Genomic DNA, 56,414 nt, shown 5'->3' on the forward strand with positions numbered 1-56,414 from the left:
GGGATCCAGGAGGGAGAGGGCGGCCAGCGCGAGGGCCGTCAGCCCCGCGAGGCTGAGGGGGATCTTCACAGTCGGGCGGTGACCTTCTCCGCGCGGGCGATGCGCTCCAGCTCCTCCGCGGGGCGCAGCCCAGCGGCGATGACCACGCTCCCGCCCGCGGCGAGGGGGCCCAGGACCCGGGACCAGAGCTCCTCGGTGGAGCTCCAGCCGGTGCAGAGGTAGCGCTCGGCGGGGGGAAGCGGGGCGTTTGTGTGCGCGGCCCAGGCCTCGGCGAGGGTGGGGCAGGGCTCGACGAACTGGTCGCCGTAGGAGCGTACGGTGGGCCCGAAGTCGATGGCGTCGAGCGAGGGGAGCTCCTCGCCGATCTCCTCCACGCCGCGGCCCAGCGGATCGGCGGTGAGGACGACGAGCTCAGAGCCAGCAGCCTCGGCGGCGGGCACATCCTCATCCGCCGCGTCGAGGGAGCAGAAGAGAACATCCGCCTCGGTGGGGGCACCATGCTCACCGAGCACCACCTCGCAGCCCGCGCTCAGCGCCCCGAGGACCAGCGCCACCGCCTGCCAGCCCGAGGGAAGGCGCAGCTCGACGCGGGTGGCGCCGGGCTGGGCGTCGAACTCCTCGAGCAGAAGATTGCCGACCTTGGAGGTCCAATTGTCGAGCGTCTGCGCGGAAAAATCGAGGCGCGCCCCGGAGGCCTCGTCATAGACGCTGAGGCGAGGAGACGCCGGGTCATCCGCCAGGAGCTGAGAGAGGAGTGTCATGAGCCCCAGGGTACGGTAGAACCATGCCCGAGCCCACACACCCACACCTCGATGCGGAGACGTGGAGCCGCGCCGCCGGGCACGCAGCCCAGCACATCATTCGCGACTATTCCTCCAGCTTCGGGTTGGGATCGCGGCTCCTCCCGCCTCGTGTGCGACAGGACATCGCCCATCTCTACGCGGTGGTGCGCATCGCGGATGAGATCGTCGACGGCGCGGCCGCCGAGGCGGGCCTCAGCCTCGAGGAGATCCGCGCGGCCCTCGATGCCTACGAGGAGCAGGTGTGCGCGGCGCCCTCGCGCCCCTTCCACACCGACCCCGTCCTCCACGCCTATGCGGAAACAGCCCGCCGCTGCCGCTTCCAGGAGGAGCACCTGCGCGCCTTCTTCCGCTCCATGCGGATGGACATTCGCTCCGGCCCCGCCCGCTTCGATGAGGAGCAGATCCGCGCGTACATCTACGGATCCGCCGAGGTCATCGGCCTCCTCTGCCTCGCCGTCTTCGAGGCCTCCGCCTCCGATACTCCCGCCTCCGAGGGGACGACGACGCCAACCCACGCGCCCAGCTCTCGCAGCGGTGATACCCGCAGCCCAGAGGAGCGGGCGACACTCGAGCACGGCGCACGCGCCCTCGGCGCGGCGTTCCAGAAGATCAATTTCCTCCGCGACGTGGGCAAAGACTATGAGCACCTGGGGCGCATGTACCTCCCCGGCTGCGGTGCCTACCCGCCCTCCGAGGCGGCCATCCACCGCTGGATCGCGGAGATCGAGGAGGACCTGGCGGCGGCCCGCGCAGCCATCCCGCTGCTGCCCGGCCCCTGCCAGCCCGCGGTGTGGACGGTCACGCACCTCTTCGAACAGGTGGCGGAGCGCCTGGCCCAGACCCCTCCGGATCAGCTCCTGGGCTCGCGGGTGCGGGTGAGCGCGCCGGGCAAGCTGGGCATCGCGGCGCGCACCCTGGCCAGCGCCGGGGCCCGCACCCTGAGCCGCGCCCTGACGCGGAGCCAGGCGAACAATCTCACACGAAGGAGAACAGAGGATGACTAAGATTGCCGGCGCCCAGGTGGTGGTCATCGGGGCGGGGGCCTCGGGCCTGGCTACCGCCACCCTCCTGGCGGATCGGGGCGCCCAGGTGAGCGTCGTCGACCGCGGCGAGCGCCCGGGCGGGCGCGCCGGGGTCCTCACCCTGCCGGAGCACCCGGGCTTCCGCTGGGACACGGGCCCCTCGTGGTACCTCATGCCCGATGCCTTCGAGCACTTTTATGCGCTGCTGGGAACGTCGGCGGAGAAGGAACTCGAGCTCGAGCGCCTTGACCCCGGCTATCGATTCTTCCCCGAGGGCTGCGCCCCGCTGGACATCCCGCACGGGAAGGAGGAGGTCGCGGCGCTCGCGGAGTCCCTGGAGCCGGGCGCGGGGGCGGTGATGCGCTCCTACCTCGCGCAGGCGGGGGAGTTTTACGACATTGCGTGCCGACGCTTCCTCTACACCACCTTCGAGTCCCCGGCGCCGTTCCTGCACCTTTCCGTGGCGCGCCGCGCGCTGCTCCTCCTCCGGCTGCTCAGCACGTCCCTGGAGGGCTGGGTCCACCGCCAGGTCCACGACACGCGCCTGCGCCAGCTGCTCACCTACCCCGCGGTGTTCCTCTCGGGGGAGCCGCGCACCGTCCCGGCGCTCTACCACCTCATGAGCCACACGGACCTCGTCCAAGGAGTGCGCTACCCGCAGGGCGGCTTCGCGGCGGTCATGGCGAGCGTCCGGCGCCTCGCCGAGGAGCGCGGCGTGCGCTTCCTCCAGCGGACCGAGGCCACGCGGATCCTCACCACTCCACACGGCCAGGTTCGGGGCGTGCGCATCCGCCGCGAGGACGGCGCCGTTGAGGACATTCCTGCCGACCATGTGGTCTCGACGGTGGACCGCCGTCACAGCGAGCTCGATCTGCTGCCCCCGGCCCAGCGCACGTGGGGGCCGCGCCACTTTGAGAAGCAGAACCCGGGGATCGGGACGGTGCTGGTCATGGCGGGGGTGCGGGGCGAGCTGCCGCAGCTGCGCCACCATAATCTCTTCTTCCGCCGGGAGTGGGAGAAGGACTTTGCGCAGGTCCGCCGCCCGATGCGCTGGGATCCGCGGACTGATCTTGCCAGTGAGGTGCCCTGGTCCCGGTCTATTTACGTCTCCGTCACCTCGAAGACGGAGCGGGACGTGGCCCCGGCGGGGCATGAGAATCTCTTCATCCTCGTTCCCGTGCCGGCCGACCCCCGCCTGGGCCACGGGGACCTCCACCACCCGGAGGCCTCCCCGGCGGTGGCCCACATCCAGCGGGAGGTCCTCGCGCTCATCGCGAAGTGGGCGGGGATCCCCGATCTGGCCGAGCGCGTGGTGGTGAGCCGGAGCCTCGGCCCGCTGGATTTCCTGGAGCAACACCACGCCCAGTCGGGTGGGGCCATTGGTCCGGCGCACACGCTGCGCCAGTCCGCCTTCTTCCGGGGCGCGGTGCGCAGCGCGAAGGTCGCCAACCTCTGGTACGCGGGGGCGACGACGCGGCCGGGCGTCGGCATCCCCATGTGCCTTATCTCCGCGGAGAACGTCCTCAAGGGGATGGAAGGGGACCGCTCCTGCGGCCCCCTGGATGTCTCGTTGCGTTAGTTCACGCAGCGCGGCCCGTCGCCGCCGGCGTCGATCTGCGGGGAGACGGACTCCTCGCCCATCTCGGAGCCGGGCTGGCCCACGACATTGCTCGGGCTCTCGCCGAACATGCCGCTGGAGCCGGGGCCGTGGTAGTCATCGTGCGCAATGAGGAGGATGCTGCCAGGTTCGAGAGAGTCATCGGTAATGACCTCCATGCCGCCGAGGTAGTCGGCGAGGGAGCGGCCGTCCTCCTCCAGGCCGGGCGCGACGTGCACCTGGCTGTTGGCGTACTGGGAGGGCTCGGCGTTGCCGGTCTCCGTGACGGTGAGGTTCTCCTCGGTGAGCTTGTCCTGGAGGAAGCCCGCCAGCCCGGAGGTGGAGCCGGCGTTGAGGATGCGGATCTTCGCGTTGTGGAGGCCCTCACTGAGCGCCGGGTTGTTCTCCGCGGGGGCGGGGGCGGCCTCCTCGGAGGGCTTGTTCCCCTCCTTGTCGCCGAGCAGGTCCTTCATGAAGCGGTGGACCTCGTTGGTGTCCACGGTGACGATGGACTCGCCGTAGTCTCCCGTGCCGTCGAGGGAGGTCACCGGGATGGTGTTGAACTGGACGTTTCCGCCGGCCAGGTCCTGGAGCTGGGTGGCGAAGCTGAGGATGTCCCAGCCTTCGTCGAGAACGACGGAGCGCTGCACGGCGTCGCCCATGTCCTTGAGCTTGGTCGGGTTGGTGAGGGTGCCGGCGGCGAGGACCTTGTTCACCAGGGAGGCCATGTAGGCCTGCTGGCGGACGATGCGGTCGAGGTCACCGCGCGGGAGGCCGTGGCGCTGGCGGACGAAGGCGAGCGCCTCCGGCCCCTGGAGCGTCTGACGCCCGGCGGGGAAGTGGGCGCCGGAGAATTCGTCGTCCACGGCGTTGTTGAGGCAGACGTCGACGCCGCCCACCGCGTTGGTGAGCAGCACGAATCCGAGGAGCCCGACCTCGGCATAGTGATCAACCTCGATGCCGGTGAGGTCCGCCACCGCGGAGATGAGGCCCTGGCGTCCGGCGACCTTGCCGCGAGCTTCGATCTCGGTGTCGCTCAGCGCCTCGCCGCCGTTTTGGGCTTCGGCGCGCAGACGGTCCTGCTCCTTATACTTATGCGCCGCGTAGACCCCGTTGATCTTCATGTTGCCGTTCTCGCCGTCGTGAACATAGGTGTCACGAGGGATGGACACGGCGGTGGCGGAGGAGCCGTCGTTGGGGATGCGGATGACCATCATCGTGTCGGTGTTGTCGGCTTCCTCATCGCCGGCGTGGAGCATCTCCACTTCCTCGGGCGAGAGGCGATTGCCCTGCGCATCCGAGCGGGAGTCCGAGCCCACGAGCAGGATGTCCGTGGCCCCATCCTGGGCCGCGCGGGATCCCTTGCCCCCGCCGAGCGCGAGGTTCCCGGCGTTGGCCACGTCATTGCCGACGCGCCCCACCGTCGCGTACCCGATCCCGGATATGAGCAGGACGCAGACGGCGAGGACCGCCAGCGTCACCTTGAGGGGCTTCGATCCCGCCTGGGCGAGGGAGGGCGTCGTCGAGGGGGCAGCCTGGATGTCCCGGACTGGGCGGTGCGGCTCGTTCACTAGCGGAAATCTCTCACGTCGTCGGTTAAGGAATGGGGAATTCTGCAGAAGAGAATACTACTGTTGCTTTCCCGAGTGGCGGAACCCGGGACGCGTGGTCCCCGCCGGTAGGATGCTGGGACTGTGAGTACTTCGTCGACCTTGCTGCCGGTCATCACGGTGACGTATTCGCCGGGACCCTATCTGCGCAGCTTCCTCGATTCTCTTCCCGACGCCACCTCGGCGCCCACGCTCGTCATCATGGCCGATAACGGGTCGACGGATGGCGCGCCGGAAGCCGCGGTGGGCGAGGGCGTCGAGCTGCTGCGTACGGGCGGCAACATCGGGTATGGCGCAGCGATCAACGCGGCCGTCCGCGATCTGGACCGGCGCGGCATCGACTCGGAGTTCGTGCTCATCGCTAACCCGGACGCGGCCTTCGACCCCGGCAGCATCGATGAGCTGCTGGCGTGTGCGCGCCGGCACCCGCACGCCGGGGCCGTGGGACCGCGCATCCGCGAGGCCGATGGCAGTGCCTACCCCTCCGCCCGGGCGCTTCCCACGCTGGGAACCGGGATCGGACATGCGCTGCTGGGGGCGGTGTGGCCGTCGAATCCGTGGTCGCGCGCCTACCGTGATGATGTCCGCATGGATGTGGAGCGGGAAGCGGGATGGCTCTCGGGCTCCTGCCTGCTGCTGCGGCGGGAGTCGCTGCGCGACGTGGGCGGCTTCGATGAGCGCTACTTCATGTACATGGAGGATGTGGACCTCGGGGACCGGCTGAAGCGCGCTGGGTGGGCGTCGATCTTTTGTCCCACCGCCGAGATCACTCACACGAAGGGGCACGCGGCGGGTTCTCGCCCGGCGCTGACGCTGAAGGCGCACCACGAGAGCGCGTACCGCTATCAGGCGGATCGCCACCCGCACTGGTGGCAGGCTCCGCTGCGGCTCGCCCTCCGGGTGGGGCTGTGGCTGCGGGGAAGGTTGGCCGTGCGGGCCGCCCTCCATCGACACTCGTCCGAGGACTCTCACTAAGCACACGGAGGGATCAAGACAATGGCAACTCTCGCTGAAACTGATGCCGTCATCCTCGTCGGCGGCCGTGGCACGCGGCTGCGCCCGCTCACGGTGAACACGCCGAAGCCGATGTTGCCGACGGCCGGCTACCCGTTCCTGCAGCACCTTCTCGCGCGGATCAAGGCTGCGGGCATTGAGCACGTCGTGCTCTCGACCTCCTACAAGGCGGAGGTCTTTGAGGAGTACTTCGGCGATGGCTCGGAGTTTGGCCTGGACATCGAGTATGTCGTGGAGGAGCAGGCGCTGGGCACGGGTGGCGGCATCCGCAATGTTTATGACCGCCTGCGCCATGACACGGTGATGGTGTTCAACGGGGATGTGCTGGCGGGCACGGATCTCTCCGCGCTCATTGAGACCCACACCGCCAAGGACGCCGACGTCACCATGCACCTCGTCCACGTCTCGGACCCGCGGGCCTATGGTTGCGTGCCCACGGACTCCGAGGGCAAGGTGATGAACTTCCTCGAGAAGACGGAGGATCCGCCGACGGACCAGATCAACGCCGGCTGCTACGTCTTCCGCCGCGAGCTCATCGCGAAGACGATCCCCGCGGGCCGCGCGGTCTCGGTGGAGCGCGAGGTCTTCCCCAAGCTCCTCGAGGAGGGCTACCGGGTCATCGGCCACGCGGACACCTCCTATTGGCGGGACATGGGCCGCCCGGATGACTTCATCCACGGCTCCTCGGACCTGGTCCGCGGGATTGCCTACTCGCCGCTGCTGGAGGGCCGGACGGGGGAGTCCCTGGTGGACGAGACCGCCGGCGTCCGCGAGGGCGTGTTCCTCTTCGGCGGCACGGTCGTCGGCCGCGGCTCGGAGATCGCCGCCGGCTGCCGCATCGATGGCTCGGTCATCTTCGATGGGGTCACCATCGAGCCGGGCGCCCGCGTGCAGAACTCCATCATCGCGTCGGGGGCGACGATCGGCGCGAACGCCCGCATCAGCGACTGCGTCATCGGCGAGGGCGCGCAGATCGGCGCCCGCTGTGAGCTGCGCAGCGGCATGCGCGTGTGGCCGGGCGTGGTCATCCCGGACAAGGGGATTCGCTTCTCCTCAGATGCCTAGAGGAGGGGGGTTCGACGCGCTGAGCTGGGCGTCGAGCCCCCGAGGCGGGGGCGTATGCCGGCGCGGGGTGGTGCGGGACGCCGCACACCCGGGGGCGGGGAAAGCGGGGAGCGACACGCGGCTTGTGCCGATTTCTTCAGGGGGCACTATATGTAGTACCCCCACCTTCACCCCCGGGCTGTTAAAGATGTGACGCGTGTGGATAGTGACGTGGGGAAAGCGTGAAAAACGCAGGGGATCGGGGTGCGAAGGTTGACGATATGTAGGGTGGAGTGTGTAATCACAACGGTGTAAGGCGAGCTATCTCCTCGTTGACCCCATGGAGGGAGGCAGACGAGTGGTCCAGCCGCCACACGATCCAGACAAAGACCAACGGAGAAAGGATGCAGGCGTGGATGAAGTGACTGACGGCGCCGTTCTCCGTGTGGGCGCGGGTGCAGAACTCACCCTGGAAGAACTCTTCGGGGCTGTCGAGCAGGAGTGGCAGGATCAGGCCCTCTGCGCGCAGACGGATCCAGAGGCCTTCTTCCCGGAGAAGGGGGGATCCACCCGGGAAGCCAAGCGCATCTGCAAGGCGTGCCCGGTCCGGGATGAATGCCTGGAATTCGCCCTCGAACACGATGAGCGCTTCGGAATCTGGGGAGGGCTCTCCGACCGCGAGCGTCGCCGCCTCAAGCGTCAGATCGGCTAGTAGCGGCTCAGCCGGGGAGTCTTAGTACTCGAAGCGCGGGTCGATATCCCGGGGGTCCACGTTGAGATAGACCGCGACGAGCGCGCTGAGCACAGTGGCCAGGAGGTCCCGCCGCTCGAGCGCATCGCGGGAGCGCTGCTCAATGGGGCGTCGGAAGATGACAATGCGGGCACGGGTTGGCCGGCCGCGCACGTCAACGCCGGCGGGGATCACGCGCCCGAGGGGAACGGGGCCATCGGCAAAGATCTCGTCGGGGAGCACCGTCATGTCGGCGCTCAGCCGCATCCGGGGGATGGTATCCACCGCAATGTCCAGCCCATGGAGTTGCTCCGCGAAAGCATGGTGGATGGGCGCGTAGGCCTCGAGGACCAGGGCGTCGAACTTCTCGCGCGGGCTGCGGGCGCGCGGCACGGCGTGCGGAAAGAGGGGCCCGCGAAGGCCGCGGCCATGACGATCCCGAGACGGTGCAGTGCGCATGCCCCCTACTCTAAGGCCCGCGCGGGAGCCTCGGGCCGAGGCGCGCGGCAGCACGCTTCTGCGGGGCCGCTCGGCGGGGAGGGCTTGAAAACCTGAAGTACAGGTCTAGACTCGGTGGGCGTGAGTTCCTTTCGCCGTTGTTGCCGCCCCGGCTGTAATCGTCCTGCCGTCGCGACGCTGACCTATGCCTACAGCGAGTCGACGGCTGTAGTGGGGCCCCTGGCCGAGTCCCCGGATCCCCACAGCTGGGATCTCTGCGCGGAGCACGCGGAGAAGATCACCGTGCCGCTGGGCTGGGAGATGCTCCGGGTGGATCGCATCGACGAGGAGGATGATGACGATCTCACGGCGCTCGCCGAGGCCGTGCGCGAAGCGGGCCGCGGCCGGCCCCGCAGCGGCTTGGTGACCCCGGAGGAGAATTGGTCTGACCCGGAGACGTCGAGCCACCCGGTCCATCGCCTCAAGCGGGTGGCGCAGCAGAAGGTGCGTCGTCGAGGGCATCTTTACGTCGTCCCGGACCTGGAGGAGGACGAGTAGCCGGGGCGTCCGCGCTGTCCGGGGAGTGAACGCATCCACCCGGCGGGGTAATCTAAGGGGGCTTATGACGCCGACCCCAAAGGATGTGACCCTGTCGATGTATACGCGCGAAGACCTCGCCTCCGTCATCAAGGCCTATGACGTGCGCGGCGTGGTGGGGGAGAAGTTCGACGCTCAGCTCGTCCGGGATATCGGCGCCGCCTTCGCCGCCCTCCTGCGCTCCGAGGGGGAGAGCACCCTGGCCATCGGCCATGACATGCGGGAAAGCTCCCCGGAGCTCGTCGATGCCTGCGCGGAGGGTGCAATGGGCCAGGGCATCGACATCATCGACCTCGGCCTCACCTCCACCGACGAGCTCTACTTCGCCTCCGGCTCGCGCGGCTGCGCGGGGGTCATGTTCACCGCGAGCCACAACCCGGCACGCTACAACGGCATGAAGATGTGCCGCGCCGGCGCTCGCCCTATCGGGCAGGACACCGGCCTGGCGGACATCACCACCATGCTCGTGGAGGGCATCCCCGCCTACGAGGGGCAGCCGGGGCAGCGCCGCGAGGAGGACGTGCTCGAGGCCTATGCCGAGCACCTGCACTCGCTCGTGGACCTCTCGGGGATGCGCCCGCTCGTCGTCGCCGTCGACGCCGCCAACGGCATGGGCGGGCTCACCGTGCCGGCGGTGCTCAAGGGGCTGCCGATTGAGCTCAAGCCGCTCTACTTCGAACTCGACGGCACCTTCCCCAACCACGAGGCGAATCCGCTGGAGCCGAAGAACCTCGTGGACCTGCAGGACTTCGTCCGCCGCACGGGGGCGGATATTGGCCTCGCCTTCGATGGGGATGCGGACCGCTGCTTCGTCGTCGATGAGCTCGGCCAGCCGGTGAGCCCCTCGGCGATTTGCGCGCTCATCGCCGAGCGCTACCTGGAGAAGCACCCCGGCGCCACGATCATCCACAACCTCATCACCTCCAAGTCCGTGCCGGAGACCATCCGCGAGCACGGCGGCAAGCCGCTGCGCACGCGCGTGGGGCATTCCTTCATCAAGGCGGCGATGGCGGAGTCCGGCGCCGTCTTCGGCGGGGAGCACTCGGCGCACTACTACTTCACGGAGTTCTTCAACGCGGACTCCGGCATCCTCGCGGCCCTCCACGTTCTCTCGGCGCTCGCCCAGCAGGAGGGGCCGCTCTCGGAGCTCATGGCCCGCTACCAGCACTATCAGGCCTCCGGGGAGATCAACTCGACGGTGGAGGACCAGAAGGGGCGCACCGAGGCGGTCGTCGAGGCCTTCGCGGATCGGACGGAGTCGGTGGATCGGCTGGACGGCGTGACCGTGGAGCTTCGCGGCACGCCGGCGTGGTTTAACGTGCGCGCCTCCAACACGGAGCCACTGCTGCGCCTCAACGTTGAGGCCCCCAGCGCCGCCGAGGTGGACGCGCTGTGCGAAGAGATCCTCGGAATCATCCGCGCTTAAAACACTATCCTGGGGGCTCATGAGTGAGCCACTGGCAGAGTTCTATGACGTCGCCTGCGAGGGCGCCTATGTGCGGACCCTCGCCTCGGCCGTGGAATCGGGGCTGTTCGGCGGGCTTCCGGGGGAGCCTCCGCGCAGCCTCATCGTGGTGGCGGCGGGCGCGATCGCCCGGGCCGCCGCGCAGGCCGCGGTCCAGGTGCTCAGCCCGCTGCCCTTCCCCGTCGTCGTGGTGCCGACGCTCCCGGAGTACATCGGGGTTCTCGACGTCCTCATCGTCCTCGGCGAGGCCCGTGAGCAGGACCGATGGCATGCCGTGCGGGAGGCTACCCGCCGGGGAGTGCCCACGGTGCTCGTCGATGCCCCGGGCGCCGTCACGGAAGAGGCTCCGGATGAGACGATGATCCTCCCCGTCCCCACGGGCGCCACGGGATGGGGCTCCCCGGCCAGGGCGCTCAGCGCGGTGGTGGCCGTCGCGGAGCTCATGAGTGCGGGGGATGGGTTCGTGGTGGACCGGCTCCTCGAGGCCGCCGAGCGCGTCGATGAGGAGCTCACGCGCCTGAGCCCCGAGCGCGACGAGGACGCCAACCGCGCCCGCCAGCTGCGCAATCTCTGCGCTTCCCACAGCATTGTGCACAGTGGCCACCCGGCGATTGCGTCGCTCGTGCAGGGGGTGTGGTCGGCGCGGGGGATCGCGTCGGCGGCCGTCGAGCGCCAGGAGTGCGCCGCCATCCTGCAGCGCCAGCCCTCCCGGGATCTTTTCTTTGACCCGTTCGTGGACGAGCAACCGCCGGTGTTACCCTCAAAGGTTGTGCTATGGGGCGCGAGCCCCACGGAGTCCGAGGCCAGGGTGGGGTCCTATCGCGAGGAAGAGCCCGCGGGGATCTCGGCTGGTCCCTTCTCCGATGCCCTCATCCTGTCCACGCGTGGCCTTGCCGCCACGGTTTACCCCGTCACCACGGAGGACCTTTAGTCATGCAGCAGCTCGACGGAACGATCCGCAGTTACCCCTGGGGCTCGCGCACCATGATGGCGCGGCTGCAGGGGCGGCCGTGTCCGACAGAGCGCCCGGAAGCAGAGCTGTGGTTCGGGGCGCACCCGATGTGTCCGTCGACGGTGGCAGGACGCTCCCTCCTCGAGGTCATCGAGGAAGACCCCGAGGGCTGCCTGGGCTCGCGCGTTGCCGAGCGCTTCGGATCCTCCCTGCCCTTCCTGCTGAAGATCCTCGCGGCGGAGGAGCCGCTCTCCCTGCAGGCCCACCCATCGTTGGAGCAGGCCCAGGAGGGCTTCGCGCGGGAGAACGCGGCCGGGATTGATCTCACGGCGCCGCAGCGCAACTACCGCGACGCGAACCACAAGCCCGAGTTGGCCGTCGCGCTCACGGAGTTCACGGCGATGGCCGGCTTCCGCCCGCTAGCCGCTACCCGCGACCTGCTTCGCAGCCTCGAGTGCCCGGCGCTCGAGCGCTATATCGCGATGATCGACACCGAGCACGCCACCGACGCGGCGGAGGAGGAGAGCCTCCGGGCCCTGCTCACCACGTGGATCACCATCCCCGCCGGGGTGCGCGAGGAGCTCCTCGCCGCGGTGATGGAGGCGGTGGAGCGCCGGGGCGAGCGCGGCGACTGGACCGACGAGGTCCTCCGTAACATCGCGACCCTCGCCGAGCGCTACCCCGGCGATAGCGGCATCCTGGGCGCCCTGCTGCTCAACCATGTGACCCTCCAGCCCGGCGAGGCGATCCACCTCGCCGCCGGCCAGCTCCACGCGTACATCCACGGCCTGGGCGTGGAGATTCAGGCCAATTCCGATAACGTCCTCCGCGGCGGCCTGACCAGCAAGTATGTGGACGTCCCCGAGCTCGTCCGCGTGCTGGACTTCCACTCCCTCGAGAACCCGCGGAACACCCCGGAGCTCGACGAGGATCACCACCGCTGGACCTACCAGGTGCCGGTGCCGGACTTCCTTCTTCACCGCGTGCCGGAGGCCCAGGACACGCTCATCGATGAGGACGGCCCCGTCATTGCGATGTGCACGGGCGGCACGGTGCGTCTGGACAACGGCGCGGAGACCGTGGACCTGGCCCCGGGGGAGGCCGCGTGGATCCCCGCGAAGGATCCCGCTGTGCGAGCCAGCGGCGGGGGCGAGCTCTTTATCGCGACGGCCTAGGAGCGCTCGGGCTCTCTGCGCCCGAGGGGGTGGTCTCCGGGGAGACGGTGTTCGGCTCCACCGGCTGCGTGCTTGGGTCGGTGGGCTCAGTGGGCTCTGTTGGTTCCGTCGGCTCGGTGGGCTCTGTGCTGGGATCCGTCGGCTCTGTTGGCTCGGTACTCGGATCCGTGCTGGGATCCGTGGATGAGGTCCCCGGATCGGTGGGGCCGGTGGGCCCAGTGGGCGTGGAGGGCTCCGTGGGGCCGGCGGGGGATGTGGGCCGCTCGGGATTTGCAGGCCGCGAGGGCCGCGGCACCGTCGGCTGGGGCTCCTGCGGGGAGGCGCCCGGTGCGCTCTGCGCCGGCTGCTGGGGGTTGGCGCTCGGACGATAGACGCTCGTGGGGGTCACGGCCTGGTGGCTGTTGGGCAGCCAGGCGTGGGGCGGGAGATAGGGGTCCTCGCTCGGCAGCGCCTGGTTGTGCGTCTGGCGGGTGCGCGGCGATTGCGGCGAACTCGTCTCCTGCGTCGATGGTGCCGACGCCCGGCTCGGCGTGGTTGTCGTGGTGATCGTGCTCGGGGCAGCGCTGGAGGTCGGCGGGGCGGGGCTTGGCCCGGTGAGGAGCCACACGCTGAGGCCGACGATCGCCGCGACCACGATGCCACCAAGGATGAAGAGAATAACCCGGCGGTTCTCGTGGGGGCGCTGCTCAGTAGACGTCATACTTAGGGTTCTTCCACACTCTTTCTAGCGGCTGGGATGGGAGAGGCTGCCGGTTCCTCCGGAGGAGGGCGGCGGGCCTGGCGGGGTGCTGGGCGTGGTCTCGCTCGGCTGGTGTCCGTTGGGCTCCGCGGGGCCGGTGGGGTGAGGTGTGTCCTCGGCGGAAGGAGTCGCGGGCGTGACGGGCTCAGTGGCGGGTTCCCCGGGCTGGGTGCTGGGGGTGCTCGGCGAGGCGGAGTGGTGCGGGGCCGGGGCCTCCGGGCCGGGGTTGGTGGGGCGATACACCCGAGTAGGGGTGATCGGCTGGGGGCTCGGCTCGGTCCACGCGTGGGGAGCGAGGAAGGGGTCATCGGCGCTGAGGCCGGCGTAGTTCTCCGTTCCCTCCGTGGGTTCGGTGGCGGTGACGCTGGGGCTGCCGTCGGCACGGGAGGGCGAGGGAGTGGGGCGCGGCGAGGGCGAGGCGGAGTCGGATGTCTGGGCGGTCGCCGGCCGGATGGGCTCGGAGGGAGGGTGCGGCGTGCCGAGCTTCCACACGCTGAGGCCCGCGAGTGCGGCCACCGCGATTCCCGCAGCAATAAAGACCGCCACGCGGCGGTTATTGCTGAGCAAGGAGGATGTGCTCACTGGGCTCCCTCGTCGAGGCACAATCTGATAACAGTTTGATAACTTAGCAGCCCGTCGCACAAAAGGGAACCGTTCCCTGCACGCTTGGTGCAGGGGAGCCGGGCAGGCCGAAGCCCGGCGTCATGTCCGGGGTGAGGGTTACAGTGGTGACTGTTCATCTTCTAGGAACTCATCTGAGGAACCCATACGCTATTGCTCAAGGAGGAATCCCATCAATGAGTGCTCCGTTTGACTTCAAGGTCCGTGACCTGTCCCTCGCCGACTCTGGGCGCCACCAGATCCGCCTCGCCGAGCATGAGATGCCCGGCCTCATGGCCCTGCGCCGCGAGTATGCCGAGGAGCAGCCGCTCAAGGGCGCGCGCATCGCTGGCTCTATTCATATGACCGTCCAGACCGCGGTGCTCATTGAAACCCTCACGGCCCTGGGCGCCGAGGTCCGCTGGGCATCCTGCAACATCTTCTCCACCCAGGATGAGGCCGCCGCGGCGATCGTCGTCGGCAAGGGCACCCCGGAGGATCCGCAGGGCGTGCCGGTCTTCGCGTGGAAGGGGGAGACCCTCGATGAGTACTGGTGGTGCCTCCGCCAGGTCTTCACGTGGGGCGAGGGCGTGGAGCCCAACATGATCCTCGACGATGGCGGCGACGCGACGACGGCCGTCATCCGCGGCATGGAGTTTGAGAAGGCCGGCGCCGTGCCCCCGGCTGAGCCCAACGATTCCGATGAGCACATCGCCTTCCTCGGCATGCTCCGCGAGGTGATGGAGGAGGACAACCAGCGCTGGACCCGCGCGGCCGCCTCCATCCGCGGCGTCACCGAGGAGACGACGACGGGCGTGCACCGCCTCTACCACTTCGCGGAGGAGGGCGTCCTGCCCTTCCCGGCGATGAACGTCAACGACGCGGTGACGAAGTCCAAGTTCGATAACAAGTACGGCACTCGGCACAGCCTCATCGACGGCATCAACCGGGCCACCGACATGCTGCTCGGCGGCAAGAACGTCCTCATCTGCGGCTATGGCGATGTGGGCAAGGGCTGCGCCGAGGCCATGAAGGGCCAGGGCGCCCGCGTGAAGGTGACGGAGGCCGACCCGATCAACGCCCTCCAGGCCCTCATGGAGGGCTTCCCGGTGGTCACCGTGGACGAGGCCATTGGTGAGGCAGACATCGTCGTCACCGCCACCGGCAACCTGGGGGTCATCACCTTCGAGCAGATGCTGAAGATGAAGGACCACGCCGTGCTGGGCAACATCGGCCACTTCGACAATGAGATCGACATGGCCTCCCTCCTTCACCGCGACGACGTCAGCCGCGTGAACATCAAGCCGCAGGTCGATGAGTTCACGCTGCCCAATGGCAGGAGCATCATCGTCCTCTCCGAAGGGCGTCTCCTCAACCTGGGCAACGCCACCGGCCACCCCTCCTTCGTCATGAGTAACTCCTTCGCGGACCAGACGATCGCCCAGATCGAGCTCTTCCAGAACGGGGACAACTACGGCAACGAGGTCTACCGCCTGCCGAAGATCCTCGATGAGAAGGTGGCCCGCATCCACGTTGAGGCCCTCGGCGGCACCCTCACGGAGCTCACCAAGGAGCAGGCGGAATACATTGGTGTGGACGTGGCCGGCCCGTACAAGCCGGAGCACTACCGCTACTAGGAGCTAAGGAGCTCCACCGGGAGCTCCACTGGGAGCGCCGAACCAACCCCCGAGAGAAAAGAGGGTGCATGATTATCGCCGTGGAGGGCATCGACGGAGCCGGGAAGAACACGCTGGTCTCCGCCCTGCGGGAGAGCGTGGACGCGGAGGTCCTCGCCTTCCCCCGCTACGCGGATTCCGCCGCCGCCCAGCTGGCCAGCGAGGCCCTCTACGGCCGCATGGGTGATCTCACCGACTCCGCTTATGCCATGGCCACCCTCTTCGCGCTCGACCGGCACGACGCCCTCCCGACGCTCCGCACCTTCGCGGGGAGTGCGCAGCGCCTGCTCATCGTCGATCGCTATGTCGCCTCCAACGCCGCCTACAGCGTGGCCCGCACCCGCGACGAGTCGCTGGCGGACTGGGTGGAGCAGCTGGAATTCTTCCGTCTGGGGCTTCCCCGCCCGGATCTCCAGGTGCTGCTCGCTACCTCAGCGGAGGAGGCAGCGCGGCGTGCCGCCCACCGCGAGTCCGAGGACTCCCAGCGCAGCCGCGACCGCTACGAGCGGGACGCCGGACTCCAGGAGCGCACCCTGGCGGCCTACCGGGAGCTCGCGCGCAGGGAGTGGGGGAGTCCCTGGTTGGTGACGACGTCCGCGGAGGATATTCTGCAAAAGATCCCCCGCAGTTTTTTCCACAGCACTACCCGCGCGGCGGGCGTTCATGGAGAGTGAGGCACACATGGCAGCGAAAATCCTCGTCGTCGATGACGATCCGGCCATCTCTGAAATGTTGACCATCGTCCTCGAGTCCGAGGGCTTCCAGCCGGTCGCCGTCATGGATGGCGCCGAGGCCGTGCGCGTCTTCGAGGAAGAACAGCCCGACCTCATCCTCCTCGACCTCATGCTCCCCGGCATGAACGGCATCGACATCTGCCGGACTATCCGCCAGCGCTCCTCCGTGCCCATCGTCATGCTCACCGCGAAGACGGATACCGTCGACGTCGTCCTGGGCCTGGAGACCGGGGCGGATGATTACATCACCAAGCCCTTCAAGCCGAAGGAGCTCATCGCCCGCGTCCGTGCCCGCCTGCGCCACAATGACTCCAAGCCCACCGAGGTGCTGGAGGTAGGAGACCTCGTCATTGACATCGCCGAGCACACCGTGAAGCGCGGGGAGGAAGAAATCTCCCTCACCCCCCTCGAGTTCGACCTGCTCCTCGAGATGGCCCGCCGCCCCCGGCAGGTCTTCACCCGCGAGGAACTCCTCGAAAAAGTGTGGGGCTACCGGCATTCCACGGACACCCGCCTGGTCAACGTCCACGTGCAGCGGCTGCGCTCCAAGGTGGAGAAGGATCCCGAGAACCCCCGTGTCATCCTCACCGTCCGCGGCGTGGGCTATAAGACCGGCGACGGTGTGGTGGGCGAACACGAGTAATCGTGAGAGCGCTCAAAGAGTCCTTCCTCCAGGCTCGGGATCGAGTCCTGGAAGGCTGGCGTACCTCCCTCCAGCTCAGGGTGATCGGCACGATCTTTGCCGTCTCCGCGGTGGTCATGATCCTCATCGGCGTGGGTCTGGTGAGCATGATCGCGCAGAGCCTCGTCGACGCGAAGATGGACATCGCGAACTCGGAGATTGATCGCGCCCGGGCCACCGTCGAGCAGCAAATCGACGCCACCGCATCCTCCAGCTCGCTGACGGTGCGCCTCAACTCTGCGCGCGCCACGCTCACCTCCCGTAGCGGCTCGGGTTCCGACGTCGCGGCGGTCTACGAGCCGGTGCTCGTCGTCCCCAACGCCAATGGCGGGGCGGTGACCTCGCCGGAGGGCTATCGCATCCCCGAGCACCTCCAACACTTCGTCGCCGAGGGGCAGGTCTCCTACCAATTCGCCACGATCGACCGCCCGGATGGCTCGACGTACAAGGCGCTCATCATCGGCACCCCGACCTCCTCGGACATTCCTGACCTGCAGGTGTACCTCGTGCTCTCCCTTGAGCAGGAGGAGTCCACCCTCGCGATGATGCGCGGGCTCCTCTCCGCGACGGGCATGGTGGTGGTCGTGCTCCTCGTCGGCATCACCTGGCTCATGGCGAACCAGGTCACCGCGCCCGTGCGCTCCGCAAGCCGCATCGCCCAGCGCCTCGCCGACGGCCACCTCCGCGAAAGAATGGCAGTCAACGGCGAGGACGAGATGGCGCGCCTGGCCTTGAGCTTCAACACCATGGCGGAGTCGCTGTCCACGAAGATCCAGCAGCTCGAGGAGTATGGCGACCTGCAACGGCAGTTCACCTCGGACGTCTCCCACGAGCTGCGCACCCCGCTCACCACGGTGCGCATGGCCGCGGAGATGATCAACCAGGAGACGGAGAACATGTCCGCCGCGGCGCAGCGCTCCTCCCAGCTGCTCATGCGGGAGCTCGACCGCTTCGAGGCCCTGCTCAGCGACCTGCTGGAAATCTCCCGCCACGATGCCGGCGTGGCCGATCTCTCCGAAAGCCAACTCGACGTTCGCAGCTGCGTCCACGCGGCATGGGCCCAGGTGGAGCATCTCTCGGAGAAGCTGGGCGTCGAGGTCCACTTTGATCTGCCCCAGGACCCGGTCATGGTGTCTGCGGACTCCCGACGCCTCGAGCGCATCCTGCGCAACCTCATCGCCAATGCTATCGACCACTGCGAGTCGCGGCCCATCGAGGTCACCCTGCGCGCCACCGAGAGCGCCGTCGGCATCACCGTCACCGATCACGGTGTGGGGCTCAAGCCGGGGCAGGAGGAGCTCGTCTTCAACCGCTTCTGGCGCGCCGATGCCTCCCGCGTCCGCCACTCGGGCGGCACCGGGCTGGGGCTGGCGATCGCCCGCGAGGACGCCCAGCTCCACGGCGGGACGCTCGACGCGGCAGGCACCTACGGCGTGGGCTCGACCTTCCGCCTCGTCATCCCGCGCACCCCGGGCGGCAGCATCACCCCGGCTCCCTTGCCCTTGGAAGCCCCGGAGCCCCTCGACCCGCCGGAGACCCCCGAGGAGGACTAACGCATGGATACCCGACGCACCCTCCCCGCGCTGCTGCTCTGCACCGCCCTCGCGCTTACGGGATGCAACTCCCTGCCCGGCAACTCCGAGCCCCAGGCGCTGCGGAAGTTCGAGTCCTCCCAGCATGAGGCCGCCGCGATGACCCCCATTGCCGGGCGTGAGCCCGACCTGCTCGTCCGGGACTTCTACGTCGCGGCCGCCAACCCCACCTCGGACTATCTGTCGGCGCGGAACTTCCTCACCCCGGATGCCGCGCACCGCTGGAACCCGCGGGAGTCCACCCTCATCGTCAACCGCATCGACCTCACAACCCGCCCGGATGCCGCCAGCGGCACCCACGCCTACCAGATCCGCGGCGAGGTTATCGGCAGGCTCTCCTCCGACGGTAGCTACCGCCCGGAGAGCTTCCTCTACGAGGCCGATGTGGAGCTGCGCCAGGTCGACGGGGAGTGGCGCATCGACTCCCTGCCCGATGGCATCGTCATGGAGCGCACCGAGCTGCGGAACCAATACCAGCCGCATGACCTCTACTTCTTCGACCCCACGAACCGGGTGCTCGTCGGCGATCGCCGCTGGGTCTTCGCCAACAATGACACGCTGAACACCACGCTTCTCTCGCTGTGGGCGCAGGGGCCCAGCAAGTTGATTCGCCCCGCCGTCTCCACGACGCTCCCCGCCGAAGCCGAGTTCACCGGCGCGGAGGATGGCGTCTACCACTTCAGCGGCCTCGCGAACCTCGGTCCTGACCAGCGCCTTCTCCTCGCAGCCTCCCTCGTGTGGACGCTCTCCACGGCCCGCGTCCAGGGCCCCTATGCCATCGAGGCGGATGGCCAACCGCTCCTCGACTTCTCCCGCGAGTACACCACGGATGACTTCGCGGAGTTCAACCCGCAGTCCTATGTGGGCTCGGCGCCGGCCATCTACGCGCTCACTGACCGCAACCTCTACCAGGTGAGCAACGGCGGCCTCGACACGAAGAACAACGTCCTCGCGAACGTCGGCGATATCCGCTCCGCGGCGATGAGCTCCGACGGCACCGGGGCGATCGTGCGCCAGGAGGGGGAGCGCAACCGCCTCTGGGTGGGCGAGCTCAGCCAGCACATGGATCGCTCCGTTCTTGCGGAGACCCTCACCACCCCCACCTTCGAGTACGACCCGGCCGTCGTCTGGGTCGTCGCCGACGGCCGGCGCGTGCTCCGCGTCGTGCGTTCCGCCGCCTCAGGCGAGCTCTCCGAGTCCAACGTCAACATCTCGGAGCTCCACGACATTGACGGCGACATCTCAGTCCTTCGCCTCTCCCACGACGGCACCCGGGCGGCCTTCGTCATCGCCGGCCGCCTCTACACCGCGGTCATCCAGCGGCCCAATGCCTCCGAGCGCCGCCTCACCAACGTCGTCGAAGTGGCCCCCCAGCTGGGCGATTCCGTCCTCTCCGTCGATTGGCAGCTCGACGGCTCCCTCATCGTGGGAACCTCCACCCCCGATACTCCCGTCTGGAGAGTTGAGCAGGATGGCTCCGCCGTGACCTCGCTCCCGGCGGGGAACCTCACCGCGCCGGTCGTCTCGGTCGCGGCATCCCCGTCCATGCTCTACGTCACGGATGCGCACTCGACGCGCCAGCTGCCCCTCGGCGGAAACCGGGGCTCCTTCTGGCGGGAGGTCCCGGGCTTGCAGGGGGTGCGCTCGGCGCTCGTCGTCGCGAATTAAGGACGCGACCTGTCGCTCACCACGGGGAGGGGGAGGAAGGGATGGAGCTGCTGGTGCCGCGACGCTGCGCGGGCTGCCACGCGCCGGGGGAGATCCTGTGCGCGGAGTGCCGGCGGGTGCTGGCCTCGCCGCCGCGCAGGGTGGAGCCCCGGGTGCTCACCCACGTGCCGGTGTTTGCCCTGGGGCCGTGGAGTGGGCCGCACCGGGAGGTGGTCCTCGAGATGAAAGAGCGGGGCCACCGGGCGATCCGGCCGGCCATCGGGGCCGTCGTGCGCGCTGCGGTGCTCACCCTCGCTGCACGGGGTGAGATCCCGGAGGACATCGTCCTTGTTCCGGCGCCGACGAGTCCGCGCCACGCCCGGCTGCGGGGCGGCGATCACGTCACCGCCGTCTGCCGGCACAGCGGCTATCCGACGGTCCAGGCCCTGCACCATTTGGGGGTGCGCGATTCTGTGGGCTTGAGCGCCAGCGAAAGGCGAAGGAATCTGAGCGGGGGTATCGCGCTTTACCCCTGCGTTTCGTGCATTTCTCCTGAGGTTCTCCTTGTTGACGATGTGGTAACAACGGGTGCCACTCTGGCCGCTTCTGTAGAAGCCCTGGTCAGCGCGGGTGTGAAGGTGAGAGCGGCGCTGACGCTCGCTTCTGCATGATGGCCGGCACGTGAACGGCGAGGGTAGAGTGAGGGTGAATCGTGATTCCGTCTGACACGGAGGTAGTAAGCAGATGACTACACCTGCTGAGAACACTGATGTCCTGAGCCCGGAGACCCAGGTGTCCATCACCGGACGCAATGTGGAGGTCCCGGAGCACTTCGCAGATCGGGTGAAGACCAAGCTCGCGAAGATCGAGCGCCTGGACCCCACCCTCACGTTCTTCCACGTGGAGCTGCAGCACGAGCCCAACCCCCGCCGGGAGGCTCAGTGCGACCGCATTCAGATCACCGCAACCGGCAAGGGCCACCTCGCCCGGGCGGAGGCCAAGGAAGACAGCTTCTATGCGGCGCTGGAGACGGCGCTGGCCAAGATGGAGCGTTCGCTGCGCAAGGTGAAGGCACGTCGGTCGATCGCCCGTTCTGGGCACCGCGCCCCGCTGAGCACCGGTGAGGCCGCGGCTTCCCTGGTGAATGAGGCGAAGGAGGCCCAGCAGAACGTCGGCAAGTATGACGTGGACCCCTACGAGGGCTCCGTGGAAGACGCCACCCCCGGCCAGGTTGTTCGTACCAAGGAGCACCCGGCCACCCCGATGAGCGTCGATGATGCTCTCTCCGAGATGGAGCTGGTGGGGCACGACTTCTTCCTCTTCGTTGATGAGGACACGGGTCGCCCGTCGGTGGTCTACCGCCGTCACGCCTATGACTACGGGTTGATCTCCCTGGCTGAGGAAAGCTAAAACCGATCCCCAGGAGGCCGCCATCGCAGAATCTGTGGTGGCGGCCTCGACGCTTGTGCGCATCCCGCGGGGGAAGGTGCGTACAATGTGCCACGACCTACAAGAACAGACGCACATCAAGTTAAGGACCAACACACGTGTTTGGACTGTCGAAGTTGCTGAGGGCCGGCGAGGGCCGGGTGCTCAAGCGCCTCCGTAAGATCGCCGACGACGTCATCGCGCTGGAAGACGAGTACGCGGCTCTGAGCGATGAAGAACTCAAGGCCAAGACCGAGGAATTCCGTCGTCGCGTCGAGGAGGGGGAGACCCTCGACGACATTCTCCTCGAGGCCTTCGCCACCGCGCGGGAGGCCTCTTGGCGCGTGCTCGGGCAGAAGCACTACCCGGTCCAGATTATGGGTGGTGTCGCGCTGCACTTCGGGAACGTCGCGGAGATGCGCACCGGTGAGGGCAAGACCCTGACCTGTGTCCTCCCCGCCTATCTCAATGCCCTCGAAGGTAAGGGCGTTCACGTCGTCACGGTCAACGATTACCTGGCCAAGCGTGACGCCGAGTGGATGGGCCGTGTCCACCGCTTCCTCGGCCTTAAGGTGGGCGTCATCCTCTCCGAGATGCGCCCCGAGCAGCGGCGCGAATCCTACAACGCGGACATTACCTACGGCACGAACAACGAGTTCGGCTTCGATTACCTGCGTGACAACATGGCGCGTGACCTGGGGGACCTCGTCCAGCGTGGCCACCACTATGCCATCGTCGATGAGGTGGACTCCATCCTCATCGATGAGGCCCGTACCCCGCTCATCATCTCGGGCCCCGTCGACGGCTCCTCGCAGTTCTACACCGTCTTCGCGCAGCTGGCCCCGCGCATGAAGGAAGGGGTCCACTACGAGGTCGATCACCGCAAGCGCACCGTCGGCATCCTTGAGGACGGCGTGGCGTACGTGGAGGACCAGCTGGGCATCGATAACCTCTACGCCCCCGAGCACTCGCAGCTGGTGAGCTACCTCAACAACGCGATCAAGGCCAAGGAGCTCTTCACCCGGGACAAGGATTACATCGTCCGCGGCGGCGAGGTGCTCATTGTCGACGCCTTCACCGGCCGCGTCCTCTCCGGGCGCCGCTACAACGAGGGCATGCACCAGGCCATCGAGGCGAAGGAAGGGGTGGAGATCAAGAACGAGAACCAGACGCTCGCCACCATCACCCTGCAGAACTACTTCCGCCTCTACGACAAGCTCGCCGGCATGACGGGTACCGCGGAGACCGAGGCCGCCGAGCTGCACCAGATTTACAAGCTCGACGTCGTGACCATTCCGACGAACCGCCCGAACGCCCGCGAGGACCTCGCGGACCGCGTGTACAAGACGCAGGAGGCCAAGTTCGCCGCCGTCGCGGAGGACATTGCGGAGCGCAGTGCGAAGGGGCAGCCGGTGCTCGTCGGTACCACCTCTGTGGAGAGGTCGGAGTACCTCTCGATGCTGCTGCAGCGCAAGGGCATCAAGCACAACGTGCTCAACGCGAAGCAGCATGAGAAGGAGGCGGAGATCGTCGCGCAGGCCGGCCTGCCGGGGAACGTGACGGTGGCCACCAACATGGCTGGTCGTGGTACGGATATTGTGCTCGGCGGCAACCCCGACATCCTCCTGGACATCCACCTCCGCGAGCGCGGGCTGGACCCGGTGGAGGATGAGGAGGCCTACCAGAAGGCCTGGGATGAGGAGCTGCCGAAGGTGAAGGAGCGCTCCCAGAAGCTCGCGGAGAAGGTGCGCGAGGCCGGTGGCCTCTACGTGCTCGGCACGGAGCGCCACGAGTCTCGCCGTATCGATAACCAGCTGCGCGGCCGCTGCGGCCGCCAGGGCGACCCGGGCTCCACCCGCTTCTACCTCTCCATGCGCGACGACCTCATGGTGCGTTTCATGGGGCAGTCCATGGAGAACATGATGAACCGCCTCAACGTCCCGGACGACGTCCCGATCGAGGCGAAGATGGTGACCAACTCCATCAAGGGCGCCCAAACCCAGGTGGAGAACCAGAACTTCGAGATGCGCAAGAACGTCCTCAAGTACGACGAGGTGCTCAACGAGCAGCGCAAGGTCATCTACCGGGAGCGCCGCCAGATCCTCGAGTCGGAGGACATCGGCGAGAACATCCAGGACATGATCGACGAGACCATCTCCGCTTATGTCGCGGGCGCCACCGCCGACGGCTACGTGGAGGACTGGGACCTCGAGTCTCTGTGGCACGCGCTCGAGACCCTCTATGGGCCGAGCTTCAGCCCGCAGGAGCTCATCGACGGCAGCGAGTACGGCGCGCCGGGCGAGCTCAGCGCAGAGAACCTCCGCGCCGCCCTCCTCGATGATGCGCACGCGCAGTACGCGGAGCTGGAGAAGAACGTCGCTGAGCTCGGCGGGGAGAACCAGATGCGTGACATCGAGCGCCGCATCATCCTCCCCATCATCGACGCGAAGTGGCGCGAGCACCTCTATGAGATGGACTACCTCAAAGAGGGGATCGGCCTGCGAGCGATGGCCCAGCGCGACCCCCTGGTCGAGTACCAGAAGGAAGGCGGAGACATGTTCAACGGCATGAAGGAGGGCATCAAGGAGGAGACCGTCCGCCAGCTCTTCCTGCTGCGCAAGCAGTTCGCCCAGAAGCAGGACGCGCCGGCCTCCTAGGCCAGGTCCCCGCGGGCGGGGCCCCAGCCCCAGCTCCCCGGGCCCCGCGCCGCTGCCGCTAGAGCACTCTCACCGTGCGCACCTGCCAGAAGGCGGGATCCTGTGCGGCCGGGGTGACCTCGCCCGAAAGCTCCGCCGGCAGCCCAAAGCTCGCGAGGAAAGCGTAGCTGCGGTCTGCCGAGGTGCAGGAGCCATAGACCTCGAGGTCGGGGCCGTCCACGGCGTGCCGGACATAGGTCCGGTTGAGCCGGACCGGCCCGGGCGGTAGGGGGCGCTGGAGGATGTGATGCCGCAGCAGCTTGGCGCAGAGCGGGCTGAGCCCCGCCCGGTCGAGGTGGTGCAGCGGGCGGACGCGGAACAGAACGTCGAGAATGATGCGCATGCGCAGTCGTATTTCGGCGTGGAGGGCGTCGTCGACCTCGCCGAGAGGGATGGCGGAGGGCGGTGTGGGGTCGCGCTCCGGGCCCGGCGGCGGAGGCGGGGCCAACGTTTTGATGTAGCTGAAACCCGGCATGGGCACGAGCATGATGACACTCCCTGCGGTGGCAGGGCAGATGAGGCGTGGGCTGGGTATCATTGTGTCACGTTTCCGGTAGGAGCGGGGACGCCCCATGCAGTGTGGGTAATGGAGAAAGGGATAGATCAGTAGTGCGAGGACTAATCGTCGACTATGTCGGTGTGTTAGACGGGACGGATGAGGATCAGCGCCGGTGGCGGGACCTCTTCGCGGCTGCCAAGAAGAACGGCGTGGGGACCGCCATCCTGTCCAATGACCCCGGCGGACCTGCGGCGGAGCCAATCCGCGAGTGGGAGTACCGGGGGATTGTCGACGCGGTGTTGCTCAGCGGGGAGATCGGTGCGGAGAAGCCGGACGTCGCCGCGTTCCAGGCCTCCGCGGATGCCCTGGACCTGCCGCTCGATGACTGCGTGCTCGTGGATGACTCGATCCTCAACGTCCGCGCGGCGGTGGAGGCGGGCCTCGTGGGCGTCTTCTACCAGCAGTTTGACCGCGCCGTGGTGGAAATCACGAACATCTTCGATATCGAGGGGGAATTCTAGGATGCGCGTCTATCTGCCGGCCACCTTCGGGATGCTGGAGGACCTCAACGAGAACGGCGTGTTCCACGCCCGCTCCGGCTATGGCTTCGCCCTGACCCCGGCGCTGAGGGACTTCTACACCGAGGGGGATGAGGAAGAGATCGCCCACGCGGCCTTCCAGGATGCGGCAGAGGCGTCCATTCGGCTGCTGGCCATCGGCGATGAGGAGGCCTTCCCGCACCGGCGGGTGGTGGTCTCCGTGGATGTCGATGATGCTGCGATCACCCTGGACCCTGGCATGGGGGAGTCGGTGGTGCGGCTGAGCCCCGCGCGGATTGAGCGCGATCAGGTGGCGGCGCTGCACGTGGACATCGAGGAGTCGGAGGAGGCAACGGCCAAGGCCATCGAGGTCATCGATGAGTCTGACTTGGGCCAGGAGGACGCGATGCTCACCGTCGGCGATGCCCTCGATAACTTCATGGCTTTCTACGATCCGAGCGAGCTCCCCTTCCTCGTCGAGCTGCTCTAAGTCCCACACCACGGAGGGTGCACGATGCGTTCTGTTTTCATCACTGGAGGCTCGGCGGGAATTGGCCGCGCCACGGTGGACCGATTCCTCGCGAGGGGGTGGCTCGTCGGCGCATATAGCCGCCGCGGTCTTCCCGGGGTGCGTCACCCGCGCCTCGTCTCGGGGGTTCTCGACGTCCAGAGCCCGGAGAGTTGGTCCCGAGCGTTGGAGGAGTTCACGGCGCACACGGGAGGGTCGCTCGATGTGCTGGTGAATAATGCGGGCGTGATCGTCGCCCAGGAGCTGGCGGAGATGAGCGTCCCGGATATCCTCGGCCAGATCCAGGTGAACGCGGCGGGGCCGACGCTCGGCGCCAAGCTGGCGTATCCCTATCTGCGCAAGGGAAAGGACCCGCAGGTCATTAACCTGGGGTCCGCGAGCGCGATCTATGGCCAGCCGGAGATTTCCGTCTACGGGGCCACGAAAGCGTATATCGGTTCCCTCACCGAGGCGCTCAACCTCGAGTGGCGTTCTAAGGGCATCCGCGTGGTGGACGTGTGGCCGCTGTGGACGCAGACCGCCATGGCCGAGTGCGAGGCCAGCTCCGTCGCCCGGATGGGGGCGCAGATCACCCCGGAGCGGGTGGCCGACGTCGTGTGGGCGGCGGCGAACCCGCGGACGCGCTGGCAGCGCGGGAAGATCCACTACGGGGTGTCCGCCCGCGATAAGGCCTTCTACGCGGGGCGGAAGCTCTCCCCGGACAGGCTGAGCCGCCTCGTCAACGGCTGGCTGTCGGGGGAGTAGCGGGGGAATCGGGGTCCCTGGGGGCGCCGGTCTCTTCGGCAGCGCCGGGCTCCCCGTGCGCCTCCGACTCGAGGTTGAGCTCCGCGAGCTTGCTGAACTCCTCGGTGGAGTCGGCGAAGGTGTCGGTGGTGTTGACCTCGTCGAAGGGGCGCAGGGTGCCGTCGCGCACCTCGCGGAACATGCCGGTTCCGTAGATGATGAGCAGGAGGAGGATGCCGGCGGCGAAGCCCCACCCGGCCCCCTGGATGGCGAGCACACCGGCGGTCACCCCGGCAATCCCGAGGTCCTTCTGGTTCTTCGCCTCCATGATCCCGACGCGGACGCTGACGAACCCCTGGATGATGAGGGTGAGCGCCAACCCCACGGCGAGGATGGGCTCCACGAATGTGACGATGGGCAGGAGCAGCAGCCCGCAGTTGGTGCCCCAGCGGAAGGATCCCGCCCCGCCGAAGACCGTCGTCATCGCCCGTTTGCCCTGCTTGTAGCGCTCGACGATGACGACGTGCATGGCCGCCCAGAGCGGGCCGCACATGGCGACGTCGGGGCCGATGATGCTCATGATCATGTTGCGTCCCCCGAAGAGGAGGTGCGCCCTGTTGGGGCTGTAGACCACTTCTTCGTCGCGCCGGACGTGGTCGGCCTCGCGGAGGACGGCCTTCGCCTGGAGGACGTCGCCGAACACGACGATGTAGGTGGCCAGCACCGTCGGGATGGCGGTGATGAACATCATGGCGGGCGGGAAGCCCACGCCGAAGACGGTGTACTCACGCCAGAGGGTGCCGAAGTCGGGGTGGGAGAATCCCCACTCGATGGAGGGCCACGGGGCCTCGCCCGCGAGCGGCGCGATGATCACCGCCGCGAGGATCGACGGGATGATCCCCAGGGAGGCGATGAATCGCCAGCCCACTGCCTTCTGCCGCAGGTGCGTGAAGTAGGTGGAGTACATGAGGAAGAAGGCGATGAGCACCGCCACCGTGATGGTGACGGGGAAGGAGTGGAAGCGCCCGCCCGGCTGGAAGACGGAGATGATGGCCGCCAGCCCCGCGCCCAGCACGATGCCGGAGCGCAGCGCCGCGGGCACGATTCTCACCACCTGGGAGGCCAGCCCCGTCACCCCGAGCACCACGGAGAAGATGCCCAGCATGAGCTGGAAGCTGATGAGCGCCCAGATCCGCTGTTCCCCTTCGGGGAAGGAGTTGACATAGGTGATGAGCAGGGGGATCGCGGGGGTGATCCAGCCGGGGACGACGGGATCGCCGAGGAGGTGGTGCGTGAGATAGAGCAGACCATTGAGGGTGACGACGGCCAGCGCCACCTCGAAGGGCATGCCGAGGGCCTCGGTCATGAGCGGGATGGCGCCGAGGTCCACCACGCACATGAAGAGCCCCTGGGCGAAGTCGGGGAGTTCGAGGCGATAGTGGAGGAAGGGCAGCCGCACGTCGAAGGGACCCAGCCGCCAGTGCGGGGAGGGCCGGCCGATGCCGAGTTCTTCGGTGTGGTGCATGGGTTAGTCCTCGAAGTCGATGATCTGCCGAAGCGCGAGGCCATCTGCCAGGTTGTCCATGGCTTCGTTGATGTCGTCGAGCTTGATGTGGGAGGACACAAGCCCCTCGGCGTTGAGGGTGCCTGCCCGCCAGAGTTTCTCGTAGGTGGGGATGTCGACGCTCGGCACCGCGGAGCCCAGGTAGCTGCCGTGGAGGCGCCGCGCCTGGGAGGTGATGGCCAGCGGGTCGATCTGGATGACCGAGTTCGGAGCGGGCAGCCCCACCGTCACGGTGATGCCCCCGGGCTTGGTGATGGTGAAGGCCGTCTCCAGGGCCTTCGGGTGCCCGGCGGCCTCGACCACTGCGCTGAAGCGCGTCCGGGAGGCCTCGGCCTCGGCCGGGGTGGCGACGGCGGTCGCTCCCAGCTCGAGCGCCATCTCGCACTTGGACTCTTGCATGTCGATCCCGACGATCTCCCGCACGCCCAGGGCCTTCGCCGTGATGATGGCGGCCATGCCGACCCCGCCCAGGCCCACGACGGCCAGGGAGTCCAGGGGTTCGGGCTTGATCTCGTTGAGGACCGCCCCGCCCCCAGTGAGGATGGCGCAGCCGAAGATCGCCGCGATGGACCAGGGGACGTCGTCGCCAATGGGGACGATGGAGCGGGTGGAGACGACGGCGTGGTCGGCGAAGCCGGAGACCCCGAGGTGGTGCTGGATGATCTCGCCGTTGCGGCTGAGGCGGCGGGTGCCGCCCATGAGGGTGCCCTCGTTGTTGGAGGCGCTGCCCACCTCGCAGGGGATGATGCCGTTGGTGCGGCAGCCCTCGCACTCGCCGCAGCGGGGGAGGAACGTCATGACGACGTGCTGGCCGATGCGGAAGTCCTCCACGCCGGGGCCGAGCTGCACGATGGTGCCGGCGGATTCGTGGCCGAGCAGCATGGGCAGGGGGCGGGGCCGGTTGTTGTTGACGACGGAGAGGTCGGAGTGGCAGAGCCCGGCGGCGGAGGTCTTCACCAGGACTTCGCCGGGGCCCGGCGGGTCGAGTTGAACTTCGCTGATGGAGATCGGCCGGGAGGAGGCGTAGGGGCGGGGGAGTCCGGCGCGTTCGAGAACCGCGCCGCGAATGGTGATGGGGGCGTTCACGGTGTTGTCCTTTTCTCGGTGGGAAGCGGGTCCTCATCGGTGTCCACCTCGGTGAGGATCTCGCGGATGAAGTCCGATTCGGGGATGTTGGAGTGGCGGGCGATGGAGCGCAGCTCGGCGCGCTCCTCGGGGGTGAGCTGCTGCTTGTCCTCGAAGCGCTTGGCCAGGAGGGTGCGGGCGCGGCGGCGCAGCTCCGTCTCGGTTTCCAGGGAGGAGCGGTTCTTCACCCAGGCCCAGCCGATGATGATCATGATGAGGATGCCGATGTAGCCGAGGAAGGGGTAGACCCACCCGATGAGCTCGCTGAATCCGATGAAGCTGAGGACGAAGCCGATGAGGACCGTGATGACGTACACGGGGTAGAAGCGCTCCCGACGCCCGCGGGTGAGGCGCTTGGCGAGGGCGTAGAACATGCCGATCGCGGTGTTGTAGATCATGCCGTAGATCGCGAAGGACATGATGACGCCGAGCGCGGGGTGGATCTTCGTGATCATCGCGAGGGTGGGCATTTCGGTCTCCATGACGGTGTCGACGGAGAGGTACATCGAGCCCACGAGCACCGCGAGGAGGAAGAGGAAGATGAAGCCGCCGACGATGCCGCCGACGCCCACCTCGCGGGAGTCGAGGAAGTTCCCGCCGATGACGATCGCCATGGATACCACCACGATGACCTGCAGTCCCACGCTGTTGATCGCGGAGACCCACCAGTTGGGCAGGGTGGTGGGGATGGCCTGCGCCTGCTCGTTGAGGGTGCTGAAGTCCGGGTGCGCGTGGAAGATGGTCCACAGCGTGCCGAGGGTGATGAGCACGATGATGAAGGGGGTGATCGCGCCAATGATGATCGTCACGCGGTCCACGTTGAGCAGGCCCGTGAGCAGCACGAGCACGAGCATGATCACCGCGCCCACGAACTCCGGCCAGCCGAACTGCTGCTTGAGATTGGCCCCGGCGCCCGCGAACATGGCGAAGCCGATGCAGAAGAGTGTGAGCATCGTGCCGATATCCATAATTTTCGACGTGATCGGCCCGGAGATGGCCTCGAAGACGCTCGTGTGATCCTTGGCGCGGTGGTAGCTGCCGAGCTGGAGGATCGTGATGCCGGCCCCCATCATCGCGAGCGAGGTGAGGATGGCGCCGAGGATCCCCCAGTTCCCGAAGGCCACGAAGTATTGGAGGGCCTCGCGCCCCGAGGCGAAACTCGCCCCGACGAGCACCCCGATGAAGGCCATGGAGATTTCTAGCGATCGCTTCAGCATGAGGTCCTCCTGATGAACTCGGCGACGTCGTGGAGGGAACGCTCCCCCTGGCGGATGATCCCCGCCGAGGTGAACAACCCGTGGTGATAGCCGGAGAGGTGACGGTAGGTCACGTCGACGCCCGCCCGGGCGAGGGCGAGAGCGTAGGCCCCGCCCTCGTCGGCGAGGGGGTCATTGTCGACGGTGAGCACGTAGGCCGGGGGCAGCCCCTCCGGGAGGGGATGGCGCGCCGGGCTGAGGTCCGGGACGCTGCGGTCCTGGCCCTCGGGCACATAGGTGTCGATGAACCAGCGCATCGTGTCCGCGACGAGCGGGAAGCCCTCGGTAACCCGCTGGTAGGAGGCCGAGGTGTCAAGGTGCTCCTCGGTGACATCCGTGATGGGGTAGAGGAGCACCTGGCTGGACGTCGGCGCGAGGGAGGTGTCCTCGCTCTGGGCGCGCTCGGTGGCGAGGATGGCCGCGAGCTGGCCGCCGGCGGAGTCGCCGAGGACGCAGATGGAGCTCACGGAGAGGCCGTGCTCGGCGTCGGGGTCACTCAGCCAGCGGTAGGCGGTGCGGCAGTCCTCGATGGCGGCGGGGTAAGGGTGCTCGGGGGCGAGGCGGTAGTCGACGGCCACGAGCGGGAAGCCGGTCTCGAGGGCGAGGCGCCGGGCGGCGCTGTGGTGGGTCTCGAGGTTGCCCATGAGCCAGCCGCCGCCGTGGATGAAGAGAATGGCGGTGGTGGGCTGGCTGCGCTCCTCGAGGGGGCGGGGTTCGTAGTAGCGGACCTGGAAGTCCTCGACGCGGTAGTCGGTGACGTGGGGGTCTTCGTCCTTCAGTCCGTTGCGCTCGCAGGAGGCGATGTAGTTCTCCCGGACCTCGTCAAGGGGCACGCGGTGGAAGGAGACGGCCCCGGCCTCGCGGAAGGGGCGGAGGGCGGTCCAGGCGTCGTCGGTGATGGGGCGGGTCATGCGGTCACTCCGTAGTCGGTGAGGTTGAGGGTGCGGGTGAGGTCGTGGTACTCGGCGACGTTGCCGGACCAGTTGTTGATGACGACGCCGTCGGCGTTCTTGTACCAGGAGGAGCAATCCGCGGAGAAGGCGGATTTCTGCAGGTCAGCCTGGGTCTTCTCGGCAAAGGCGCGGAGGACGGAGCTGTCGACGTCGAGCGGTTGATCCGGGTGCGCGCGCAGGTGCGCGATGGCCTGGCTGATGTAGCGATCCTGGGCCTCGAGCATGGCCACGACGGAGTGGTGGTTGAGGTTCGTGTTCGGGCCGTAGAGGAGGAAGAGGTTGGGGAAGCCGTCGACGGCCATCCCGAGGTAGGCCTCGGGGGTGGAGCCCCAGCGCTCCTTGAGGTCAACGCCGCCCCGGCCCGTGATCGCGAGCTCCCCCTGGAAGGCCTGGCTGTGGAAGCCGGTGCCGAAGATGATGACGTCGCACTCGTGGAGGACCCCGTCGGTGGTGCGGATCCCGCGGGGCGTGATCTCCTCGATGGCGGTGGTCTCCAGGCTGACGTTCTCCCGGTTGAAGGTGGGATAGAACTCATCGGAGCGGAGGATCCGCTTGCAACCGAAGGCGAAGGTGGGGGTGAGCTTCTCGACGAGCTCCGGGTCATTCACCTGGTTGCGGAGGTGCTCGAGCGCCTGCTGGACGCCCTCCTCCGCGGCCTCGGTGCCCTGGCGGGTGCGCTCGATGCCGGCCTCGCGCATCTCGTGGATCTCGGTGCGGATGGCCCGGTAGGAGTCGGGGTTCTCGTGGAACTCCTTGCGCTCTTCCTCGGTGAAGACCACCTGGTTGCGCGGGAGGATGTAATTCGCCGAGCGCTGGAACACGGTGAGATGCGCGGCGACCTTCGCCACCTCCGGGACGAACTGCACCGCGGAGGCCGCGTTCCCGATCACCGCCACCCGGCGGCCCTCGAGCGGCACGTCATGGCGCCACTCGGCGGAGTGGAAGGACTCGCCCTCGAAGCTCTCCAGCCCGGGGAAGTCCGGGATCTTCGGTTGCGAGAGCTGCCCCCACGCCCCGATGAAGGTGCGGCCCAGGATCGTCTCTCCCGCGGCGGTGTGGAACTCCCACAGGGCGCGCTCCTCATCCCAGCGGGCCTCCGTGACCCGGGTGTTGAGGCGGATGTGTTCGTCGAGGTCAAACGCCTTCGCGAGGGCGAGGAGGTAGCCGAGCATCTCATCGCGCCCGGCGTACATGCAGGAGACGTCGAGGTTGAGGAAGTAGCTGTAGCAATAAATGAGGGCCTGGGTGTCGCAGGCGGCGCCGGGGTAGTTGTTGTCGCGCCAGACGCCGCCGATCTGCTCGGCGGCCTCGAGGATGAGGAAGTTGTCCTGGCCGTCGCGGGTGAGCTGGGCTCCCTGGCCCAGGCCGCCGTAGCCGGCGCCGACGATCACTGCGTCATAGATGTGCGGGGTGCTCATGGTTGGTGTTCTCCTTTGTGGTGGGGTTTATCGGGTGGCGCGCAGGGCCTCGGTGAGGACGCCGAGCCCGTCGCGGAGCAGCTCCTCGCTGATGACCAGCGGCGGGAGCATGCGGATGACGTTGGAATCGAGGCCGCAGACGAGGGTGATCACGCCCTGCTCGCGGCAGCGGGCGGCCACCTGGGCGGTGCGTGCGCTCGCGGGTTCGCCCTCGGCGTCGAGGAGTTCGACGGCCATCATGGCGCCGCGTCCGCGCAGCTCAGCGACGGTTCCCTCCTCGACGAGCGGCCCGAGCTCCTCGCGCACGATCTCTTCGATCCGCCGGGCGCGCTCCAGGAGCCCCTCCTCCTCGATGACCTGCAGGGTGGCAAGCGCCGCCGCGCAGGCGACGGGGTTGCCCGCATAGGTGCCGCCGAGGGATCCCGGCCCGGGCGCGTCCATGATCTCGGCGCGCCCGGTCACGGCGGAGAGCGGCATGCCCCCGGCCACGCCCTTGGCGATGGTGATGAGGTCCGGGTCCAGGTCCTCGTGCTCGGAGGCGAACCACTGCCCGGTGCGGGCCACCCCGGCCTGGATCTCGTCGAGGATGAAGAGCACGCCGTTCTCGCGGCACCACTCCTGAAGCGCCGGGAGGAAGCCGGGCGCGGGGACGACGAAGCCGCCCTCGCCCTGGATGGGCTCGATGACCACGCAGGCGAGGTCCTCCGTGCCGATGTTCTGCTCAATGGAGCGGATGGTGCGGGCTGCGGCGGTGGGGCCGTCGAGCCCATCGCGCAGCGGATAGGAAGAGGGCAGGCGGTACACATCCCCGGCGAAGCTGCCGAAGCCCGCCTTGTACGGGGTGTGCTTGGCGGTCATCGCGAGGGTGAGGTTGGTGCGGCCGTGGAAGGCGCGGTCAAAGACCACCACCCGGTTCTTGCCCGTGGCAGCCCGCGCGATCTTCACCGCGTTCTCGATGGCCTCCGCCCCCGTGGAGAAGAGCGCCGTGCGGGTCTCGCCGCGCGTCGGGGAGAGCGCGTTGAGGCGGGCGCTCACGTCGATGAAGCTCTGATAGGGGACGTTGAGGAAGCACGTGTGGGTGAGCGCCTGGGCTGCCTTGCCGATGGCCTCGACGACGGCCGGGTGCGCGTTCCCCACCGTCGTGACCCCGATGCCGGAGGCGAAGTCGATGAGCTGGTTGCCGTCGACGTCGCGGAGGATGGCCCCCTCCCCGTCGACGATGTACGCGGGGAGCCCGGGCTGCAGGGCGCGGGCGCAGGTCTCGGCGCGCTGCTCCTCGAGGGCGAGGCTGGCGGGCCCGGGGATGGCCGTGACGACGCGCCGCTCCTGCGCGAGCCGTCGGGATGATGTGTGCATGACGCTCCAATCCTCAGGGAATGTGATGGGGGTCATTATGGGGGGAGGGGGAAGTGCCGCGATATCGACAATCTGGCTAAGATAGCGGAGAGTTTTCTCCACAGTGGAGCTTTACGGAGGTTTACGATTGCCCGCCCCGCTTCATGTCACCCTCGTTGACGGCGCCCGCGATACCGCCTCGGTGAGCGTCGCCTGGCTCTCCCACCAGCGCAGATTGGGGATCACGGTGCTGCACGACACGGGCGCGAGCTTCTCGGTCATCCACCCCTGCGAGCTCACGGATCCCCAGCGCTACCTCGTCGATGGGTGCGTCGTCATGCTCACCGGCATCGCCTTCGCCGACGCCCCGGAGAAGCTCGCGGAGCACGTGCGGGCCCTCGGGCGCGCCGGGGTGGCGGGGGTGGGTCTGGGCGTGGGCGTCGCGGTGACCGAGGTGCCGCCGGGGATGGTGGAGGCCGCCCAGGAGAGCGGGGTGTCGCTTTTCGTCGTCCCCTTGGAGACGCCCTTCATCCAGGTGCTCCAGACGGTGCAGGAGGAGCTGGCCCGGCAGCGCAATCGCAGCCGCGAGCTCCTCTGGGGAGCGCAGGAGCGGCTCAATGGGGCGGCGAATTCCGGTGGCCTCGAGCTGCTCCTCAAGGAGGCCTCGGCCAGCATCGCGGCCCACGTGCTGCTCCTTGATAACGACGGCCGCATCGCGGCGCAGGCCTGGCACGGTGGCGTCCCATCGATCGGGGTGGAGGAGGTCCGCCGCCTCGTGCGCGAGGACCCCTTGACGATGGCCACCCGCATCGGCTCGCTCACCGCCCTCGTCCACCACGTCGGCGAGGAAGGGGAGCGCAGCCACCGGCTCATCGCGGTCTCCCGCCAGGTGCTTGGCCCCGATAGCCGCGCCCTCCTGCGCCATTGCGCGGGCCTCGCGGAGCTCATCGTGAAGCGTCCGGCGCAGTATCGCGCGATCCACCAGGAACTCAACACGCTGGCGCTGGCCATCCAGCTGGGCCTCACGAAGGACCCCGGCGAAACCCGGATGAAGCTCTTCCGCAGCGCCGCCGATAGCCGCGGCACCATCCGGCCGGCGCTCATTGTGGCGGAGCAGCCGCGCTCGCTGCAGCGCGTGCTCTCGGGTATCAACGATGCCCTCGAGCAGGTGGGCCGCCTCCTCTTCGCCATTCGGATTGATCCCCGCATGGCGTTCGCGGTGTTCCGTGGGGACCGCAGCGCCGCGGAGGTGTATGAGCTCATGGCGGCCTCGCATGGGAGCGCGCGGATCGCGATTGGGAACACCGTGAGTTGGCGGGAACTCTCCATGGAGGTGATCCGTCAGCTCGAGCGGATGGTGTTGCGGACCCGTCCGGGGGAGTGGGTGGGGCCGTCGGCGCGGGGTGTGGACTGGATGCTAGAGGCCCCGGTGCGGGAGGCACTCAGCCGTCGAGTGCACGAAACGTGGGGGCGCCTCGCCGCGCATGATAGCGAATTGGAGCGCACCCTGGAGGCCTTCCTTCGCCACATGGGAAATATCAGCCACACTGCCTCTGAGCTGCAGATTCACCGCCATACGGTCTCCAAGCGGGTGCGTCTGATCGAGGAGGTGCTGGAGGTGGACCTCGATGATCCGGTGACGCGCGCCGAGTTGCTCGTCGTGGCGCAGGCGCGCTGAGGGGTGTGCGGCCGGAGGGCGTGCAACACGGCAGCGGGGCGGCGTCGCGCTAACGCCTACGTTGGTGTAAGCTACCCCTCCGTAAGTATCTGCCTTTCTCGGAAGGGAGCTTCGCAACGCCATGCGCACCAGGACCCGCGACGGGCTTGCCAACGTTCGTCACGTGCTCCGACGATTCACCTCACCCCTGCTGCCGGATGACTACACCCAGCTCATCAACCCGTTGTGGTCTCAGCGGGAGCTCCGCGGCCGAATTCTGAGCGTTGAGCGCGGCGCTCACGACACGGTCCACCTGCGCATCGCACCTGGCTGGGGCGTGCCGGTCGACTTCCACGCCGGGCAATACATCGGGATCGGCGTGCCCGTCGATGGGCGATTCGTCTGGCGCAGCTACTCTCTGACCACCGCGCCGGAAACCTCCGACGGGATCTTCGCCATCACGGTGCGCGCGGTGGAACGAGGAAAGCTCTCCACCCACCTGGTGAGGACCATGCCCTCCGGACAGCCCATCCGCCTGGCTGCCCCTGCCGGAGACTTCCATCTCACAGACCCGCTGCCCCCGCGCCTGGCGTTCATCTCCGCGGGAACGGGCATCACGCCGGTGGTGTCCATGCTGCGCTCCTTGAGGGAGCGGGGCCTGGAATCGGATGTGGCCGTTGTCCACTCCGTGCACTCCCGGGAGGACCTGCTCTTTGAGGAGGACCTGCGCGCCTGGGACGCCACCATCCGCATCACGTCGGAGGAGGGGCGGCTCGGCCCCGAGGACCTCCACGCGCTCATCCCCGACCTGCCCTCCAGGGTGATCTATGCCTGTGGGCCGGGCGCCATGCTCACTGATCTTGAGGAATGGGCGAAGGCACACGACGCCGACATCCGCACTGAGCGCTTCGTCCTCGATCGCGACTCCGACGCCCAAGGCGGCACAGTGCGCTTCCTCCGCGGCGGCACGGAGGAACGCGCCGTGCGGGAGGTCGACGGCTCTACGACGCTCCTCGAAGCTGGTGAGGACGCTGGTGTGAACCTCCCCTTCGGCTGCCGCATGGGCATCTGCCAGACCTGCGTGCGCCCGGTGCTCGAGGGCGAGGTCCGCAACCTCCGCACCGGGGAGACCCACGGCCCCGGCGAGCGCATCCAGACCTGCATCTGCGTGCCGGCCGGGCCCGTGAGCCTCGACGTCTAACAACCACTTACCCGTGAAAGGACCCTCATGGCTATCGACAACATCCGCGCCTATTCGCACCTCACCGACGAGGACATCCGCGAGATCGGCCGCCGCCTCGACGAGATCGAGCGCGAAGTCACCGAATCCCTCGGCGCCAAAGACGCCCGCTATATCCGCACCCTCATTCGGGTTCAGCGCAGCCTCGAGGCCGCCGGTCGCGTGAGCCTCATGTTCTCCTCCCGCAAGCCCGCGTGGGCGCTGGGCGTCGGCCTGCTCAGCCTCTCGAAAATCCTCGAGAACCTGGAGATCGGCCACAACGTCATGCACGGTCAGTGGGACTGGATGAACGACCCGGAAATCCACTCCTCCACCTGGGAGTGGGACAACGTCTGCCCCTCCTCGCAGTGGATGCACACCCACAACTACATCCACCACACTTTCACCAACATTCTCGGCATGGACGACGACGTGGGATACGGCATCCTCCGCGTCACCAGGGATCGCCGCTGGTCAACCTTCCACGCCGCCCAGCCGTTGACCAATCTCGTGCTGGCCTCCCTCTTCCAGTGGGCGGTGGGATTTTACGACGTACAACTCGGCCGTCTCTTCACCGGGCGCGCCACATGGGAGGAAACGAAGCCGAAGTTCTATGAGACCCTCGGCAAGATCGGTCGCCAAACCCTCCGCGACTATGTGCTCTTCCCTCTCCTCGCCGGCCGCCAAGCCCCCGCCGTCTTTGCCGCCAACCTCACGGCGAACTTCATCCGCAGCGTGTGGGCCTATGCCGTGATCTTCTGCGGCCACTTCCCCGACGAAACCGAGACCTTCACCAAGGAGCAGTACGCCAACGAAACCCACGACGAGTGGTACCTGCGCCAGATGCTCGGCTCCGCGAACTTCAGCGGCGGGTGGCTCCTCACCATCCTCTCCGGCAACCTCAACTACCAGATCGAGCACCACCTTTTCCCCACCATGCCCTCCAACCGGCTGGCCGAGGTGGGCAAGAAAGCGCAGGCGCTCTGCCAGGAGTACGACCTTCCCTATAACATCGACTCCTTCCCGATGCAGCTCGCCAAGGTGCAGCGCACCCTGCTGAAGCTCACCCTCCCGAATCGGTTCCTCGCCGCCGACCCCAACAACGCCCCCGAAGTCCGCACCAACCAGGCGTTCACCATCACCGGCGTCGAATCCCTCCTCCACGTCGGTCCCGACGCCAGCGGCGCCCGCGCCGGGCTCGCCACCGGGCTCCGGGCCCTCGCCAAGCTGCGCCCCACCGTGGGGGAAGCGCTGCTCAACTTCACCGGGCGCACCCCGCTCCGGCGCCGCAAGAACTAGGTCTCGCGCTCCCACTCGGGGGTGGAGCGCAGCGCCACGAGCAGCCGGCGGATAGCGGCCACGCGGCGCCCGCTGGGGGAGGCCGGGTCGATCTCATCCAACGCGCACTCCGGATCGGCGGGCGGCCCGAGGTGGGTGCAGCCGCGCGGGCAGTCCTCGATGGCCTCGGCGAGGTCGTCGAAGACCTCGAGGACGACGTCGGCGTCGACGTGCGCGAGCCCGAAGGAGCGGATGCCCGGGGTGTCGATGATCCAGCCCTCATTGAAGGGGAAGGCAACGGATTGGGTGGAGGTGTGCCGGCCCTTGCCCACCCCGGAGACCCGGCCGGTGGCGCGCTCGGCCTCGGGGACCAGGCGGTTGACCAGCGTGGACTTGCCGACGCCCGAGTGCCCCACGAGGCAGGAGACCTTTCCCCGCGTCGCCTCGAGGAGGGGGGGAGAGCTCATCGTGGATCCCGCAGACGATCACCGGCACGTCGAGGTCGCGGAACTCGCCGGCGAACTCCTCCGGGTCGCCGAGGTCCGACTTCGTCAGACAGAGGATCGGCTGGATACCGCCCACAAAGGCCGCGATGAGCGAGCGCTCCACGAAGCCCGTCCGGGGCGGCGGATCCGCCACCGCGCACACGATGAGCAGGGTGTCCGCGTTCGCGACGACAATCCGCTCATAGGCGTCGTTGTCATCCGCGGTGCGCCGGAGGACCGATCGCCGCTCCTGAAGCAGCACAATCCGCGCGAGGCTGCCGGGGTTCCCCGAGGTGTCTCCCACGACGCCCACCCGGTCACCCACCTCAATGGCCGTGCGCCCGAGGTGGCGCGCCCGCACGCACTGGACGCGGTGATCGGGGGTGCCGGGGTGGTCGGCGCCGCCGTCGTCGAGAACCACGCCCCACCGGCCACGATCCTTCGCGACGACCATCCCGAACTGGGCATTCTTGTAGCTCGGGCGGTCCTTGGTGCGGGGGCGGGAGCGGCCGCGGGCGCGGATCTTGACGTCCGACTCGTCCCATTGCCGTCCCCGGGGTGACCTAGCCACGGACCATCTGCTCCCACAGGTGAGCGAAGCCCGGGAGGGTCTTGGAGGTTGTTTCGATGTCGTCCACGTGCACTCCTTCCGTGACGAGGCCGAGGAGGGCGCCGGCCGTCGCCATACGGTGATCAGCATAGGAGTGCCACAGGCCGCCGTGCAGCGGGGCGGGGCGGATGGCCAGGCCGTCGGGTAGCTCCTCGCAGTCCCCGCCCAGGCGGTTGATCTCCGTGCTCAGCGCCGCGAGCCGATCCGTCTCATGCCCGCGCAGGTGCGCGATGCCGGTGAGCCGGGACTCCGTCTGCGCGAGCGCGCAGAGCGCCGCGACGGTGGGGGTGAGCTCCCCGATATCGGACATGTCCATGCGGATCCCCTTGAGCCCCATGCCCGCCGGCGGGCCGCTCAGCGCGAGGGTGAAGTCCGCGCCCGTGGCCTCCAGCTCCACCTGGCAGCCCATGGACTCGAGGATCGAGCGGATCGCATCGCCCGGCTGGGTAGTGCGCACCGGCCAGTGGGGAATCCGCACCGTCCCCCCGGTCACGGCCGCGGCGGCGAGGAAGGGGGTGGCGTTGGAGAGGTCGGGCTCGACGCGCCACGTGCGCCCCTCGATCTCGCCGGGCTCGACGCGCCAGCGATTCGGCTCCGTCTGCACCGTCACTCCCGCCTGGCGGAGCATGTCCACCGTCATGTCGATGTGCGGCAGGGAGGGGAGGCGCCCGCCCTCGTGGCGGATGGTCATGCCGTGCTCGTAGCGGGCTGCGGCGAGCAGAAGACCGGAGACGAACTGGCTGGACCCCGAGGCGTCAATGCTCACCGTCCCGCCGGGCGGCGTCCCCTGCGCGTACACCGTGAAGGGCAGCTGCTCGCCGACGACGCTCACGCCGAGCTCCCGGAGGGCGTCGAGGATGGTGGCCATCGGACGCTGGCGGGCCTGGAGGTCGCCGTCGAAACGCACGGTGCCTGTGGTGAGCGCGGCGATGGGCGGAACAAAGCGCATGACAGTCCCTGCGAGGCCGCAGTCGATGGTCGCGGAGCGGAAGGGGGCCGGGCGCACGCGGGCGCGGAGCAGGGCGGGGCCGGTGCTCGTGGCCTCGATGTGCGTGCCGAGTTCCTGCAGGGCGCCCATCATGAGGCGCGTGTCACGGCTATCGAGGGCATCGACGATGGTGCTCTCCCGGTTCGCGAGCGCCGCGAGGATGAACGCGCGATTCGTAATGGATTTGGACCCGGGGATGGGTTGCGTCCACTCGATGGGGCCGCGGGCCACAGGGGCGTGCCAGCTCTGGGGATTGTTCACGAGACCAATCATAGGGGGAGGGCCTACACTGTGGTCCTATGTGCGGTCGATTTGTGCTGTTCCAGGACGAGGAATCCCTCCGCCACAGTCTCGACGCCCTCCCCGGCGTCACGGAAACCCTCCTCCCGGAGGGCGCCCCGCCGCCGCGCTACAACATTGCCCCCACGACCACGGTGGCGGCCGTCGACCTCAGCCAGCCGGGCCGGGCTATCCTCGCCCCCGCCCGCTGGGGGCTCATCCCCGAGTGGAAGAAGGAGATCTCCGGGCCGCCGCTCTTTAATGCCCGCTCCGAAACCGTGCAGGATAAGCCGTCTTTCCGCGGGGCCTTCGCGCGCTCCCGCTGCCTCGTGCCCATGGACGGCTACTACGAGTGGAAGGACAAGCAGCCCCACTTCGTCAGCCTCCGCAAGGGCGGCCTCCTCTGGGCGGCGGGCCTCTATTCCACGGCCCTGGGGCAGCTCTCAGTCACGATCCTCACGACGCAGTCCCAGCCGCCCCTCGAGTGGCTGCACCACCGGATGCCGCGCTTCCTCCAGGCCGAGGAGATGGAGACCTGGACGCGCGGCACTCCTCAGGAGGCCGCGCAGCTCCTCCACCCGAGCCTCGAGCCGCTGCGCGAGCAGCTGCGCACCTGGCCCGTCGGGCGGGAGGTCGGCCGCGCCAGCATCGATCACGCCGGGCTCATCACGCCCGTCGACGCTGATTAGGACGCATCCGCGACGTCCTAGCGGTGGGGCCGGGCTTCCTCGTGGCGCACGTCCGCGAACTGCCCGTCGGTGGCGGCGGCGAGGTCCGCGGCGCTAAGGCTGACGTCGACCCCACGCTTGCCCCCGGACACCCACACGCGCTCCGCGCCCTCGACGCTGGCGTCGATGAGCGTGGGCAGGGGATTCTTCTGCGCGATGGGGGAGATCCCGCCCGGAACATAGCCGGAGGAGCGCTGGGCCGCGGCGGGGGCGGCCATCTCCGCGTGCGAGACGCCGAAAGCCTTCGCCGCCTTCTTCAGGCTGAGGGTGTGGTGGACCGGCACGCAGCACACGCCGAGGGTGCGACCGGGGCGCTGGGGGTGGAGATCGACGACGAGCGTCTTGAGGAGGAAGGCCGGGTCTACGTCGAGTTGCGCGGCGGCGTTCTCGCCAAAGTGCGCGGTCCCGCCGTCGAAAGTCTCGATTTCGTGGGGGATGCCGCGCTCGCTGAGGAGTCGGAGGGCGGGGGTCGATGCAGAGACTTTCTTCTTTTTCGCCATGGGTGGGATTATGCCACGCGCGGAGAGGGGGCTGTCTTAGAATGGGTGCGCACTGGTGTCAACGAAAGGTGTGGGAAGTTCAGTGTCTGAACCCCAGGAGACGGCGCAACGCACGCCGGCTGAGGAGGAACTCGCCGAGCGCTTCGAGGCCGAGGCACTTCCGCTCCTCGACCAACTCTATGGCGGCGCGCTGCGGATGACGCGCAATCCCGCCGACGCGGAGGACCTCGTCCAAGAGACCTACATGAAGGCCTTCCAGGCCTTCCACAGCTTTAAGCCGGGGACCAACCTCAAGGCGTGGCTCTACCGGATCATGACGAACGCCTACATCAACACCTATCGCAAGAAACAGCGCCGACCTGTCCAGACGAGTGCGGAGGAGATCACCGACCACCAGATCTACTCCACCTCCTCCCATGACCCGACGGGCCTCCAGTCTGCCGAGGTGGAAGCCCTCAAGCGGCTCCCCAACGCCGAAATTGCCGACGCCATGAACCAGCTCCCCGAGGACTACCGCATGGTCGTCTACTACGCCGACGTCGAGGGGCTGCCCTACAAGGAGATCGCGAGCATCATGGGCACGCCCATCGGGACGGTCATGAGCCGGCTCCACCGTGGAAGAAAACAGCTCCGCGGGTTGTTGAAGGAAGTGGCTCAGGCTCAGGGCATCGGGCTGGACAAGGATGGGAGTGAACGATGAGCAGAGCGCACGAGAGCGAGGAGCACGCGCAGTACGTGGACCACACCGAGTCCCTCTGGGAATTGCTCGACGCCGGCCTTAGCGAGGCCGAGTGCCAGCAGCTGCGCGCTCACATCGAGGAATGTCCCGAGTGCTATGCCCAGCTCCTCACCGAGGAAGAAATCCGGGCGCTCGTGCGCCGCTGCTGCTGCGCCCCGGCCCCCGTGGAGCTGCGACGCCGCATCAGCATGCAGATTCGCGTGACCCGCGTGACCCGCACCTACGAGGGCTAGGGGAGGCGGGGCTGGCGCCGCCACCTCGGGGTGGCCCGGGGCACGGTGCTGACGTTGTGTAGACAGCCCAAATATCCAGATGCCCAGATACCACGAGTGGGTGTCACCGCAACGATGGCGGTGACACCCACTCGAGTTCTGCAGCTGATGTCGCTGAGGCGCTTAGGCGTTCGGGCGACGGCCGTGGTTGGCCTTCTTCTTCCGACGGTCCTTGCGCTTGCGGCCACGCTTGCTCATAGCGGCTCCTCCTACTAGGTCTTCGAGGTTTCCGAATGATTTTAACGCCCCGGGGCGGGGTTCAAAAATCGTCGGTGGGGAGGGGAGCGGTGGCCCGTATGAAGTTGAGGTGTGGTGACGGTGGCGGGGAGAGGGTGTTAGACGGTCAGGCGGGTGCGGTTGCGGCCGCGGTTCTTGCGACGCTTGAGAGCGCGACGCTCATCCTCGCTCATGCCGCCCCAGACGCCGGCATCCTGGCCGGTCTCGAGCGCCCAGCGCAGGCACTGGGAGGTGACGGGGCAGCGGTTGCAAACGATCTTCGCCTTCGCGATCTGTGCGAGGGCGGGGCCAGAGTTTCCGACAGGGAAGAAGAGCTCGGGGTCTTCAGCGCGGCAGACGGCCTCGTGGCGCCAATCCATAGTTCGTGTCTCCTAACATACGTGTGTGCATGGGCAGTGGTGTTGCAAAAGCGTGTGCGGAATCCCCCATCCGCGGGGCGGATCCTTGCAGAGGGCATGATCCAGGGGAGGACCGGCACCCAGCCGGTCTCTCTGTCACGCAAAGATCATGACACGTCTCCAAGAAGTTTTCTAGAGGTTTACCTAGAACTGAGAGGAAACTCACAATAGTTAAGATGGTGTTTACCGTATTTCCGCGCTTAGGCTACCCTCAATTCGCCCCATAAACTGACCGGCCATGCCGGGTGACCTGGGTTTTCTTCCTTTTTCGCTGAGATCATGTTGCGCTCTGTCCGTCAAATCGCCCCTTTCTGGGCTCCCCCGGGGCCGGAGCCTCGCGCGGGAACCGGATAGGATGAGGCTTCGTGAGCTCCCCAGAATCCCTTCCCCCGCGTCTTATTCGTTGGGCCGGCATCATCGCGATGGTCCAGTGCGTCCTCGGCCTCGCGTATGCCGTGTTGCTTCTCGCCCGGCAGGCACTCGGTTATCGCGATCCTTCGCTTATCTCCACGGAGGGCTCCACCGGCCAATGGGTGGGTGCCGGGACGGGGATCTTCCTTCTCCTCGTCTTCGGCGTCGTTCTCTGGGGCGCCATCCGCATGAACCGCGGGTTCCGCTGGGGCCGCGGCCCCGTCGCGATGCTGGAGATGATCTTCCTCCCCATCGCCTATTACATGTTCTCGGGGCATGCCTGGGTCCTCGGCACGGTGACGGGCCTGTCTGCGATCGTGGCGCTCGTCCTTCTCTTCCACCCGACCTCCGTCAAGTGGGTGGCCGAGCGCTACTAGCACCTCCCAGCGTGCGCGCTACTTTCCCGTGAGGGAGAGGGCGACGACGCTCGCCCCGCGCTGCTCCACCAGGACGTCTCCGGCCAGCGAGAGGGACACCGGCCCCTGCCACGAACCGCGGTCCACGGGGATGGTCCGCCGCACCTCGCCCGTATCCGAGTCCGCCACGGCCACGCCGCCGCGCACCGGGTAGAGGAGCTGGCCGTTGAGGGACACCCCCGTGCCGAGGGCATCGTCTTTGTGGATGGTGGGGCGCAGATCCGTCGGCTCAAAGAGATGCCAGGAGTGGCCGTCGTACCAGGACATGTGGTGGGGGAGGTCAGCGATCGCCGGGCGATAGGGGGCGTCGAGGGCACCCTCCGCAGGCGGGGCGATCGGGGTGCGCGAGAGCTCCGCGCCAGAGAAGTCATAGGAGACGAGCGCCCCGTCCTCGTAGACGGCGAGCGCCGAGGCCCCCAGCGCGACGAGCGTGCTCGTGTCACCAGACAGTGCGAACTCGTGCTTCACCTCGGGCTTGCGCGAGTCCTCAGGGCTCGTGTCCATGATGCGCACCCACGAGGAGTGATCCGGGCAGCGATCAAGAAGAACCAGGTCATCCTTCCGAGTGAGCGCGGCGGCGGGGGAGCACTCGACGTGCGGCTGCATGTTCGGCTCCTGGCGCGCCGGGTTGTCCCCGTATTCGATGGTGCGCACGGCGTCATCGCGCCACAGCTCGACGCGCTCCGCGCCGATGATCCCCACCCGGTCATTGGACTGGACGATGCCCACCGGATCCTCAGCGATGGCGCTGCGCGTGGCCCCGTACGTTCCATCGTGCGGCTTGATCTGGACCACGTCCCCGCAGCCAAAGCCGGCATCGAAGACGGCCGTCACCTTCTGCCACGCCGTGCCCAGACCGCACAGGGTCTCCTCCCGCTCATAGGACCACAGCTGCTGGCCCGACCGCGGGTCCAGGCCACGCACCCCATGCTCCGAGGGAAGAATGACCACGCCCCCGACGACGACGGGGCGCGGCGCCACGGTCTGCTGGGCGGGCGCCGGCTGGGCGTCGTCGCGATGCCACAGCTCAGGGAGGGAATCCGGGACCCGGGTGGGTGCGGCGGCGGCGTGGAACTCGGCCGTCGCGGGGGAGAGGTGACTGCCGCGGATGGGCGCCTTGTACCAGGCGAGCCCGAGCGCCAGCACGCAGACGAGGACGATGATGCAGGTGGCGATGATGTCGCCTCGGGTGCGGCGCAGAGGTGGGGTCACGGGCGGGGCCTCCGGCGGGATCGGGATCGGGACCGCGGGCGGCGGCTCGAGGAGGAGCTGCGCTCGGCGGCAGAGCGGGCGCCGAAGACCCGCCGGGGATCGCCGACGCGCTCCTGGGCGCCATCCGGGATGGAGAGGGCCTCGTAGAGCTCAGGCGAGGTGGAGAACCACTGCGGGGGCTCGGGAAGGTTGAGGTCCAGCTCCGTGTTGATCGCGGCCCATTTGTGCAGCTCATCGTAGCCGACCAGCGTGACCGCCGTGCCGCTGTGCCCCGCGCGGCCGGTTCGGCCGATGCGGTGGATATACGTCATGGGATCATCCGGGGTCTGGTAGTTGATGACGTGGGTGACGTCGTCGACATCAATGCCGCGCGCCGCCACATCGGTTGCGACGAGGATCTCCACCTGGCCGGTGCGGAAGGCCTCGAGGGAGCGCTCGCGGGCGGGCTGCCCCATGTCCCCGTGAACCGCGCCGACGCGGAAGCCGCGCGTGGCGAGGCCCTCGGCGACGTGCTGGGCGTTGCGCTTCGTGCGGGTGAAGACGATCGTGCGGCCGCGGCCCCGCGCCTGGAGGATGCGGGCCAGCACGGCCTCCTTATCCATCCGGTGAGCCTGGAAGATGATCTGCTCGGTGGTGGTGTGGGTGGCGGACTCGTCGGGTTCCTCCGCGCGGATGTGCACCGGCTTCGTGAGGAAGCTGCGGGCGAGGGTCATGATGGGCCCCGGCATGGTGGCGGAGAAGAGCATGGTCTGGTGCTCGTGGGTGAGCGCCTCGAGGATCTTCTCAATATCCGGGAGGAAGCCGAGGTCGAGCATCTCATCGGCCTCATCGAGCACGAGCACCGCCACCCGATCGAGGTGGAGGCAGCCGCGCTGGTAGAGGTCGAGGAGGCGGCCCGGGGTGCCGACGACCACGTCGATGCCCGCCTCCAGGGCATCAATCTGCTCCTCGTAGGGGCGGCCGCCATAGATGGTGAGCAGCCGGATCGGGAGATGCGCCGCGGCCTGTGTGAGGTCCTCGCCCACCTGGACGGCGAGCTCGCGCGTGGGCACCACGACGAGGGCACGCGGGGTGCCGTCGAGCTCATCCACATCCGCGGAGTCAAAAACGCGATCAAGGAGGGGAACACCGAAGCCCAACGTCTTGCCCATGCCGGTGCGCGCCTGGCCGATGATGTCCGTGCCATCGAGGGCCAGCGGCAGGGTGAGCTCTTGGATGGCGAAGGTGTGGGTGATGCCGCGCTCCGCGAGCGCCTCCGTAATTTCTACGGCCACACCCAGGTCAGCAAAGGTGGGGGTTGAATTCGGTGCAGACACACCCTAGATATTAACGAGTCCCCGCTATGATGGGGCACTATGTCTGTTGATATCAAGATCGGTTTTGTGGACAGCCCCCGCGAATTGGCCCTGGCCAGCACCGAAGAGCGCGAGGCCCTCTCGGCCCGCCTGAACCAGGCGCTGCAGCAGGACAGCGGCGTTCTGGAGCTCGACGACACATCCGGGCGCCACTACATCGTCCGCACTGGGCGGATCGCGTGGGTGGAAGTGGGGGAGGAGAACCCCCGCCAAGTGGGCTTCATCGGCCGTTAGTAGAAAGACCTGTACACACAACCCATGACAGAAACCTTCCCCGAGCATGTTCAGGCCGCGTTCCATGCGGATCGCGGCCCCATCGAGCGCCTCGATGCCGCCTGGGGCTACGGGTGGCGCGTCGGGCCCGTGTGCGTCATGCGTGCCATGGCCTCGGACTCGGCGGGGTGGTCCGCCCGGGTGCGCGAAAAGCTCAGCGTCGAGGGGCTCCGCATCGCGCGGCCCCTGCGCTCCACCGATGGGCGCTACGTGGTCTCCGGGTGGCGGGCGTCCAGCTGGATCGAGGGCACGTGCGCGCGCCGGGTGGATGAGACTGTGGGCGCGGCGCTGCGCCTCGACGACGCCCTCTCCACCCTCAACGTGCCACTGCCGGATCAGCCTCATGGGGGATCTGTCTTTGACCAGGCTGACCAGGCTGCCGCCGCGGGGGAGGATCACGGTTCGGCCCTGGCGGCGCGGCTCATCCGCAACACGCCGTCGTGCGAGGCGCCCCTCCAGGTCTGCCACGCGGACATGCTGGGCACCACGATCTTCCACGGCAGCAACAAGCCGGCGCTCACGGACATCGTGGGCACGCGACGGCCGCATGGCTACAGCGCGGCGCTATGCATCATCGACGGCCTCATGATGGGGGCGGTCGATGCCCGCATCATCCACCGCTGGAGGCACATCCCGCACCTCGAGTCGCTGCTCTTCCAGGCGCTGACGTATCGCGTGCTCGTGGAGGTCCTCGACGACAGCCGCGATCAGTCCCTCGACGCCGACGCCGAGCGCGTATCCCGCCTGCTCTTCGACGCTTTCGAACATTCCAGCGACTCATGTCCGGGTGATATGCCACACTAGTGGCATGACCTCACCCGACATCCCCATCATCCAGCACCCCACCCCGGAGGTGCGGCTCACCCGCTCGGCGCCCAGCCCGCGCCGGCGGCAGTGGGGCGAGGACGTGCGTCCGCTCTTCGAGGATGCGCACGGCCTCTGGCGCGTCACCGGCCCTGCCGGATCCGGGGTATCCTCCCTCCTTGTCGACGTCGCCGCGGCGCGCATCCGCCAGGGCGCGGACCCCTCCCGCATTCTGCTTCTCACGGGCTCCAAGGAATCGGCGCGGCGCCTCACCGATGAGCTCTATGACGCCCTCTCTGACGGGGGTTTTCCCGCCACGGGCGGAACCATGGTGCGCTCCATCCACTCCTTTGCCTATGCGCTGCTTAGGCTCGCGCGCGAGGGGAACGTCGAGCTCATGCCCGGGGCGGAGCATGACACGGTGATCCGGGATCTTCTCGCCGGCCATGCCGACCAAGGCGGGCTCCTCTGGCCGGAGGATGTCCGGCCGGCCCTGTGCATGGTGGGTTTTGCTCGCCAGTTGCGGGACTTTCTTCTTCGCGTCCAAGAGCGCGGGCTGGGGCCGGAGGAGCTGGAGAATCTCGGGGAGGCCTATGACCGCCCGATGTGGGTGAGCGCCGGGGGATTCCTCCGGGAGTATCAGCAGGTCATGAACCTGCGCCAATACAACGCGCTGAGCGCCTCCGAGCTGCTCACCCATGCCGTGCGCGAGGTGCAGCGGGATCCGGGGATCCTGCCCGAGGGCTGGGATCTGCTGGCCGTCGATGACACCCAGAACCTCGACCCCATGGCAGCGCAGCTCATTGACCTGTGCCTTCCGCGGGCGGATCTGGGGATCCTCGCCGGGGACCCCGAGCAGGCGATCTTCAGCTTCCGCGGGGCCGAGGCCACCTACCTCACGAAGCACGCCTGCGATGTTTCGCTCGAATGGAAAAAGAGCAAGCGGACCCCGGAACGCCAGGTGATGATCGTCGATACCCCCGCGGCCCAATGGGAGCGGGTGACCGGGGAGATCCGGCGGGCGCACCTGCTCGACGGGGTCCCGTGGAGTGAGATCGCGGTGGTGGTGCGCTCGCACGCGGCGATTCGCTCCACGCGGCAGGCCTTGCTGCTCGCGGACATCCCTGTCCACCAGGACCCCACGGATGTGGTCCTCGCCCAGCAGCCGATTGTTGCGGGGATGATCCTCGTGCTGCGCGCTCTCCAGGACAGCATCGACGCCGCGGAGTGGGAGCAGCTGCTTTTGGGGCCCTTCGGCGGCGCGGACCCGGTGACGATCCGCCGCCTGCTGCGCGGCCTGCGCCGATACCGCATGGACCAGCGGGCCATCGAGACGCTGGCGGAGCTCGTCGATCCTCGACGGGAGCCATCGCTGCCCGACGTCGAGGCCGAGCTCCGGGAGCTGCTCACCCCGCGCGAATACGACATTCTCCAGCGCGTCCAGGCGGTGCTGGCCGCCGGCCACGCATCCCGGGAGCGCGGCGACTCCGCCGAGCTCATCCTCTGGGAGCTGTGGAACGCGGCGGGGCGCGATCCCTCCGACCCTCAGGCCCGCGGCCTGGCCGAGCACCTCCAGACGACGGCACTGCGCGGTGGGGCGCTGGGTTCGCAGGCGGATCGTGACCTCGACGCCATCATGGCGCTCTTCGACCTCGCCGGGGACATGGTGGAGCGCAACGCCTCCGCGGGAGTGGACACGCTCATCAGCGAGGTCAGCGACCAGGAGCTTCCCACCGGCGTGCGGGACCGGCGCGGGGTGCGGCCCGAGGCCGTCAGCCTGCTCACCGCCCACGGGACGGCCGGCCAGGAGTGGCGGCGAGTGATCGTCCTCGAAGCCCAGGAGGGGGTGTGGCCGGCGGTCGGGGAAACCGGCACCCTCTTCCAGCAGGAGGAACTCGTGGACCTCGTAGGCTCGGGCATTGAGCCTGGTGAGCCGATCTCTCGGGCGCGCATCGCCGTGCGTGAGGAGCGCCGGCTCTTCGGCCTGGCCACCACGCGGGCGACGGAGAAGCTCCTCCTCTGCGTGGTGGAGAACGCGGAGCTCGACGAAGCCCTCGAGCCCACCCGCTTCCTGGACGAGTTCGTGAAGATCTGGCCTCGGGTCGAGGTGATCCGCGATCACGAGGCCGCCGGGGAGGAGACCCCCGCGGGGAGGCCCACGCGCACCCGCTCCCGCTACACCTCGCTCAATGCCCCCGAGGTGGTGGCGGAATTGCGTCGGGTGCTCGTCGACCCCGAGGCCGCGCCCGGAGATCGGCAGCAGGCGATTCGTCAGCTCGCCCGCCTCGCGAAGGCAGGGGTCCCCGGGGCGCACCCCGATTCCTGGTGGGCGACGACGACCCCCAGCACGGAGGAACCCGTCACGACGGCGATGCCCATGAGCCTCTCGCCCTCGCGGATCGAGGCGCTCCAGAACTGCCCACTCAACACCTTCCTCTCCCGGACCGAAGACCCGAGCCAAGACACCAGCGCGCTGAGCAAGGGCATCATCGTTCACGCCTACGCTGAGATGGTGGCCCGGGGAGCGGACAAGGACAAGGCCCGTGAGATCGTGACCGAGGCCTGGGAACGCATCCACTCCGCGCCCGCCTGGCGCACGGACTACGAGACCGAGGAATGGCAGCAGCTCCTCCAGCGCCTCGATGCATGGATGAGCGCACGGGAGCCCGGGAACCTGCTGGGCGTCGAGGTGGACTTCTGCCTCGACATCACGGAGACCACCCAGCTCAAGGGGCAAATCGACCGCCTCGAGAGGAATGAGGAGGGCGCCGTGATCGTGGATATCAAGAGCGGAAAGAATGCCGTGAGCAAGACAGAGGCCGACGAGCACGCGCAGCTGCGGGCCTATCAGCTGGCGGTATCGGAAGGGATCTTTGAGCCCACCGAGCCCCACCGCGGACACATCCGTTCGCCGAAGGAGGGGGAGAAGCCTCTGCCGGTTGCCCTGGCAGGGCTGCTATACCCGGGGACCAACGGCAAGAGCGTGAAGTCGCTCTGGCAGGAGCCCCTGAGCGAGGAGGTCCGAGCCCAGTTGCGCGAAAGTCTGCCCCGCCTGGCAGAGGCCGCGCGTGGTCCCTCCTTCGACGCGACGCCCGGCGAGCACTGCACACACTGCCCATTCACGATCCTCTGTCCCGCCCAGCCTGAGGGGAGGAGCTCTCTTGACCTCGCACACTAAGCATCACGACGCCCAGCCCGCCGACGGGGCGCCCCGGATCTCCGCCATCGAGCTCTCGAAGGTGCTCAACCAGCCCTACCCGCCCACCGAACAACAGGCGGCCATCATCGAGGCTCCCCCGGGGCCGCTGCTCGTCGTCGCCGGAGCGGGCGCCGGGAAGACGGAGACCATGGCGGCGCGCGTCGTGTGGCTCGTGGCCAATGGCTATGTCGAGCCGGAGAACGTCCTGGGTCTCACCTTCACGAGGAAAGCCGCGCGCCAGCTCAACCAGCGCATCCGTCGCCGCTTGGAGCAGCTCAAGGCCTCACCGGGGATTCGAGACATTGATCCCAGTGGCACGCTCAAGGAGACGCTCACGGTCATCGAGCCGACGATCGCCACCTATGACTCCTTCGCTGGCTCGATCGTCCGCGAGTTCGGTCTCCTCGCCCCTGTGGAGCCGGACTCCCGGATCGTGTCCACCAGCCAGCTCATCCCGATCATCCAGGGGGTCGTGGAGGAATGGGAGGAGCCAATTGAGGGGAACCCGGCCGTCTCCACCGTCATCGAGGATCTCCGCGACCTCGCTGACCAGATGACGCAGCACATCGTGAGCAGCGAGGAGGTGAGGGAAGAGACTGAAGCCTTCCATCGCCTCTGTATAGACATCCCGAAGGCCCCTCGCCAAAGGGATGCGCTGAATGGTGAGATGACGAAGGTCGTTGCGAGTCAGGCACGCCGCCTCCAGTACCTCAGGCTTCTCGACCGGGTCAACGAGCGCCTCGCCCGGGAGCGGCTCTCCACCTTCGGCCAGCAGATGGCCGCCGCCGCGGACGTGTCCTGCCGGTTCCCCCAGGTAGGGAAGAGCCTTCGGCAGCGCTATCACGTGGTCATGCTCGATGAGTACCAGGACACCAGTCACGCCCAACGCGTTCTCCTCTCCGAGCTTTTCGGCAAGGCCGTGGAGGACGCCCCCTCGGTGACGGCGGTCGGCGACCCCATGCAGGCCATCTACGGGTGGCGAGGAGCCACGGCCTCCAACCTCAACCAATTTATCCACGACTTCCCCGCAGCCGACGGCAGCCCAGCCCCGCGGCAGGAGCTCACCACCTCCTGGCGCAACCCCATCGACGTGCTCGGCCTGGCCAACGAGGTCACTGCAGACATTTACGCTGCTCACGACGCCAATCGCGAGGTCAGTCCCCTCGAAGCCCGCCTGGGTGCTGACAAGGGTTCCGTCACCCTCGGCTACAGCAGGGACCGCGAGGATGAACGACGGCGGGTCGCGGACCTCCTCGCCACTCGCTATCACTGCGCGCGAGAAGCCGGGGAGCACTTCACCGGGGCGGTCCTCGTCCGCAAGAACGCAGACATTGAACCCATCGCCGCGGAGCTCCGCGCCCGCGGGGTGCCCGTCGACCTCGTCGGGATTGGCGGGCTCCTGCAGGTGCCGGAGGTCCACGACGTCCTCTGTATCGCCCGCATGCTCGTTCAACCGGAGGACACCTCCAGCGCACTGCGGATCCTCAGCGGCCCCATGGTGGGCCTCGGCGCCAAGGACATTCAGGCGCTGTCCCGTCGGGCCGTGCACCTCTCCACGCGCATGCTCGCTGAGGGGGAGGAGGACGAGATCCCCGTGCGCTACCCGGAGGACGAGCTGCTCTCCGAGCTCGAACGACGGCTTCGCGACACGAGCGATACAGAGGAGAACCTGCGTGCCGGGATCACCGATGCGCTCGCCGACCCCGGTGACCAGGCCACCTGCGGCTACTCTGCCGAAGGCTACCGGCGCATCACCCACCTCGCGGCTCTTCTCCGACAACTGCGCCAGCGCGGTCTCGACCGCCCGGTCCCGGACATCCTCGCCGACATCATGCAGCTCACCGGGCTGCGCACCGAGGTTCTCGCCCGCGAGACGCCCCACGCCGATGGGGCCAGCGGCACCGTGCACCTGGACCGCCTCCTCGAGGAAGCCGGGTCCTTCTCCGACGTCCCCGGGGCCACGCTCCTCGGCTTTCTTCGCTTCTGCGAACTCGCCGCGCGCTACGACAATGGCCTGGAGCCCGGTGAGGTCATCGTCCGCAGCGACCGCGTCCAGATTCTCACCGTGCACAAGGCCAAGGGCCTCGAATGGCAGCACGTGGCCGTCCTCCATGCGGACGCAGGCACCTACGGGCCCAGCACGAAGAGCGCGAGCTGGCCTAAGTCCGCCAAGCTCCTTCCCTCCGCCCTTCGCGGGGATGCCGGGCTGGACAGCGGGGCGCCGCTCCTCGACTCCGATGTGGAGAACCGCAAGGAACTCGAGAACGCGATCAAGGCCTATGCCGATAGCGTGAAGGACGTCGAGAGGGAGGAGAATGATCGTCTCTTCTATGTCGCGATGACCCGCGCCGAGCAGAGCCTCATCATCAGCGCCTCCGCGTACGAGACGCCGTCCGCCGCGGAATCCGACGCGCGCAAGGGCTCGCACAAGGCCGCGGCACCGCACCCCTTCCTCGCGAGCTTCGCGAAGAAGCACCCCGAGCTGGTCGGGGAGGAGTGGTGGTGGATGCCGGCCAGCGAGGGCGATGCCTCCGACACGCCACGCGCCGCGGTACTGGGGTCAGTGGACGCGCGCCCCTGCTTCCCCCACCTGCCGGTTCCCCCCGAGGTCCAGAGCGCGGCGGAGGACGTGCGCGCGGCCCTCAACGGAAACCTGCCCGAGGCCGGTACGGCAGAGCTCCACGAGCTGTGGGAATCCGATGTCAACGCCCTCATTGAGGAGCATGAGAAGGCCCAGAAGCCCGTCATTGACGTGGAGCTTAGCCGCCGGCTCACGGTGAGCGACATGGTGAGGCTGCGCGAGAACCCCCAGTGGTTCGCCCGCCGCCTGCGCCGCCCGGTGCCCTTCAAACCGCAGAGCTTCGCGAAGCGGGGCACCGCCTTCCACTCCTGGCTGGAGGATTTCTTCGGCGCGAGCTCTCTCCTCGATGACACGGAGCTTCTTGGCATGGAAGAGGAAGAGCAGCCCTATGACCTCGCCGAACTCAAGGAGAAGTTCCTGGAGAGCGCCTGGGCGGATCGCACCCCGGCGTTCGTCGAGAAGCCCTTTGAGCTCTTCCTCGGCAGCCGAGTCATCCGCGGGCGCATGGATGCGATCTTCCCTGAGCCGGATGGTGGGTGGTTCATCGTGGACTGGAAGACCGGCCAACCACCCCGCGAGGAGCGGGAGAAGAACGCCGCGGTCATCCAGCTCGCCGCCTACGCGGTGGCCTGGGAAGAGATCTGCCGCCAGGCGGGGGAGGAGAAGCCGCGGGTGCGCGCCGCCTTCCACTATGTCGCCGCCGGGAGGACCGTCGAGCCCGAACACTTGCCCACCCGGGAGGAATTGGTCGCCCTTCTGGACGACTAGGATCCTTGTCAGACTGGAGAACACACGGGAAGGACGTCCATGGCCAACCGCTTCCGGGAGCGATTCCGCAGCACCGGAGAGCTCACCACGCTGCCGGACCACGCCCTGCTGGGGGTCATCCGCATCCCCCACGGCGCGGTGCTCAGCCCCTGGTGGCTCATCCTGCGGCGCGTGTTTTATGCACTGGTGCTGCTGTTCGGGGTGGCGGCCCTCGTCTACTTCGACACCGACGGCTACAGCGAGCCCCTCACCTTCGTGGACGCCTTCTACTACTCGGCAGTCTCCCTCTCGACGACGGGCTACGGCGACATTACCCCGGTCACCCAGTCCGCCCGGCTCATCAACATCATCATCATCACCCCGCTCCGCATCGCCTTCGTGATCCTCTTGGTTGGCACCACGCTCTCCGTGCTCACCGAAGAATCCCGGCGATCCATCCGCATCAAACACTGGAGGAAGCACGTGCGCAACCACACCATCGTCGTGGGATACGGGACGAAAGGCCGTTCCGCGGTGGCCGCGCTCCTTGCCGACGGCGTGACCCCAGACAACATTGTGGTCGTCGATACCGACCGGGCGGCCCTCGCCGCCGCGGAAAACCAGGGGCTCGTCACCGTCCACGGATCGGCCACCAAGGCGGACGTCTTAAGAATCGCGGGGGTGACCCGCGCCAAGGCCGTCGTCGTGGCCCCCAACCTCGATGACACGGCGGTGCTCGTCACCCTGTCCGTACGAGAAATCGCGCCCAGCGCCACCATCGTGGCGAGCGTGCGCGAGTCGGAAAACCAGCACCTCCTCGAGCAATCGGGCGCGGACTCGGTCGTCATCTCCTCCGAGACCGCGGGCCGGATGCTCGGCCTCGCCACGGTGAACCCCTCCGTCGTCGAGATGATGGAGGACCTCCTCTCCCCGGATGAAGGCTTCTCCATCGCCGAGCGGCCCGTCACCGAAGAAGAGGTGGGGGCCAACCCCCGGCACCTGGCGGATATCGTGCTCGGCGTCGTGCGGTCCGGCGAGCTCTACCGGATCGACTCCCCGGAGGCCGAAAGCGTGGAGCCAGGCGACCGTCTGCTCTACGTCCGTCGCGTCTTTAGTGAGGATGTGAGACGCCCGTGAAGTACCTACTCATTGACTCCCGCGGTCGCATCGCCGGGCGCGTCGCGCACGGTCACAGTGTGGAGCCCGTTCTCATCGGAGCGCTCCCACCCGCGGCAGTGCCCAGCACCAGGGTGCGCGTCCGGCCTGAGCTTCTCGCCCTGCGCGTCGACGATGCCTCCGTCTCCCGCCTCGCCGACGAAACCGACGCACAGCTCGTCGAGCCACGCTGGTACGCGGACAGCCCGCTGCTCGCGCGGGCCCTCGCGCTCGTGCGCAACCGGGAGCGCCTCCGCTTTGACCCCACGGACGGCTATCCCATCGACTTCGACGATGCCGGCGTGGTGGGACACGGCGTCAACGGGCCGATCTTCCCGCGCATTGATCCGGCGGTCATCGGCCTCGTCGAGCTCGTGGGGGAGAGTCAGATCCTCCTCGCCCGCAATGCCCGCCGGCCGCAGTATTATTCGCTCATCGCGGGCTATGTGGAGCCCGGGGAGAGCTGCGAGGCCGCATTCATCCGTGAGGTCGGGGAGGAGACCGGGCGCGCCATCCACCGGCTGAGCTATCAGGGCAGCCAGCCGTGGCCGGCGAGCGGCTCACTCATGGTGGGCTTCCACGCCTACACGGCCGATGTGGAGCCCACGCGCCCCACCGATGGGGAGCTCTCGGAGACCGTGTGGCTCGGCGCCGAGGATCTCAGCAACCGGACGGTGCCACTGCCGCCG

The 56,414-nt window shown here is 68.0% G+C and carries 52 protein-coding genes and 1 pseudogene (2 of these 53 cut by a window edge); 33 read left to right on the top strand and 20 right to left on the bottom strand.

What is annotated here, in order from left to right; genetic code table 11:
- Positions 1 to 69 carry the 5' portion of an ArsB/NhaD family transporter gene (locus L1O03_RS02480; protein ID WP_236117822.1) on the bottom strand. Its footprint begins 1,122 nt before the window's first position, so 69 of the gene's 1,191 nt are visible here — the first part of the coding sequence; it begins with the start codon at positions 67 to 69; the stop codon falls past the left edge of the window.
- The gene (locus L1O03_RS02485) at positions 66 to 761 is read right to left on the bottom strand and encodes a TIGR03089 family protein (protein WP_236117823.1); all 696 of its coding nucleotides are present in this window, start codon (positions 759 to 761) and stop codon (positions 66 to 68) included. Before L1O03_RS02485 ends, L1O03_RS02480 begins: the two co-directional genes overlap by 4 nt.
- A 23-nt stretch (positions 762 to 784) precedes the next feature.
- On the opposite strand from L1O03_RS02485, the gene L1O03_RS02490 reads away from it, so the two are divergent.
- Together L1O03_RS02490 and crtI are read left to right on the top strand one after the other, a co-directional pair.
- On the top strand, positions 785 to 1,807 hold the full coding sequence (locus L1O03_RS02490) for a phytoene/squalene synthase family protein (RefSeq protein ID WP_236117824.1): 1,023 nt from the start codon (positions 785 to 787) through the stop codon (positions 1,805 to 1,807).
- Entirely contained in the window at positions 1,800 to 3,404 is a 1,605-nt protein-coding gene (crtI, locus tag L1O03_RS02495) for a phytoene desaturase family protein (protein WP_236117825.1), read from the top strand. The genes L1O03_RS02490 and crtI overlap by 8 nt, the downstream gene beginning before the upstream one ends.
- On the opposite strand, the gene L1O03_RS02500 is transcribed toward crtI, so the two are convergent.
- Complete coding sequence (locus L1O03_RS02500) at positions 3,401 to 4,993, bottom strand: LCP family protein (protein ID WP_236117826.1); 1,593 nt, start codon at positions 4,991 to 4,993, stop codon at positions 3,401 to 3,403. The two genes, crtI and L1O03_RS02500, sit on opposite strands and share 4 nt — an antisense overlap.
- A 123-nt stretch (positions 4,994 to 5,116) precedes the next feature.
- Here L1O03_RS02500 and L1O03_RS02505 point away from each other — a divergent pair, with 123 nt between their 5' ends.
- The 3 genes from L1O03_RS02505 to L1O03_RS02515 all read left to right on the top strand — a co-directional run bounded on the left by L1O03_RS02505 (position 5,117) and on the right by L1O03_RS02515 (position 7,802).
- The gene (locus L1O03_RS02505) at positions 5,117 to 6,007 is read left to right on the top strand and encodes a glycosyltransferase family 2 protein (protein WP_236117827.1); all 891 of its coding nucleotides are present in this window, start codon (positions 5,117 to 5,119) and stop codon (positions 6,005 to 6,007) included.
- A 21-nt stretch (positions 6,008 to 6,028) separates the two neighbouring features.
- Positions 6,029 to 7,111: a mannose-1-phosphate guanylyltransferase gene (gene manB, locus L1O03_RS02510; RefSeq protein ID WP_236117828.1), complete on the top strand. Its 1,083-nt coding sequence runs from the start codon at positions 6,029 to 6,031 to the stop codon at positions 7,109 to 7,111.
- 400 nt (positions 7,112 to 7,511) lie between these two features.
- The gene (locus tag L1O03_RS02515) at positions 7,512 to 7,802 is read left to right on the top strand and encodes a WhiB family transcriptional regulator (protein ID WP_420830282.1); all 291 of its coding nucleotides are present in this window, start codon (positions 7,512 to 7,514) and stop codon (positions 7,800 to 7,802) included.
- 21 nt (positions 7,803 to 7,823) lie between these two features.
- Here the strand turns inward: L1O03_RS02515 and L1O03_RS02520 are convergent, their stop codons facing one another.
- Positions 7,824 to 8,279 carry a metallopeptidase family protein gene (locus L1O03_RS02520; protein ID WP_236117829.1) on the bottom strand — a complete coding sequence of 152 codons (456 nt, stop codon included), beginning with the start codon at positions 8,277 to 8,279 and terminating at the stop codon, positions 7,824 to 7,826.
- A gap of 120 nt (positions 8,280 to 8,399) precedes the next feature.
- Here L1O03_RS02520 and L1O03_RS02525 point away from each other — a divergent pair, with 120 nt between their 5' ends.
- From L1O03_RS02525 to manA, 4 genes are all read left to right on the top strand, one after another.
- A complete protein-coding gene (locus L1O03_RS02525; protein ID WP_236117830.1) occupies positions 8,400 to 8,816 on the top strand; it encodes a DUF3499 domain-containing protein in 417 nt (138 codons plus the stop codon).
- Between the two features lie 97 nt (positions 8,817 to 8,913).
- On the top strand, positions 8,914 to 10,281 hold the full coding sequence (locus tag L1O03_RS02530) for a phosphomannomutase/phosphoglucomutase (RefSeq protein WP_236117831.1): 1,368 nt from the start codon (positions 8,914 to 8,916) through the stop codon (positions 10,279 to 10,281).
- Positions 10,282 to 10,300: 19 nt separating this feature from the next.
- Positions 10,301 to 11,251 (top strand): hypothetical protein, encoded by a 951-nt coding sequence (locus L1O03_RS02535; protein WP_236117832.1) that lies wholly within the window; start codon positions 10,301 to 10,303, stop codon positions 11,249 to 11,251.
- A 2-nt stretch (positions 11,252 to 11,253) separates the two neighbouring features.
- A complete protein-coding gene (gene manA, locus L1O03_RS02540) occupies positions 11,254 to 12,447 on the top strand; it encodes a mannose-6-phosphate isomerase, class I (RefSeq protein ID WP_236117833.1) in 1,194 nt (397 codons plus the stop codon).
- Here the strand turns inward: manA and L1O03_RS02545 are convergent.
- On the bottom strand, positions 12,431 to 13,147 hold the full coding sequence (locus L1O03_RS02545; protein ID WP_236117834.1) for a hypothetical protein: 717 nt from the start codon (positions 13,145 to 13,147) through the stop codon (positions 12,431 to 12,433). The genes manA and L1O03_RS02545 overlap by 17 nt on opposite strands.
- Positions 13,148 to 13,171: 24 nt before the next feature.
- Positions 13,172 to 13,768, bottom strand: a complete 597-nt coding sequence (locus L1O03_RS02550) for a hypothetical protein (RefSeq protein WP_236117835.1) — start codon at positions 13,766 to 13,768, stop codon at positions 13,172 to 13,174.
- A gap of 215 nt (positions 13,769 to 13,983) precedes the next feature.
- Between L1O03_RS02550 and ahcY the strand changes: the two genes are divergently transcribed.
- The 8 genes from ahcY to secA all read left to right on the top strand — a co-directional run bounded on the left by ahcY (position 13,984) and on the right by secA (position 24,202).
- A complete protein-coding gene (ahcY, locus tag L1O03_RS02555; protein WP_236117836.1) occupies positions 13,984 to 15,423 on the top strand; it encodes an adenosylhomocysteinase in 1,440 nt (479 codons plus the stop codon).
- Between the two features lie 68 nt (positions 15,424 to 15,491).
- The gene (locus L1O03_RS02560) at positions 15,492 to 16,136 is read left to right on the top strand and encodes a dTMP kinase (RefSeq protein WP_236117837.1); all 645 of its coding nucleotides are present in this window, start codon (positions 15,492 to 15,494) and stop codon (positions 16,134 to 16,136) included.
- Positions 16,137 to 16,143: 7 nt separating this feature from the next.
- The gene (gene mtrA, locus L1O03_RS02565; protein ID WP_236117838.1) at positions 16,144 to 16,839 is read left to right on the top strand and encodes an MtrAB system response regulator MtrA; all 696 of its coding nucleotides are present in this window, start codon (positions 16,144 to 16,146) and stop codon (positions 16,837 to 16,839) included.
- A gap of 2 nt (positions 16,840 to 16,841) precedes the next feature.
- On the top strand, positions 16,842 to 18,431 hold the full coding sequence (gene mtrB, locus L1O03_RS02570; protein WP_420830270.1) for an MtrAB system histidine kinase MtrB: 1,590 nt from the start codon (positions 16,842 to 16,844) through the stop codon (positions 18,429 to 18,431).
- 3 nt (positions 18,432 to 18,434) lie between these two features.
- Positions 18,435 to 20,138 carry an MtrAB system accessory lipoprotein LpqB gene (gene lpqB, locus L1O03_RS02575; protein ID WP_236117840.1) on the top strand — a complete coding sequence of 568 codons (1,704 nt, stop codon included), beginning with the start codon at positions 18,435 to 18,437 and terminating at the stop codon, positions 20,136 to 20,138.
- A gap of 41 nt (positions 20,139 to 20,179) precedes the next feature.
- Positions 20,180 to 20,788: a ComF family protein gene (locus L1O03_RS02580; RefSeq protein ID WP_236117841.1), complete on the top strand. Its 609-nt coding sequence runs from the start codon at positions 20,180 to 20,182 to the stop codon at positions 20,786 to 20,788.
- 73 nt (positions 20,789 to 20,861) lie between these two features.
- Positions 20,862 to 21,527 carry a ribosome hibernation-promoting factor, HPF/YfiA family gene (hpf, locus tag L1O03_RS02585; protein ID WP_236117843.1) on the top strand — a complete coding sequence of 222 codons (666 nt, stop codon included), beginning with the start codon at positions 20,862 to 20,864 and terminating at the stop codon, positions 21,525 to 21,527.
- Positions 21,528 to 21,664: 137 nt separating this feature from the next.
- Complete coding sequence (gene secA, locus L1O03_RS02590) at positions 21,665 to 24,202, top strand: preprotein translocase subunit SecA (RefSeq protein ID WP_236117845.1); 2,538 nt, start codon at positions 21,665 to 21,667, stop codon at positions 24,200 to 24,202.
- A 58-nt stretch (positions 24,203 to 24,260) separates the two neighbouring features.
- On the opposite strand, the gene L1O03_RS02595 is transcribed toward secA, so the two are convergent.
- Positions 24,261 to 24,728 (bottom strand): hypothetical protein, encoded by a 468-nt coding sequence (locus L1O03_RS02595; protein ID WP_236117846.1) that lies wholly within the window; start codon positions 24,726 to 24,728, stop codon positions 24,261 to 24,263.
- Between the two features lie 122 nt (positions 24,729 to 24,850).
- On the opposite strand from L1O03_RS02595, the gene L1O03_RS02600 reads away from it, so the two are divergent.
- From L1O03_RS02600 to L1O03_RS02610, 3 genes are read left to right on the top strand one after another with little or no spacing between them, the layout of a single operon-like run.
- Complete coding sequence (locus L1O03_RS02600) at positions 24,851 to 25,261, top strand: HAD family hydrolase (protein WP_236117847.1); 411 nt, start codon at positions 24,851 to 24,853, stop codon at positions 25,259 to 25,261.
- Position 25,262: 1 nt separating this feature from the next.
- Positions 25,263 to 25,769: a DUF6912 family protein gene (locus L1O03_RS02605; RefSeq protein WP_236117848.1), complete on the top strand. Its 507-nt coding sequence runs from the start codon at positions 25,263 to 25,265 to the stop codon at positions 25,767 to 25,769.
- Between the two features lie 24 nt (positions 25,770 to 25,793).
- On the top strand, positions 25,794 to 26,552 hold the full coding sequence (locus tag L1O03_RS02610; RefSeq protein ID WP_236117849.1) for an SDR family NAD(P)-dependent oxidoreductase: 759 nt from the start codon (positions 25,794 to 25,796) through the stop codon (positions 26,550 to 26,552).
- On the opposite strand, the gene L1O03_RS02615 is transcribed toward L1O03_RS02610, so the two are convergent.
- From L1O03_RS02615 to gabT, 6 genes are read right to left on the bottom strand one after another with little or no spacing between them, the layout of a single operon-like run.
- Entirely contained in the window at positions 26,527 to 28,056 is a 1,530-nt protein-coding gene (locus L1O03_RS02615) for a permease family protein (protein ID WP_236117850.1), read from the bottom strand. The two genes, L1O03_RS02610 and L1O03_RS02615, sit on opposite strands and share 26 nt — an antisense overlap.
- A 3-nt stretch (positions 28,057 to 28,059) precedes the next feature.
- Complete coding sequence (locus L1O03_RS02620) at positions 28,060 to 29,169, bottom strand: alcohol dehydrogenase catalytic domain-containing protein (RefSeq protein WP_236118052.1); 1,110 nt, start codon at positions 29,167 to 29,169, stop codon at positions 28,060 to 28,062.
- Positions 29,170 to 29,177: 8 nt separating this feature from the next.
- Positions 29,178 to 30,437, bottom strand: a complete 1,260-nt coding sequence (locus L1O03_RS02625; RefSeq protein WP_236117852.1) for a hypothetical protein — start codon at positions 30,435 to 30,437, stop codon at positions 29,178 to 29,180.
- Positions 30,431 to 31,387, bottom strand: a complete 957-nt coding sequence (locus tag L1O03_RS02630; RefSeq protein ID WP_236117853.1) for an alpha/beta hydrolase — start codon at positions 31,385 to 31,387, stop codon at positions 30,431 to 30,433. The genes L1O03_RS02625 and L1O03_RS02630 overlap by 7 nt, the downstream gene beginning before the upstream one ends.
- Positions 31,384 to 32,847, bottom strand: coding sequence for a flavin-containing monooxygenase (locus L1O03_RS11500; RefSeq protein ID WP_268913577.1), 1,464 nt, complete (start codon positions 32,845 to 32,847; stop codon positions 31,384 to 31,386). Before L1O03_RS11500 ends, L1O03_RS02630 begins: the two co-directional genes overlap by 4 nt.
- A gap of 27 nt (positions 32,848 to 32,874) precedes the next feature.
- Positions 32,875 to 34,203 (bottom strand): 4-aminobutyrate--2-oxoglutarate transaminase, encoded by a 1,329-nt coding sequence (gene gabT / locus L1O03_RS02640; protein ID WP_236117854.1) that lies wholly within the window; start codon positions 34,201 to 34,203, stop codon positions 32,875 to 32,877.
- Positions 34,204 to 34,330: 127 nt separating this feature from the next.
- On the opposite strand from gabT, the gene L1O03_RS02645 reads away from it, so the two are divergent.
- From L1O03_RS02645 to L1O03_RS02655, 3 genes are all read left to right on the top strand, one after another.
- Positions 34,331 to 35,860, top strand: coding sequence for a helix-turn-helix domain-containing protein (locus tag L1O03_RS02645; RefSeq protein ID WP_236117855.1), 1,530 nt, complete (start codon positions 34,331 to 34,333; stop codon positions 35,858 to 35,860).
- 121 nt (positions 35,861 to 35,981) lie between these two features.
- Positions 35,982 to 37,040 (top strand): ferredoxin reductase, encoded by a 1,059-nt coding sequence (locus tag L1O03_RS02650; RefSeq protein ID WP_236117856.1) that lies wholly within the window; start codon positions 35,982 to 35,984, stop codon positions 37,038 to 37,040.
- A 27-nt stretch (positions 37,041 to 37,067) separates the two neighbouring features.
- A complete protein-coding gene (locus tag L1O03_RS02655; protein WP_236117857.1) occupies positions 37,068 to 38,357 on the top strand; it encodes a fatty acid desaturase family protein in 1,290 nt (429 codons plus the stop codon).
- Here L1O03_RS02655 and rsgA read toward each other — a convergent pair.
- Positions 38,354 to 39,392: pseudogene (gene rsgA / locus L1O03_RS02660) on the bottom strand (ribosome small subunit-dependent GTPase A). The gene L1O03_RS02655 and the pseudogene rsgA sit on opposite strands and share 4 nt — an antisense overlap.
- Positions 39,385 to 40,680, bottom strand: a complete 1,296-nt coding sequence (gene aroA / locus L1O03_RS02665) for a 3-phosphoshikimate 1-carboxyvinyltransferase (protein ID WP_420830272.1) — start codon at positions 40,678 to 40,680, stop codon at positions 39,385 to 39,387. The pseudogene rsgA and the gene aroA overlap by 8 nt, the downstream one beginning before the upstream one ends.
- Positions 40,681 to 40,718: 38 nt before the next feature.
- Here aroA and L1O03_RS02670 point away from each other — a divergent pair, with 38 nt between their 5' ends.
- Entirely contained in the window at positions 40,719 to 41,387 is a 669-nt protein-coding gene (locus L1O03_RS02670) for an SOS response-associated peptidase (protein ID WP_236117859.1), read from the top strand.
- 17 nt (positions 41,388 to 41,404) lie between these two features.
- Here the strand turns inward: L1O03_RS02670 and ybaK are convergent, their stop codons facing one another.
- Complete coding sequence (gene ybaK / locus L1O03_RS02675; protein WP_236117860.1) at positions 41,405 to 41,926, bottom strand: Cys-tRNA(Pro) deacylase; 522 nt, start codon at positions 41,924 to 41,926, stop codon at positions 41,405 to 41,407.
- Positions 41,927 to 42,008: 82 nt separating this feature from the next.
- Between ybaK and L1O03_RS02680 the strand changes: the two genes are divergently transcribed.
- Together L1O03_RS02680 and rsrA are read left to right on the top strand one after the other, a co-directional pair.
- Complete coding sequence (locus L1O03_RS02680) at positions 42,009 to 42,626, top strand: sigma-70 family RNA polymerase sigma factor (RefSeq protein WP_236117861.1); 618 nt, start codon at positions 42,009 to 42,011, stop codon at positions 42,624 to 42,626.
- A complete protein-coding gene (rsrA, locus tag L1O03_RS02685) occupies positions 42,623 to 42,898 on the top strand; it encodes a mycothiol system anti-sigma-R factor (RefSeq protein WP_236117862.1) in 276 nt (91 codons plus the stop codon). The genes L1O03_RS02680 and rsrA overlap by 4 nt, the downstream gene beginning before the upstream one ends.
- A 162-nt stretch (positions 42,899 to 43,060) precedes the next feature.
- On the opposite strand, the gene L1O03_RS11630 is transcribed toward rsrA, so the two are convergent.
- Positions 43,061 to 43,135 (bottom strand): 50S ribosomal protein bL37, encoded by a 75-nt coding sequence (locus L1O03_RS11630; RefSeq protein ID WP_374957137.1) that lies wholly within the window; start codon positions 43,133 to 43,135, stop codon positions 43,061 to 43,063.
- A gap of 137 nt (positions 43,136 to 43,272) precedes the next feature.
- Positions 43,273 to 43,533: a WhiB family transcriptional regulator gene (locus L1O03_RS02690; protein ID WP_236117863.1), complete on the bottom strand. Its 261-nt coding sequence runs from the start codon at positions 43,531 to 43,533 to the stop codon at positions 43,273 to 43,275.
- Positions 43,534 to 43,937: 404 nt separating this feature from the next.
- Here L1O03_RS02690 and L1O03_RS02695 point away from each other — a divergent pair, with 404 nt between their 5' ends.
- Complete coding sequence (locus L1O03_RS02695) at positions 43,938 to 44,360, top strand: hypothetical protein (protein ID WP_420830273.1); 423 nt, start codon at positions 43,938 to 43,940, stop codon at positions 44,358 to 44,360.
- Between the two features lie 18 nt (positions 44,361 to 44,378).
- Here L1O03_RS02695 and L1O03_RS02700 read toward each other — a convergent pair whose 3' ends face one another.
- Together L1O03_RS02700 and L1O03_RS02705 are read right to left on the bottom strand one after the other, a co-directional pair.
- Positions 44,379 to 45,611 (bottom strand): Rv3212 family protein, encoded by a 1,233-nt coding sequence (locus tag L1O03_RS02700; protein ID WP_236117865.1) that lies wholly within the window; start codon positions 45,609 to 45,611, stop codon positions 44,379 to 44,381.
- On the bottom strand, positions 45,608 to 46,927 hold the full coding sequence (locus L1O03_RS02705; RefSeq protein WP_236117866.1) for a DEAD/DEAH box helicase: 1,320 nt from the start codon (positions 46,925 to 46,927) through the stop codon (positions 45,608 to 45,610). Before L1O03_RS02705 ends, L1O03_RS02700 begins: the two co-directional genes overlap by 4 nt.
- A gap of 39 nt (positions 46,928 to 46,966) precedes the next feature.
- On the opposite strand from L1O03_RS02705, the gene L1O03_RS02710 reads away from it, so the two are divergent.
- The 6 genes in view from L1O03_RS02710 to L1O03_RS02735 are tightly spaced (at most 39 nt apart) and all read left to right on the top strand, a layout consistent with a single transcriptional unit that may run on beyond the window.
- A complete protein-coding gene (locus L1O03_RS02710; RefSeq protein ID WP_236117868.1) occupies positions 46,967 to 47,200 on the top strand; it encodes a DUF3107 domain-containing protein in 234 nt (77 codons plus the stop codon).
- 24 nt (positions 47,201 to 47,224) lie between these two features.
- Positions 47,225 to 48,043, top strand: coding sequence for a TIGR02569 family protein (locus L1O03_RS02715; protein WP_236117869.1), 819 nt, complete (start codon positions 47,225 to 47,227; stop codon positions 48,041 to 48,043).
- Positions 48,044 to 48,047: 4 nt separating this feature from the next.
- A complete protein-coding gene (locus L1O03_RS02720) occupies positions 48,048 to 51,221 on the top strand; it encodes an ATP-dependent DNA helicase (protein ID WP_236117870.1) in 3,174 nt (1,057 codons plus the stop codon).
- Entirely contained in the window at positions 51,205 to 54,591 is a 3,387-nt protein-coding gene (locus L1O03_RS02725) for an ATP-dependent helicase (protein WP_236117871.1), read from the top strand. Before L1O03_RS02720 ends, L1O03_RS02725 begins: the two co-directional genes overlap by 17 nt.
- Before the next feature lie 39 nt (positions 54,592 to 54,630).
- Positions 54,631 to 55,707, top strand: a complete 1,077-nt coding sequence (locus L1O03_RS02730; RefSeq protein ID WP_236117872.1) for a potassium channel family protein — start codon at positions 54,631 to 54,633, stop codon at positions 55,705 to 55,707.
- Positions 55,704 to 56,414, top strand: the 5' portion of a protein-coding gene (locus L1O03_RS02735; RefSeq protein ID WP_236117873.1) for an NAD(+) diphosphatase. Its footprint extends 69 nt past the window's final position; only the first 711 of its 780 coding nucleotides appear in the window; it begins with the start codon at positions 55,704 to 55,706; the stop codon falls past the right edge of the window. The genes L1O03_RS02730 and L1O03_RS02735 overlap by 4 nt, the downstream gene beginning before the upstream one ends.

Origin of the sequence: Corynebacterium uropygiale (genome assembly GCF_021568315.1) — a bacterium.
Classification (GTDB): domain Bacteria; phylum Actinomycetota; class Actinomycetes; order Mycobacteriales; family Mycobacteriaceae; genus Corynebacterium; species Corynebacterium uropygiale.

Excerpts from the sequence above, each read along its gene's own strand:
- L1O03_RS02485 (WP_236117823.1), bottom strand. The coding sequence starts at position 761 with ATGACACTCCTCTCTCAGCTCCTGGCGGATGACCCGGCGTCTCCTCGC.
- L1O03_RS02490 (WP_236117824.1), top strand. The coding sequence starts at position 785 with ATGCCCGAGCCCACACACCCACACCTCGATGCGGAGACGTGGAGCCGC.
- crtI (WP_236117825.1), top strand. The coding sequence starts at position 1,800 with ATGACTAAGATTGCCGGCGCCCAGGTGGTGGTCATCGGGGCGGGGGCC.
- manB (WP_236117828.1), top strand. The coding sequence starts at position 6,029 with ATGGCAACTCTCGCTGAAACTGATGCCGTCATCCTCGTCGGCGGCCGT.
- L1O03_RS02520 (WP_236117829.1), bottom strand. The coding sequence starts at position 8,279 with ATGCGCACTGCACCGTCTCGGGATCGTCATGGCCGCGGCCTTCGCGGG.
- L1O03_RS02530 (WP_236117831.1), top strand. The coding sequence starts at position 8,914 with ATGTATACGCGCGAAGACCTCGCCTCCGTCATCAAGGCCTATGACGTG.
- L1O03_RS02535 (WP_236117832.1), top strand. The coding sequence starts at position 10,301 with ATGAGTGAGCCACTGGCAGAGTTCTATGACGTCGCCTGCGAGGGCGCC.
- manA (WP_236117833.1), top strand. The coding sequence starts at position 11,254 with ATGCAGCAGCTCGACGGAACGATCCGCAGTTACCCCTGGGGCTCGCGC.
- L1O03_RS02545 (WP_236117834.1), bottom strand. The coding sequence starts at position 13,147 with ATGACGTCTACTGAGCAGCGCCCCCACGAGAACCGCCGGGTTATTCTC.
- ahcY (WP_236117836.1), top strand. The coding sequence starts at position 13,984 with ATGAGTGCTCCGTTTGACTTCAAGGTCCGTGACCTGTCCCTCGCCGAC.
- L1O03_RS02560 (WP_236117837.1), top strand. The coding sequence starts at position 15,492 with ATGATTATCGCCGTGGAGGGCATCGACGGAGCCGGGAAGAACACGCTG.
- mtrA (WP_236117838.1), top strand. The coding sequence starts at position 16,144 with ATGGCAGCGAAAATCCTCGTCGTCGATGACGATCCGGCCATCTCTGAA.
- lpqB (WP_236117840.1), top strand. The coding sequence starts at position 18,435 with ATGGATACCCGACGCACCCTCCCCGCGCTGCTGCTCTGCACCGCCCTC.
- L1O03_RS02580 (WP_236117841.1), top strand. The coding sequence starts at position 20,180 with ATGGAGCTGCTGGTGCCGCGACGCTGCGCGGGCTGCCACGCGCCGGGG.
- hpf (WP_236117843.1), top strand. The coding sequence starts at position 20,862 with ATGACTACACCTGCTGAGAACACTGATGTCCTGAGCCCGGAGACCCAG.
- L1O03_RS02595 (WP_236117846.1), bottom strand. The coding sequence starts at position 24,728 with ATGCTCGTGCCCATGCCGGGTTTCAGCTACATCAAAACGTTGGCCCCG.
- L1O03_RS02605 (WP_236117848.1), top strand. The coding sequence starts at position 25,263 with ATGCGCGTCTATCTGCCGGCCACCTTCGGGATGCTGGAGGACCTCAAC.
- L1O03_RS02610 (WP_236117849.1), top strand. The coding sequence starts at position 25,794 with ATGCGTTCTGTTTTCATCACTGGAGGCTCGGCGGGAATTGGCCGCGCC.
- L1O03_RS02615 (WP_236117850.1), bottom strand. The coding sequence starts at position 28,056 with ATGCACCACACCGAAGAACTCGGCATCGGCCGGCCCTCCCCGCACTGG.
- L1O03_RS02625 (WP_236117852.1), bottom strand. The coding sequence starts at position 30,437 with ATGCTGAAGCGATCGCTAGAAATCTCCATGGCCTTCATCGGGGTGCTC.
- L1O03_RS02630 (WP_236117853.1), bottom strand. The coding sequence starts at position 31,387 with ATGACCCGCCCCATCACCGACGACGCCTGGACCGCCCTCCGCCCCTTC.
- L1O03_RS11500 (WP_268913577.1), bottom strand. The coding sequence starts at position 32,847 with ATGAGCACCCCGCACATCTATGACGCAGTGATCGTCGGCGCCGGCTAC.
- gabT (WP_236117854.1), bottom strand. The coding sequence starts at position 34,203 with ATGCACACATCATCCCGACGGCTCGCGCAGGAGCGGCGCGTCGTCACG.
- L1O03_RS02650 (WP_236117856.1), top strand. The coding sequence starts at position 35,982 with ATGCGCACCAGGACCCGCGACGGGCTTGCCAACGTTCGTCACGTGCTC.
- L1O03_RS02655 (WP_236117857.1), top strand. The coding sequence starts at position 37,068 with ATGGCTATCGACAACATCCGCGCCTATTCGCACCTCACCGACGAGGAC.
- L1O03_RS02670 (WP_236117859.1), top strand. The coding sequence starts at position 40,719 with ATGTGCGGTCGATTTGTGCTGTTCCAGGACGAGGAATCCCTCCGCCAC.
- ybaK (WP_236117860.1), bottom strand. The coding sequence starts at position 41,926 with ATGGCGAAAAAGAAGAAAGTCTCTGCATCGACCCCCGCCCTCCGACTC.
- rsrA (WP_236117862.1), top strand. The coding sequence starts at position 42,623 with ATGAGCAGAGCGCACGAGAGCGAGGAGCACGCGCAGTACGTGGACCAC.
- L1O03_RS02690 (WP_236117863.1), bottom strand. The coding sequence starts at position 43,533 with ATGGATTGGCGCCACGAGGCCGTCTGCCGCGCTGAAGACCCCGAGCTC.
- L1O03_RS02710 (WP_236117868.1), top strand. The coding sequence starts at position 46,967 with ATGTCTGTTGATATCAAGATCGGTTTTGTGGACAGCCCCCGCGAATTG.
- L1O03_RS02715 (WP_236117869.1), top strand. The coding sequence starts at position 47,225 with ATGACAGAAACCTTCCCCGAGCATGTTCAGGCCGCGTTCCATGCGGAT.
- L1O03_RS02720 (WP_236117870.1), top strand. The coding sequence starts at position 48,048 with ATGACCTCACCCGACATCCCCATCATCCAGCACCCCACCCCGGAGGTG.
- L1O03_RS02730 (WP_236117872.1), top strand. The coding sequence starts at position 54,631 with ATGGCCAACCGCTTCCGGGAGCGATTCCGCAGCACCGGAGAGCTCACC.